This window comes from Mesorhizobium sp. LSHC420B00 (assembly GCF_000503055.1).
Taxonomy (GTDB): Bacteria; Pseudomonadota; Alphaproteobacteria; order Rhizobiales; family Rhizobiaceae; genus Mesorhizobium.
Map to the genome: position 1 here is coordinate 110,822 of NZ_AYVY01000004.1, position 56,338 is coordinate 167,159.

General features: G+C 62.3%; 53 protein-coding genes, 1 tRNA gene and 2 pseudogenes (2 of these 56 cut by a window edge). 18 read left to right on the plus strand and 38 right to left on the minus strand.

The features are described from left to right. Nucleotides 1–1,378, minus strand: the 5' portion of a protein-coding gene (locus X760_RS49685) for an amidase (protein WP_023718206.1). The gene continues 119 nt to the left of window position 1, outside the view; 1,378 of the gene's 1,497 nt are visible here — the first part of the coding sequence; the start codon lies at nt 1,376–1,378; its stop codon lies beyond the left edge, outside the window. 126 nt (nt 1,379–1,504) lie between these two features. Here X760_RS49685 and X760_RS49690 point away from each other — a divergent pair, with 126 nt between their 5' ends. The 4 genes from X760_RS49690 (at nt 1,505) to msrB (ending at nt 4,252) form a co-directional block, all read left to right on the plus strand. After that, a complete protein-coding gene (locus tag X760_RS49690; RefSeq protein ID WP_023718207.1) occupies nt 1,505–2,044 on the plus strand; it encodes a sigma-70 family RNA polymerase sigma factor in 540 nt (179 codons plus the stop codon). A 259-nt stretch (nt 2,045–2,303) separates the two neighbouring features. Beyond that, entirely contained in the window at nt 2,304–2,819 is a 516-nt protein-coding gene (locus X760_RS49695; protein WP_198030472.1) for an anti-sigma factor, read from the plus strand. 203 nt (nt 2,820–3,022) lie between these two features. Further along, on the plus strand, nt 3,023–3,580 hold the full coding sequence (locus X760_RS49700) for a fasciclin domain-containing protein (RefSeq protein WP_023718208.1): 558 nt from the start codon (nt 3,023–3,025) through the stop codon (nt 3,578–3,580). A gap of 171 nt (nt 3,581–3,751) precedes the next feature. Then, nucleotides 3,752–4,252, plus strand: coding sequence for a peptide-methionine (R)-S-oxide reductase MsrB (gene msrB / locus X760_RS49705; RefSeq protein ID WP_023718209.1), 501 nt, complete (start codon nt 3,752–3,754; stop codon nt 4,250–4,252). 212 nt (nt 4,253–4,464) lie between these two features. On the opposite strand, the gene X760_RS49715 is transcribed toward msrB, so the two are convergent. Together X760_RS49715 and X760_RS49720 are read right to left on the minus strand one after the other, a co-directional pair. Then, the gene (locus tag X760_RS49715; RefSeq protein WP_245278551.1) at nt 4,465–6,018 is read right to left on the minus strand and encodes a DHA2 family efflux MFS transporter permease subunit; all 1,554 of its coding nucleotides are present in this window, start codon (nt 6,016–6,018) and stop codon (nt 4,465–4,467) included. 67 nt (nt 6,019–6,085) lie between these two features. Further along, nucleotides 6,086–7,264: an HlyD family secretion protein gene (locus X760_RS49720; RefSeq protein WP_023718212.1), complete on the minus strand. Its 1,179-nt coding sequence runs from the start codon at nt 7,262–7,264 to the stop codon at nt 6,086–6,088. Between the two features lie 143 nt (nt 7,265–7,407). Between X760_RS49720 and X760_RS49725 the strand changes: the two genes are divergently transcribed. Continuing rightward, nucleotides 7,408–8,157: a TetR/AcrR family transcriptional regulator gene (locus X760_RS49725; protein ID WP_023718213.1), complete on the plus strand. Its 750-nt coding sequence runs from the start codon at nt 7,408–7,410 to the stop codon at nt 8,155–8,157. A 21-nt stretch (nt 8,158–8,178) separates the two neighbouring features. Here the strand turns inward: X760_RS49725 and yihA are convergent, their stop codons facing one another. From yihA to rpmH, 5 genes and pseudogenes are all read right to left on the minus strand, one after another. Further along, nucleotides 8,179–8,838 carry a ribosome biogenesis GTP-binding protein YihA/YsxC gene (yihA, locus tag X760_RS49730; protein WP_031193748.1) on the minus strand — a complete coding sequence of 220 codons (660 nt, stop codon included), beginning with the start codon at nt 8,836–8,838 and terminating at the stop codon, nt 8,179–8,181. Beyond that, nucleotides 8,835–9,471 (minus strand): annotated as a pseudogene (locus X760_RS78815) (CatB-related O-acetyltransferase). Before X760_RS78815 ends, yihA begins: the two are co-directional and overlap by 4 nt. A 144-nt stretch (nt 9,472–9,615) precedes the next feature. Then, nucleotides 9,616–11,439 carry a membrane protein insertase YidC gene (gene yidC / locus X760_RS49740; protein WP_023718215.1) on the minus strand — a complete coding sequence of 608 codons (1,824 nt, stop codon included), beginning with the start codon at nt 11,437–11,439 and terminating at the stop codon, nt 9,616–9,618. A 13-nt stretch (nt 11,440–11,452) separates the two neighbouring features. Then, a complete protein-coding gene (rnpA, locus tag X760_RS49745) occupies nt 11,453–11,806 on the minus strand; it encodes a ribonuclease P protein component (RefSeq protein WP_023718216.1) in 354 nt (117 codons plus the stop codon). Between the two features lie 23 nt (nt 11,807–11,829). Further along, entirely contained in the window at nt 11,830–11,964 is a 135-nt protein-coding gene (gene rpmH, locus X760_RS49750) for a 50S ribosomal protein L34 (RefSeq protein WP_008833937.1), read from the minus strand. A gap of 334 nt (nt 11,965–12,298) precedes the next feature. Here rpmH and X760_RS49755 point away from each other — a divergent pair, with 334 nt between their 5' ends. From X760_RS49755 to X760_RS49775, 4 genes are all read left to right on the plus strand, one after another. Beyond that, the gene (locus tag X760_RS49755) at nt 12,299–13,786 is read left to right on the plus strand and encodes a HAMP domain-containing sensor histidine kinase (protein WP_023718217.1); all 1,488 of its coding nucleotides are present in this window, start codon (nt 12,299–12,301) and stop codon (nt 13,784–13,786) included. A 325-nt stretch (nt 13,787–14,111) separates the two neighbouring features. Then, nucleotides 14,112–14,188: transfer RNA gene (locus tag X760_RS49760), tRNA-Arg, on the plus strand. 320 nt (nt 14,189–14,508) lie between these two features. After that, on the plus strand, nt 14,509–15,405 hold the full coding sequence (locus X760_RS49765) for an ankyrin repeat domain-containing protein (RefSeq protein ID WP_023718219.1): 897 nt from the start codon (nt 14,509–14,511) through the stop codon (nt 15,403–15,405). 929 nt (nt 15,406–16,334) lie between these two features. Next, nucleotides 16,335–16,649, plus strand: a complete 315-nt coding sequence (locus X760_RS49775; RefSeq protein ID WP_023718222.1) for an antibiotic biosynthesis monooxygenase — start codon at nt 16,335–16,337, stop codon at nt 16,647–16,649. A gap of 45 nt (nt 16,650–16,694) precedes the next feature. Here the strand turns inward: X760_RS49775 and X760_RS49780 are convergent, their stop codons facing one another. Further along, complete coding sequence (locus X760_RS49780; RefSeq protein WP_023718223.1) at nt 16,695–17,837, minus strand: alpha-hydroxy acid oxidase; 1,143 nt, start codon at nt 17,835–17,837, stop codon at nt 16,695–16,697. A 78-nt stretch (nt 17,838–17,915) separates the two neighbouring features. Further along, nucleotides 17,916–18,938, minus strand: a complete 1,023-nt coding sequence (locus X760_RS49785) for a LacI family DNA-binding transcriptional regulator (RefSeq protein ID WP_023718224.1) — start codon at nt 18,936–18,938, stop codon at nt 17,916–17,918. 537 nt (nt 18,939–19,475) lie between these two features. Between X760_RS49785 and X760_RS49790 the strand changes: the two are divergent. The 4 genes and pseudogenes from X760_RS49790 (at nt 19,476) to X760_RS49805 (ending at nt 23,796) form a co-directional block, all read left to right on the plus strand. Further along, nucleotides 19,476–20,437, plus strand: a pseudogene (locus X760_RS49790) (sugar-binding protein). Between the two features lie 113 nt (nt 20,438–20,550). Beyond that, nucleotides 20,551–22,095 carry a sugar ABC transporter ATP-binding protein gene (locus X760_RS49795; RefSeq protein ID WP_023718225.1) on the plus strand — a complete coding sequence of 515 codons (1,545 nt, stop codon included), beginning with the start codon at nt 20,551–20,553 and terminating at the stop codon, nt 22,093–22,095. A 23-nt stretch (nt 22,096–22,118) separates the two neighbouring features. Beyond that, the gene (locus tag X760_RS49800; protein ID WP_023718226.1) at nt 22,119–23,114 is read left to right on the plus strand and encodes an ABC transporter permease; all 996 of its coding nucleotides are present in this window, start codon (nt 22,119–22,121) and stop codon (nt 23,112–23,114) included. Nucleotides 23,115–23,265: 151 nt separating this feature from the next. After that, the gene (locus X760_RS49805; RefSeq protein WP_023718227.1) at nt 23,266–23,796 is read left to right on the plus strand and encodes a DUF2231 domain-containing protein; all 531 of its coding nucleotides are present in this window, start codon (nt 23,266–23,268) and stop codon (nt 23,794–23,796) included. Nucleotides 23,797–23,885: 89 nt separating this feature from the next. Here X760_RS49805 and phnN read toward each other — a convergent pair whose 3' ends face one another. The 9 genes from phnN to X760_RS49850 form a co-directional block, all read right to left on the minus strand. Then, nucleotides 23,886–24,515, minus strand: coding sequence for a phosphonate metabolism protein/1,5-bisphosphokinase (PRPP-forming) PhnN (phnN, locus tag X760_RS49810; RefSeq protein ID WP_023718228.1), 630 nt, complete (start codon nt 24,513–24,515; stop codon nt 23,886–23,888). Continuing rightward, the gene (locus X760_RS49815) at nt 24,512–25,651 is read right to left on the minus strand and encodes an alpha-D-ribose 1-methylphosphonate 5-triphosphate diphosphatase (protein ID WP_023718229.1); all 1,140 of its coding nucleotides are present in this window, start codon (nt 25,649–25,651) and stop codon (nt 24,512–24,514) included. The genes phnN and X760_RS49815 overlap by 4 nt, the downstream gene beginning before the upstream one ends. 80 nt (nt 25,652–25,731) lie before the next feature. Beyond that, on the minus strand, nt 25,732–26,439 hold the full coding sequence (locus X760_RS49820; RefSeq protein WP_023718230.1) for a DUF1045 domain-containing protein: 708 nt from the start codon (nt 26,437–26,439) through the stop codon (nt 25,732–25,734). A 152-nt stretch (nt 26,440–26,591) separates the two neighbouring features. Further along, nucleotides 26,592–27,401, minus strand: coding sequence for a 5-deoxy-glucuronate isomerase (iolB, locus tag X760_RS49825; protein ID WP_023718231.1), 810 nt, complete (start codon nt 27,399–27,401; stop codon nt 26,592–26,594). Nucleotides 27,402–27,403: 2 nt separating this feature from the next. Continuing rightward, the gene (locus X760_RS49830) at nt 27,404–27,622 is read right to left on the minus strand and encodes a DUF3329 domain-containing protein (RefSeq protein ID WP_023718232.1); all 219 of its coding nucleotides are present in this window, start codon (nt 27,620–27,622) and stop codon (nt 27,404–27,406) included. Between the two features lie 42 nt (nt 27,623–27,664). After that, nucleotides 27,665–28,582 carry a myo-inosose-2 dehydratase gene (gene iolE / locus X760_RS49835; RefSeq protein WP_023718233.1) on the minus strand — a complete coding sequence of 306 codons (918 nt, stop codon included), beginning with the start codon at nt 28,580–28,582 and terminating at the stop codon, nt 27,665–27,667. A gap of 46 nt (nt 28,583–28,628) precedes the next feature. After that, nucleotides 28,629–30,473, minus strand: a complete 1,845-nt coding sequence (gene iolD / locus X760_RS49840) for a 3D-(3,5/4)-trihydroxycyclohexane-1,2-dione acylhydrolase (decyclizing) (protein ID WP_023718234.1) — start codon at nt 30,471–30,473, stop codon at nt 28,629–28,631. A 35-nt stretch (nt 30,474–30,508) separates the two neighbouring features. Beyond that, nucleotides 30,509–32,443 (minus strand): 5-dehydro-2-deoxygluconokinase, encoded by a 1,935-nt coding sequence (gene iolC, locus X760_RS49845; RefSeq protein ID WP_023718235.1) that lies wholly within the window; start codon nt 32,441–32,443, stop codon nt 30,509–30,511. Nucleotides 32,444–32,644: 201 nt separating this feature from the next. Then, nucleotides 32,645–33,373 (minus strand): SDR family NAD(P)-dependent oxidoreductase, encoded by a 729-nt coding sequence (locus X760_RS49850; RefSeq protein WP_023718236.1) that lies wholly within the window; start codon nt 33,371–33,373, stop codon nt 32,645–32,647. Between the two features lie 137 nt (nt 33,374–33,510). Between X760_RS49850 and X760_RS49855 the strand changes: the two genes are divergently transcribed. Further along, complete coding sequence (locus tag X760_RS49855; RefSeq protein WP_023718237.1) at nt 33,511–34,404, plus strand: AraC family transcriptional regulator; 894 nt, start codon at nt 33,511–33,513, stop codon at nt 34,402–34,404. On the opposite strand, the gene X760_RS49860 is transcribed toward X760_RS49855, so the two are convergent. Further along, the gene (locus X760_RS49860; protein ID WP_023718238.1) at nt 34,401–35,246 is read right to left on the minus strand and encodes a MurR/RpiR family transcriptional regulator; all 846 of its coding nucleotides are present in this window, start codon (nt 35,244–35,246) and stop codon (nt 34,401–34,403) included. The two genes, X760_RS49855 and X760_RS49860, sit on opposite strands and share 4 nt — an antisense overlap. A gap of 153 nt (nt 35,247–35,399) precedes the next feature. On the opposite strand from X760_RS49860, the gene X760_RS49865 reads away from it, so the two are divergent. Beyond that, nucleotides 35,400–36,509, plus strand: a complete 1,110-nt coding sequence (locus X760_RS49865; RefSeq protein WP_023718239.1) for a Gfo/Idh/MocA family oxidoreductase — start codon at nt 35,400–35,402, stop codon at nt 36,507–36,509. Nucleotides 36,510–36,721: 212 nt separating this feature from the next. Here the strand turns inward: X760_RS49865 and X760_RS49870 are convergent, their stop codons facing one another. The 9 genes from X760_RS49870 to X760_RS49910 form a co-directional block, all read right to left on the minus strand. Continuing rightward, entirely contained in the window at nt 36,722–37,813 is a 1,092-nt protein-coding gene (locus tag X760_RS49870) for a 3-deoxy-7-phosphoheptulonate synthase (RefSeq protein WP_023718240.1), read from the minus strand. A gap of 247 nt (nt 37,814–38,060) precedes the next feature. After that, nucleotides 38,061–38,483, minus strand: a complete 423-nt coding sequence (locus tag X760_RS49875) for a type II toxin-antitoxin system VapC family toxin (protein ID WP_023718241.1) — start codon at nt 38,481–38,483, stop codon at nt 38,061–38,063. Beyond that, entirely contained in the window at nt 38,480–38,746 is a 267-nt protein-coding gene (locus X760_RS49880; protein ID WP_023718242.1) for a type II toxin-antitoxin system Phd/YefM family antitoxin, read from the minus strand. Before X760_RS49880 ends, X760_RS49875 begins: the two co-directional genes overlap by 4 nt. A gap of 195 nt (nt 38,747–38,941) precedes the next feature. Next, nucleotides 38,942–39,736 (minus strand): SDR family oxidoreductase, encoded by a 795-nt coding sequence (locus X760_RS49885; protein ID WP_023718243.1) that lies wholly within the window; start codon nt 39,734–39,736, stop codon nt 38,942–38,944. 23 nt (nt 39,737–39,759) lie between these two features. Continuing rightward, nucleotides 39,760–40,758 (minus strand): inositol 2-dehydrogenase, encoded by a 999-nt coding sequence (gene iolG, locus X760_RS49890; RefSeq protein ID WP_023718244.1) that lies wholly within the window; start codon nt 40,756–40,758, stop codon nt 39,760–39,762. A gap of 66 nt (nt 40,759–40,824) precedes the next feature. After that, nucleotides 40,825–41,592: an ATP-binding cassette domain-containing protein gene (locus X760_RS49895; RefSeq protein ID WP_023718245.1), complete on the minus strand. Its 768-nt coding sequence runs from the start codon at nt 41,590–41,592 to the stop codon at nt 40,825–40,827. 2 nt (nt 41,593–41,594) lie between these two features. Continuing rightward, a complete protein-coding gene (locus X760_RS49900; RefSeq protein WP_023718246.1) occupies nt 41,595–42,671 on the minus strand; it encodes an ABC transporter permease in 1,077 nt (358 codons plus the stop codon). 114 nt (nt 42,672–42,785) lie between these two features. Beyond that, nucleotides 42,786–43,727 carry a sugar ABC transporter substrate-binding protein gene (locus tag X760_RS49905; protein ID WP_023718247.1) on the minus strand — a complete coding sequence of 314 codons (942 nt, stop codon included), beginning with the start codon at nt 43,725–43,727 and terminating at the stop codon, nt 42,786–42,788. Nucleotides 43,728–44,036: 309 nt separating this feature from the next. Then, a complete protein-coding gene (locus X760_RS49910) occupies nt 44,037–45,068 on the minus strand; it encodes a LacI family DNA-binding transcriptional regulator (RefSeq protein WP_023718248.1) in 1,032 nt (343 codons plus the stop codon). A 135-nt stretch (nt 45,069–45,203) separates the two neighbouring features. Here X760_RS49910 and X760_RS49915 point away from each other — a divergent pair, with 135 nt between their 5' ends. Genes X760_RS49915 through X760_RS49925 form a run of 3 tightly spaced genes read left to right on the plus strand, consistent with a single transcriptional unit; the run spans nt 45,204 to nt 47,921 of the window. Further along, the gene (locus X760_RS49915; protein ID WP_051409640.1) at nt 45,204–46,334 is read left to right on the plus strand and encodes a fatty acid desaturase family protein; all 1,131 of its coding nucleotides are present in this window, start codon (nt 45,204–45,206) and stop codon (nt 46,332–46,334) included. Nucleotides 46,335–46,374: 40 nt separating this feature from the next. After that, nucleotides 46,375–46,689, plus strand: coding sequence for a MocE family 2Fe-2S type ferredoxin (locus X760_RS49920; RefSeq protein WP_023718250.1), 315 nt, complete (start codon nt 46,375–46,377; stop codon nt 46,687–46,689). A 2-nt stretch (nt 46,690–46,691) separates the two neighbouring features. Further along, nucleotides 46,692–47,921: an FAD-dependent oxidoreductase gene (locus tag X760_RS49925; protein WP_023718251.1), complete on the plus strand. Its 1,230-nt coding sequence runs from the start codon at nt 46,692–46,694 to the stop codon at nt 47,919–47,921. Between the two features lie 911 nt (nt 47,922–48,832). Here the strand turns inward: X760_RS49925 and X760_RS49930 are convergent. The 9 genes from X760_RS49930 to hslV form a co-directional block, all read right to left on the minus strand. Further along, nucleotides 48,833–49,480 (minus strand): DUF1579 family protein, encoded by a 648-nt coding sequence (locus tag X760_RS49930; protein WP_023718252.1) that lies wholly within the window; start codon nt 49,478–49,480, stop codon nt 48,833–48,835. 110 nt (nt 49,481–49,590) lie between these two features. Continuing rightward, nucleotides 49,591–50,334, minus strand: a complete 744-nt coding sequence (locus tag X760_RS49935) for an SDR family oxidoreductase (RefSeq protein ID WP_023718253.1) — start codon at nt 50,332–50,334, stop codon at nt 49,591–49,593. Beyond that, complete coding sequence (locus X760_RS0137500) at nt 50,331–50,696, minus strand: putative quinol monooxygenase (protein WP_023718254.1); 366 nt, start codon at nt 50,694–50,696, stop codon at nt 50,331–50,333. The genes X760_RS49935 and X760_RS0137500 overlap by 4 nt, the downstream gene beginning before the upstream one ends. Before the next feature lie 186 nt (nt 50,697–50,882). After that, entirely contained in the window at nt 50,883–51,842 is a 960-nt protein-coding gene (locus X760_RS49940) for an AraC family transcriptional regulator (protein ID WP_023718255.1), read from the minus strand. A gap of 374 nt (nt 51,843–52,216) precedes the next feature. Beyond that, a complete protein-coding gene (locus tag X760_RS49945; RefSeq protein ID WP_023718256.1) occupies nt 52,217–53,176 on the minus strand; it encodes a DUF1402 family protein in 960 nt (319 codons plus the stop codon). 184 nt (nt 53,177–53,360) lie between these two features. Further along, nucleotides 53,361–54,674 carry an ATP-dependent protease ATPase subunit HslU gene (gene hslU / locus X760_RS49950; protein ID WP_023718257.1) on the minus strand — a complete coding sequence of 438 codons (1,314 nt, stop codon included), beginning with the start codon at nt 54,672–54,674 and terminating at the stop codon, nt 53,361–53,363. A gap of 4 nt (nt 54,675–54,678) precedes the next feature. Continuing rightward, complete coding sequence (locus X760_RS49955) at nt 54,679–55,275, minus strand: DUF2585 domain-containing protein (protein ID WP_023718258.1); 597 nt, start codon at nt 55,273–55,275, stop codon at nt 54,679–54,681. 4 nt (nt 55,276–55,279) lie between these two features. Continuing rightward, complete coding sequence (locus tag X760_RS49960; RefSeq protein ID WP_023718259.1) at nt 55,280–55,822, minus strand: GNAT family N-acetyltransferase; 543 nt, start codon at nt 55,820–55,822, stop codon at nt 55,280–55,282. Beyond that, nucleotides 55,812–56,338, minus strand: partial view of an ATP-dependent protease subunit HslV gene (gene hslV / locus X760_RS49965; protein WP_023718260.1) — the 3' portion only. 25 nt of this gene lie beyond the right edge of the window; 527 of the gene's 552 nt are visible here — the last part of the coding sequence; the start codon falls outside the window, past its right edge; its stop codon occupies nt 55,812–55,814. Before hslV ends, X760_RS49960 begins: the two co-directional genes overlap by 11 nt.

The following is a 56,338-nucleotide window of genomic DNA, read 5'->3' on the forward strand; positions in this document are numbered from 1 at the left end:
GCGGCAGGCCGGCATCGGTCACGTAAACCGGAAGCGTGATCGACGGTTGCCCGCTGACGTTCTGGATCGCCGGCCAGTGGGTGAACCAAAGGCTCTTGTCCATCAGCTGGCCGAATAGCGGCTTGAACTTCAGCAGGCCGGCGAGGCGCAGTCTGTCCAGGACATTCTCGATGAATTCGTCGGCGCCTTTCGGGTCCATGGTGCCGCAGGCGAGCGGCGGGTGCGCGATGACAGGCATCAGCACTGCATCATAGTGCGCGGTTTCGGTGATAAGGCGGCGCGAGGTTGCGTGCAGCCGCTGCAGGCCGGCATAGATTTCGCCGGCCGAGAGGATTTCACCGAACCGGCTCATCACGCGCGTGGCGCGTTCGATATCGCCTGAGATGGAGCGGCCGACGCGCAAGGCCTCGCCACGCATCGTGCCGGCCACCGCCGCGGCGACGGTTCTGGCGAAATCGGCGATGAAATCGCGGTCGATATAGGGCAGGTCGATCTCCTCGACGCTGTGCCCGCCTTCGCGCGCCAGCCCAATCGCCGCATCCAGAGCTTTCAAGGTTTCTTCCGAAATCGGCAGGCCGAGCGGCGATTTTCGGTAGAAGGCGAGCTTGAGCTTGCCCGGATCGCGCCCGGCGGCCGCAGTGAAACTGCCGTTCGGCGAGGGTGCCGCGTAGGGCGACAGCGGTTCGGGCCCGTGGGTCAGGTCGAGCAGCAGGGCCGTATCGCGCACCGAGCGGGCCAACGCATGGTCGACGACAAAGCCGTACCAGCTTTCAGTGACGAGCGGCGTCAAGGGCACGCGGCCGCGCGAGGTTTTCAACCCGACCAGCCCGGTACAGGCCGCAGGCACCCTGATCGAGCCGCCGCCATCCGAGGCATGCGCCACCGGCACGACGCCGGCCGCGACCAGCGCAGCCGCGCCGCCCGAGGAACCGCCGGTCGTGTGAGCGGTGTCCCATGGATTGCGGGTGACGCCGTAAGCCACCGACTCGGTCACCAGCCTCAGCCCGTGTTCGGGTGCGGTGCTGGTGGCGATCGGGACCAGGCCGGCGGCCAGATAGCGTTCCGTCATGACCGAGTTAAAATCGGGGGTGTAGGCTGGGATGCGGCTGCCGCCATGCGTCGGCACGCCCTTCATGGCAATGCCGAGGTCCTTCAGCGCAAACGGCACTCCGGCAAGCGGCAGCTTGTGGTCGACGGTTTTCGCTCGCGCCCGCGCCGCCTCAAAAAGCGGTTCGGCGATGGCGTTGATCTCCGGCTGGGTGGCCTCGGCCCGGGCGATCGCCGCATCGACGAGATCTTGCGGTGTGATCTCTCCCTTGTGCACGAGTGCGGCCTGGCCGGTTGCGTCATGCTCCCACAGAACCCGCTCGATCGACATGGTCGCCCTCCCGCTCATGGCAAGCTAGCGGGCGGCGATTTCCTTGGCAATCGACGCTGGCGCTGCCAGTGCGCAAGACCATTTCAGTCGTTGCAAATACATTGCAATCGCCTAATTTGGCGGCCGATGACGCCGCAGGACATCAGCAACCTGATTGTCCGGACTTCGATGAAGGACCGGGCTGCGTTCGATCTGCTGTACCGGCAGACCAGCGCGAAACTTTTCGGCGTCTGCCTTCGTGTATTGAAGGATCGGGGAGATGCAGAAGAGGCGCTTCAAGAGGTCTTCGTCAAGATATGGACGAAGGCGGACCGTTTCGCCGTTTCGGATCTGAGCCCGATCTCCTGGCTGGTGGCCATTGCGCGCAATCATGCGATCGATCGGATCAGGGCGCGGCGAGAGCCTGCCGCCTATATCGATGCCGCGCTCGACGTGGCCGATCCGGCGCCGGGGCCGGAGGCCATGGCCGTGGCGGGCGGTGAGTCCGGACGCATCTACCATTGTCTCGAGGAATTGGAGAAGGACCGGGCGGCGGCCGTCCGGGGCGCCTATCTGGATGGCAAAAGCTATGCGGAGCTCGCGGAGCGCTATGGCGTACCGCTGAACACGATGCGGACCTGGCTGCGGCGCAGCCTGTTGAAACTGAGAGAATGCCTGGAAAGATGACGCTGGCTGACGACAATGGACCGGAACGTGGGGGCGACGACCTGTTCGCCGCCGAATACGTTCTTGGCGTGCTGGCCGCCGATGAACGCGAGATCGCGTCGCGCCGCATCGATGCGGACGCCGCCTTCGCGCGCCTTGTCGATGCCTGGGAGGCGCATCTTTCCCCGATGGCCGCCGCCTATCCGGAGACAGAGCCTCCGATCAGGGTCAAGGAAGCATTGGACCGCCGGCTGTTCGCTGCAGAGCCGCGCGCCGGCCTGTGGTCGAGCCTTGGCTTCTGGCGCGGTCTTGCCGCCGCCGCCATTGCGGCGCTGGCGATCTACATCGCCGTGCCTTACTTCCGCCCGCCCACCGAACCGCCGCAGACGCGGCTTGTCGCCTCGCTGGCGGCCGAAGGCAGCGACGTCAAATATCTCGTCGTCTACGATGCCGCCCGTCACGAGATCCGTCTTTCCCACGTTTCCGGCGAGCGGGCCGCGGGCAAGGACTTCGAACTGNCGATGCCGCCCGTCACGAGATCCGTCTTTCCCACGTTTCCGGCGAGCGGGCCGCGGGCAAGGACTTCGAACTGTGGATGATCGAAGGCAAGAATGCGCCGGTGTCGATGGGTGTCATCCCGGCCGGTGCGAGCGTGCATCTGGCCGTCCCGCCCGCTGTTCAGGGAAAGTTGGCGCAAGGCGCCGTGCTTGCGGTCAGCGTCGAGCCTGCAGGTGGTTCACCGACCGGCCAGCCGACTGGACCGGTGGTCGCAGCGGGCGATCTGAAGAGCGTCTGACCGATTCTTGCCTCTGGAAGCAGACCTGAAATCTATCTTCCGCGATTTAACCGCCTGCAAAGCTTGTTGGCGGATGTCGATCCGCGCCGGGCAAATTGTAGCGACAATTTTTTTTTGCGGAGAGGGCGAAACTCCGGCATTTCTATTGCGTATCTCCTTGCGTTCCCGAATGAGGGGAACGATAACCCGAGGAGATTGAAATCATGCGTAAATTCGCCACCCTTTTGCTTTCCGGAACGGTCGCCATTTCTGCGCTCGCCACCATTGCCTATGCCCAAAATCCGATGGTCGGCGGCGCCGCCATGTATGCCCAGAAAAACATCGTCGAAAATGCTGTCAACTCGAAGGACCACACGACGCTGGTCGCTGCCGTCAAGGCAGGCGGCCTGGTCGATACGCTGCAAAGCGCTGGCCCCTTCACCGTGTTCGCGCCGACCAACGAGGCCTTTGCGGCACTTCCAGCCGGCACGGTGGAGACGCTGCTCAAGCCTGAAAACAAGGACAAGCTCGTCAAGATCCTGACTTGCCATGTCATCGGCGCCAAGGCGATGGCCGCCGACGTCGCCAAGATTGTCAAGGATGACGGTGGCACCCACAAGGTCAAGACGGTCGGTGGTTGCGAACTGTCGCTCAAGACCGACGGCGGCAAGGTCACCGTGACCGACGAGAACGGCAATGTCGCTAATGTGACGATCGCCGATGTCGAGCAGTCCAACGGCGTCATCCACGTCGTCGACAAGATTCTCCTGCCGAAGATGTAACAAACGCACGCTGCCGGCGAAGATATCGCTAAGGGCCTCCCTGCGCACCCTCCGCGCCGTTCACGCAAGTGGATAGGCGCGGAGTCCCGCTTTGAGGACAGCGATCGTCACCGGCTTTTGATTTCCGTGTGGCGGTCGAATTTGGCACAAGCAGTAACAGGAGGAATGGCCATGAACCGTCGCGAGCTTCTTTTGAGTGGTGCGGCAGCCATTGGCGTGGTCGCAGGCGCTGCCGCGCTGCGCATGGGCGGAGCCCAGGATGCACGCGCGGCCGAGACTTTCGAGGTTACCAAGACCGAGGCCGAGTGGCGCGCCATCCTGTCCGACGCGGCCTTCAATGTGCTGCGCAAGGAGGGCACGGAATACCCGGGCACCAGTCCGCTGCTCAACGAGCACCGCAAAGGCATCTTCGCTTGCGCCGGCTGCGACCTGCCGGTCTATTCGTCAGAGACCAAGTTCGATTCCGGCACCGGCTGGCCGAGCTTCTGGCAGGAAATCCCCAACGCGATCGGCAAGACCGTGGACAAGTCGTTGGGCATGACCCGCACCGAGGTCCATTGTCGCCGCTGCGGTGGCCATCTCGGCCACGTCTTCGACGACGGTCCGCCGCCGACCGGGTTGCGGCATTGCATCAACGGTGTCGCCTTGACCTTCAAGCCGGCGACGGCCTGAGGATGGCTGCGCCCCTGACTTTGTCGGAGAGCGCTAGAGCATCGGACCCAAAAGTGCGAAGCGGTTTTGGGAAAATCCGATGCTCAAACAAAAAGTTGGAGCGGTGGAGTGTCCGCCGCTCCAAGACTTCGTAATGGTTGATTTTGCGCATGACCCCGAAATCGCTTTTCGGGGTCATGCGCGAGGGCGCCAGGCGGGGGATCCAGCGCGCCTCAATGGCCTCCGCCACCGCCGCCCTGAGCGGCTGGCTTGCGGATCACCAGGGTGAAGAGCCCAAGCGTCGCGAACAAAACCGTCAGCATGAAGAATACGTCCATGAACGACAGCAGCGACGCCTGCTGCTGGACCATGCCCGACAGTTTGGAGATGGCCGCCTTGGAGGCGTCGAGCCCGGCGGTCTGCTCGAAGTTGAGCGTCATGTTCTGCAGCTTCTGCTGCGCAGCGGCACTTCCCCATTGCACGTGCTCGGAGAGCCTGGCGTAGTGGAAGGCATTGCGGTCGATCAGCACGGTGTTGATGACGGCCAGGCCGACGGCGCCGCCGAGATTGCGGGTCAGGTTGAACAGGCCAGACGCATTCTTCAGCCGCTCCGGCGGCAGGGTTCCGAGCGCAATGTTGTTGATCGGCACCATGCACAGCATCATCGAGCAACCGCGCAGGATCTGCGGGATCAGCAGTTCATAGAAATCCCAGTCGGCGGTGAGATGCGTCATCCACCAGGTCCCCGTGGCGAAGCCGAAGAAGCCGATCATCATTATGATGCGCGGGTCCATCTTGTTCGACAGGATGCCGGAGATCGGCGCGGTGAAGAACATGGCCAGGCCGCTGACGAACAGCGCCTCGCCGATCATCATCGAATCGTAGCCGCGGATGCGCCCCAGGAACACCGGATAAAGATAGGTCAGACCGTAGAGGCCGATGCCGACGACGAAGGAGAACAGCGAGCCGAAGGCGAAATTGATATTGCTGAAAGCCCTCAGATCGACAATCGGCTCCTCGGCGGTGAACACGCGCCAGAAGAACAGCACCGCGCCGAAGGTCATGATGACGGCGCAGACGAACACCGCCTGATCCTGCAGCCAGTCGTTATTGGGACCTTCCTCCAGCACATATTCCATGCAGCCCAGGAAGGCGGCCATACCGGCAAGCCCCCACCAGTCGAACTTGCTGAACAGCTTGAGATTGGGTTTGTCGAAGTCGATCAGCGACCAGGCGGCCGTCGTCACCAGAATGCCGGGCACGACGTTGACCAGGAACAGCCAGTGCCAGGACATGGCATGGCTGATATAGCCGCCGACGGTCGGGCCGATGGTTGGCGCCAGCGTCGCCACCAGGCCGATCATCGGCGAGACGATGGCGCGACGCGACGGCGGGAAGATGGTGAAGGCGGCTGCAAAGACGCTCGGGATCATGCCGCCGCCGATGAAGCCCTGCACGGCGCGGTAGACGATCATCTGGTCGATATTGGTTGCGGTCGCCGCCAGCGCGCTGGCCGCGGTGAAACCTGCCGCCGAGATTGTGAACAGCACCCGCGTCGACAGCATCCGGCTGAGGAAGCCCGACAGCGGGATCATCACCACCTCGGCAATCAGATACGCCGTCTGCACCCACGGAATCTCGTCCGAACTGGCGCTCAGGCCCGCCTGGATCTCGGCCAGCGAGGCCGAGACGATCTGGATGTCCAGGATGGCCATGAACATGCCGAACACCATTGCCAGGAAGGCGATGACGCGGCGTGTCGAGATGTGGTCAACCGGCGCCGGCATGGCTGGCGTCGGCGCCGATCCTGCAGTTAGGGTTGCGGTCGCCATGACCTTTGCTCCCGGTTCCGCTTTACTTCGATGCCGAAGGCGCCGTGCGGCTGTCGACGGCGACGACGACGCTCAGGCCGGCGCGCAGCTTGCCCGTCTTCAGCACATCCGCGGGCACGTCGATGCGAACCGGAACGCGCTGCACCACCTTGGTGAAATTGCCTGTGGCGTTTTCCGGCGGCAGCAGCGAGAACACTGCTCCCGAAGCCGGGGCCAGCGACGACACGGTACCCTCGATGTCCTGACCGTCGATCGCGTCGACCGACACTCTGACCTTTTCACCAGGCACCAGCCGGGCAAGCTGGGTCTCCTTGAAGTTGGCGACGATGTAGAGCTTGTCCATTGGCACGATGACGGCGAGCTTCTGTCCGGGGCTGATCAGGTCGCCCTGCTCGACCGAGCGGTTGCCGACCACGCCGTCATAGGGTGCGCGCAGCACGGTGAAGGACAGATCCCGCACCGCCTTGTCGTGGGCAAGCTGCAGCGAGCCCAGCGTACTTGCCGATTCCGCCCGCTGCGCCTGGAGCACGCCGATATTCGCCTGAGCCGCCGCGATCTGCGCGTCGGCGCCGGCTAGTGCGGCATTGGCTTGCTCGACCGCCGTCTGGGCATCGTCCAACTGGGCCTGGGTACCGACGCGGGTCTTGAGCAACTGGGCGGCACGAACCTGAGCTCGCTTGGCATTATCGGCCGCGGCCTGGTCGGCGGTCTTCTGCGCCTGCGCCTGCTTGAGCGAGGCGCGCGCCGCCTCGGTCTGGGCATCGATGCGGTCGAGCGTCTTGCTCAACGTGGCGATCTGCGCCTCGGCCTGGGCAACGGCTATCTTGTAGTCACCGTCATCGACGATCAGCAGCGGGTCGCCGGCCTTCACCTGCTGGTTCTCGGTCACTTTGACCTGATCGACATAACCCGAGATTTTTGGCGAGATGAACGCGGTGTCGGCCTGGACATAGGCATCGTCGGTCGTGATCATGAAGCGCCCGTCGGTCCAGTAATCATAGCCATACCAGGCGCCGGCGCCCAGCAGGGCCAGGCCGATGATGGGCAACAACATCGAGCGCATCGAGCGCTTCTTTTTGGCGGGAGCCAGCGGGGTGACGTCGGCGGGTTTGACAGGGGCTTCCGGCGCTTCGATCGCAGGCTGGACCTTGGCACTGGGGAAAGGGCGGACTTCGGCACTGGTGGGCGCGTTCGAGGACATGATATCTCTCTAAATTAACTGGCGCTGAATTTTGTCAGACTGAACCGTTCGGTTCGATCTCGACATTGACTTAGCGCTTAAAGAGGCCCATATCAAGAGCAATCGAACCGGATGGTTCGAATTATTTTACGAGGTGTGACATTATGGCCGAAGCCCCCAAGGCCGCTCCTTTGCCTGAGTCAGGCCCATTGCCCGGCGCTGGCAAGGACCAGTGCGAGCTGCTGGACAGTCTGCCGCGCGGCCGCCCGGCCGCGGGGCAAGACCCAGTCAAGCGCAGCCAGATCATCGACGGTGCGCGCCGTGTCTTCATCGACAAGGGCTTCGAAGCCGCGTCGATGAACGACATCACCCGCGAGGCCGGCGTGTCCAAGGGCACCATCTATGTCTACTTCGCCAACAAGGAAGAGCTGTTCGAAGCGCTGATCGAGGAAGAACGCGGCACGATCTTCAAGAACATGTACGAAGTGCTGGACCAGATCGGCGACCTTCGCCAGACGCTGGTGAAGTTCGGCATCGTGCTGTCCATGAAGATCACCTCGGCGAGGGTCATCCTGGCGCAGCGGACGGTGATCGGCGCGTCGGAACGCATTCCGGAGCTTGGCGCGCGATTTTACGAACGCGGCCCGAAACGCGGCCATGACAGGGTTGTCGTTTTCCTCAACATGGCTATCGAACGCGGCCTGCTGAAGATCGACGATGTCGAGCTTGCCGCCTATCAGTTCACCGAGCTGTGCCTGGCCGGTCTTTTCCGCCAGTGCATATTCGCCTATCGCACCAAAGCGCCAAGTGCGGCCGAGATCGAACATATCGTCAGGTCGGGCGTCGATGTGTTCCTGAAGGCCTACGGCACCGAACAGCTTGCAGAGCAGGAACGGACCTCCAGCCCCGCCTGACCAGCCGTCGGATTCCGTTGCCTATCCGCCGTTGGCGGCGAGCACGATCGCCGCACGCAATTCTTCGAGGCCTTCGCTCTTTTCCGACGACGTGGCGAGCACGAAGGGAAAGGCCGCCGGGCGTTTCTTGATCTTCTGCAGCGTTTCCTCGATCAGCCGTGGTACCCCCGCCGCCTTGATCTTGTCGGTCTTGGTCAGCACGATCTGATACGACACCGCCGCCTTGTCGAGCAGCGACAGCACCTCGTCGTCCTTGGCCTTGATGCCATGGCGGGCGTCGATCAGCACGTAGACGCGCTTCAGCGTCACCCGGCCCTTCAGGTAGTCGAACACGAGCTTCGTCCACTCGTCGACCTTTTCCTTCGGCGCCGTGGCGTAGCCATAGCCCGGCATATCGACCAGTGCCATCGGCGGCAGATCGGCGCCTTCTCCCGAAAATCCGCCCGGCACGAAATAGTTGAGCTCTTGCGTCCGGCCCGGCGTGTTGGAGGTGCGCGCCAGCCCCTTCTGGTTGACCAGCGCGTTGATCAGCGACGATTTGCCGACATTGGAGCGGCCGGCAAAGGCGATCTCGGGTGGACCCTCCGGCGGCAGGAATTTCATCGCCGGCACGCCGCGGATGAAGATCCAGGCTCGCGTGAACAATTCGATGCCGATCGTGGTCTTGTTCAACGCGTTCAAACCGCTGCCTCCAGAAGAAAAATGTTGCTGCCACGAATGGCATCGAGATTGCGGCTGATCTTTTCCACCGGCCAGTGCCACCACGCCAGCGCCAGCAGCCGCCGGATGGTCCTGTCATCGAAGCGCATCTTCACCACCTTGGCCGGATTGCCGGCGACGATCGCATAGGCCGGCACATCGTGCGTCACCACCGACTTTGCCGCCACAATGGCGCCGTCGCCGATCTTGACGCCCGGCAGCATCACCGCTTCCATGCCGATCCAGACGTCGTTGCCGACGATTGTGTCGCCACGCACCTCCTTCGACCATGTCGCCGGGTCGAAGCCTTCTTCCCAGCCGTGGCCAAAGATATTGAACGGATAGGTCGAAAAGCCGGACATGGCGTGAGGCGCCGTTCATGATGAAACGCGCGCCCTCGGCGAGGGCGCAGAACTTGCCGATGACCAGCCTGTCGCCGATGAACGGATAATGATGCAGCACGCATTTTTCGGCGAATTTGTCGGGTCCGTCAGGGTCGTCATAATAGGTGAAGTCGCCGATCTCGATATTAGGCGCCGTCACCAGCGGTTTCAGAAAGCCGACGCGTGTGTGCAACGGGATCGGATGCTTGATCGATGGATTGGGTCCGGTCATATCGAGCTCCGTCGAGCACCTGCCAGGCAGGCCAAAATAGCGCGATCCGTCCCGCAGTACCAATCGCTTAATCCAGGCCGGCAGCTTGTGCAAAAAGCCCCGGACGAACCGGGGCTTTCTGGTTTCGCATTATCGGAGCGCCGGCTATTCCGCCGGCGACGGTTTCTTGCGGAACAGCGCGACCAGATTGTCCCACAATTCGATCTTGGCGCCCTGCCGCTTCATGATCACGCCCTGCTGCAGGATCGACAACGTGTTGTTCCAGGCCCAGTAGATGACGAGGCCGGCCGGAAAACCCGCCATCATGAAGGTGAAGATCACAGGCATCCAGGTGAAGATTGCCGCCTGCGTCGGGTCCGGCGGCGTCGGGTTCATGCGCATCTGCAGGAACATCGTCACGCCCATGATCAGAGGCCAGACGCCGATCATCAGCATGTGCGGCAAGGTGATCGGGATCAGCCCGAACAGGTTGAAGATCGATGTCGGATCCGGCGCCGCCAGATCCTGGATCCAGCCGAAGAACGGCGCGTGCCGCATCTCGATGGTGATGTAGAGCACCTTGTAGAGCGAGAAGAACACCGGGATCTGCAACGCCACCGGCCAGCAACCGGCGAGCGGATTGATCTTCTCGGTCTTGTACAGCTCCATCATCGCCTGCTGCTGCTTCATCTTGTCGTCCGCGTATTTCTCACGGATCTCGAGCATCTTGGGCTGCACCTTCTTCATGTTCGCCATCGACGCATAGGACTTGTTGGCGAGCGGGAAGAACAGCGCTTTGACGATGACGGTGGTGGCGAGGATCGCCAGGCCGAAATTGCCGAAGAATTTGTAAAGCGTGTCGATCAGCCAGAACATCGGCTTGGTGATGAAATAGAACCAGCCCCAGTCGATCAGCAGGTCGAACTGGCGAATATGACGGTCCTTTTCATAAGCGTTGATCGTCGAAACTTCCTTGGCGCCGGCGAATATCTCCGACTCCACGGTCGTCGATTGCCCGGGAGCGACCGTGACGGGATCGGACAGGAAATCGGACTGGTAGCTGTGCGGATGGGGCCCGCTTTTGAACTCGAAATAAGAGAATTTGGGCTGAAATTCGCGGCCGCTAGGCGGCACCAGGGTCACCGCCCAATACTTATCGGTGATGCCCAGCCAGCCGTCGGTCGACTTGCCTGGCTTGTATTCCTTGTCCGATTCGACGCTGGAGTATTTGTATTCCTGCAGGCCCTCGCTTCCGGTAACGCCGATCAGGCCCTCGTGCAGCACATAGGTGCTGGCGATGGCCGGCTTGTCGAAACGCGTAACGCGGCCATAGTTCGACAACGTCGCCGGCGCCGAGCCGCCGTTCTGAACCGTGTCGGATACGGTGAACATATATTGGCTGTCGACGGAGAAGGTGCGCTTGAAGGTCAGGCCCTTGTCGTTGGTAAAGGTCAGCGTGACCGGCGTCGCCGGTGTGAGCGTCGCCTTGCCGTCGGTCTGCCAGACCGTGTCGGGGCCGGGCAGCGTGCCCACATCCGGCGCGCCAGAAAAGCCGATCTCGGCGAAATAGCCGTTCGGCAGGGACGCCGGGTTGAGCAACGCGATCTCGGGCGAGGTCTTGTCGACCGTCTCCCTGTAATGCTTGAGCCGGAGGTCATCGAGGCGCGCACCGGTGAGGTTGATCGAACCTTCGAGGCTCGGCGTGTCGATCTTGACGCGGCTGGTCGAGGCAATCGCCTGGTCGCGGCCGGCCGGCGTCACCGCGTCGCCGCCAGGCGCGCTCGGAATGGCGCCGGGCTGTACCGGTGTTTCGCTGGCGCCCGGACTGGTGCCTTCGGCGGCCTTCTTCTGCTCCGCCACGCGCTGCTCTTCGATGCGGGCGGCTTCGCGCTGCATCTCGCTGCGCGGCATCACATAGAAATATTGCCAAAGCGCCAGGATCAGCACCGACAGTGCGATGGTGATGAAGAAGTTGCGGTTGTTTTCCATCGAAGCCCTTGGCCTATCGTGTTCCACGCAATCTGCGGGAGAGTTCGGCCTTCAACTGGCCAAACGGAGTGGTAAGCACGTCTTCGCGCCCGACGATGACATAATCATTGCCCGGCGCCATGTCATCCGCGGCATGCGTGCGCACGGCCTCTCTCAGCCGCCGCCGGATGCGGTTGCGAACGACGGCGTTGCCGACCTTCCTGGTGACGGTATAGCCGACGCGCGGCGCTTCGCAGTCGCCGCGGCCCAGAACCTCGACGAGGAAAAGCCGTCCGCGGCGCTTTTCGCCGCGGCGGACAGCCAGGAATTCCGCGCGCTTCAGAAGCCGCTTGGGATGGGGACCCGTTGGCTTGCCGGTTGCGGGCAACGATCTTGTCTCTCGCTTGGTGCTCAGGCGCTGAGACGCTTGCGGCCGCGGTTGCGGCGGGCTGCGACGACGCCGCGGCCACCCTTGGTGGCCATGCGGGCACGGAAGCCGTGCCTGCGTTTGCGGACGAGTTTGGACGGCTGGTAAGTACGCTTCATTTGTTTAAATACCGCGGGGTGCGGCCCTTCTTGATTCTGTCACTTTGTAACAGGAGCTTTGCCGGGCCGGTTTTGGCGCGATCGAAACCGCGCCGGGACGAATGGCCCGAGCGTGAGCGGGCTTATAGAAAGAAGGGTTTTGGAAGTCAATCCAGCGCGTCGGGCCGGCGTTGTCGGACCGGCAGGGAAGTCTTGCGGCCCTTTGTTCGGCTTCGACCAAGGATGAATTTGGCAAAAAAGCCGCAATCGCCTAATCTCACCCGATCAAGCGATCGTGAAGACAAGCAGTCCTTAAGACAAGCAGCCGTGATGACAGGCAGCCGTGACGACGAGCATGAGTGAAGTCCCAGCAACCGACGAAAGCATCGCCGAGGCGAAGGCCGCCACCCGCAGGGTGCCCTTGGCGCGCGGCCTGTCGACCAAGTTGCTGCTGCTCACCATCGTCTTCGTGCTCTTGGCTGAAATCCTCATCTTCGTGCCCTGGATCGCCAGTTACCGGCTGAGTTGGCTGAAGGAGAGGCTGAGTACTGCCGCTGCTGTTTCCATCGTCCTGGTGCAGGGCGAACCTGCCTCGCTGTCGCGTGCCGCCCAGAACGACGTGCTGATGGCGATCGGCGCCAAGGCGATCGCCGTGCGCGACGGCGGCGTCTCGCGGCTGCTGGTCGTGGCCGAAATGCCGCCGCAGGTGGACGAGCATATCGATATCGCCAATGTCGGCATGATCAAGGGCATGACCGGCGCGCTGGACACGCTGTTTTTCGGCGGCAAGAGGATGCTGCGCGTTTTCGGACCGGTCGGCGACAGCGACAAGGAGTTCGAGCTGATCATGCCCGACCACCGCCTGCGCAATGCCATGCTGATCTATTCGCGCAACGTCGCCTTCGTCTCGCTGCTGATTTCGCTGTTCACCGCCATGCTGGTCTACGCCGCGATAGACCTGATCATGATCGGCCCGATCAGGACGATGACGCGCTCGATGCTGTCCTTTTCCGAGGCGCCCGACGATCCCGGTCGCATCATTCACCCCGCCGCCCGGGCCGACGAGATCGGCGTCGCCGAACGCGAGCTGTCGCAGATGCAGGAGCGGCTGCAAAAGATGCTGACCGAGCAGAAGCACCTGGCCGATCTCGGCCTGGCCGTGTCGAAGATCAACCACGACATGCGCAACATCCTTGCCTCGGCGCAGCTGATGTCGGACCGCCTGCGCCAGGTAAAGGACCCGACTGTTCAGGCCTTCGCGCCAAAACTGCTGCGCGCGCTCGATCGCGCCGTGTCCTATTCGGAAGGCGTGCTGTCCTATGGCCGCACCCAGGAGCCGCCGCCGTCGCGTCGCAGGCTGCGGCTGCGCCAGTTGGTCGAGGACGTCCAGGGCCTGCTCGACATCGAATGCGGCATCGAATTCGTCAACGCCGTCGATCCGGTGCTCGAGGTCGACGCCGATTCCGATCAGCTGTTCCGCGTGCTCACCAATCTTAGCCGCAACGCCGTGCAGGCGATGGCGGCGGACACCGAGAGCGCCGTAGTGCGCCGCCTGACCATATCGGCCGAGCGCATCGGCAGCGTCAGCCGCATCGTCGTCACCGACACCGGCCCCGGCCTGCCGCCGAAGGCGCGCGAAAACCTGTTCGCGGCGTTTCGCGGCTCGGCCCGCAGCGGCGGCACCGGCCTTGGCCTGGCGATCGCCCATGAATTGATCCGCGCCCATGGCGGCACGGTGGAGCTGGTCGAAAGCATCGGCGGCCGCACCACATTCGCCGTCACCATTCCCGACCAGCCGGTCCGGCTCGACCAAGCCCGCAACGGCCTGCGCCGCCCGGCGTAACGAACCGTTTCGTTACGGACCGTTTCAATTCGCAAATGGTTGGTCCGGGACTAAGAGTCATCGGCTCGGCCGCCGTGCAACGGCTTGTTTCGTTACGGACCGTTCCGATTGGCAAATGACCGATCCAAGACGACGACCTATCGGCTCGGCCGCCGCGTGACGCGATCTTACCTTCGCCGGCCGGCGCATGACGGCAAAACGTGACGGCAAAACTTTTGGCCAGGATCGGCTTGCTTTTCGCAAATTCAGTCGCTAGGGAACAGCTCACATTCGCGGCCGGTCGCCAGGATCGGATCGCGGGGCTATGCAAAGCATGGCCTGTTGCGCGCCCGTAGCTCAGCTGGATAGAGCACCAGACTACGAATCTGGGGGTCAGGAGTTCGAATCTCTTCGGGCGCGCCATTTGTAATGTACATCCCAATCCACCGGCATCGATGGACCGCTTAGCCGCTCATCATTGCCATCGTGGTGGCGCTTTAGCAGTTACCGGCAAATCTGCGGGATTCCCGGCGCTGAGAAACGACTTCTCCTTGGGGGATGAGCCACGGCTGGTCGGCTGATGTTTAGGACCGCCTTGCATGCAGGCGACTGCATGCGCTGCCGCCGCCCGCCACGGCGGCGGCGAACTCGATCACACGTGCGTTGCCGCTATCGAGCATTCGTACTAACCTCGCCCTTCTTGAAATCGTGCCGGGTCCTCAGGCTTGCCTTGGGAGATGCTAATGCGCGGGTTCTTGCCTTTCATTCTGTTGGTGCTTCTACACATTCCGATTGTATCGCATGCCGCCTCCATCCACGACGCCGCCATGAAGGGCGATGTCGCCGGGATCACGGCAGCGCTCGACGCTGGTGCCGGCGTCGATGAGAGCGACGGGGGCGCGACACCACTCTATCTTGCGGTTAGGGGCGGGCATTTTGCGGCGGCAAAACTGCTCATGGAACGCGGTGCCGACGTTAACGCCGCCCCGACGCCGCTTTTGGGGCCTGCGCTCATGCCGGCTTTGGCAAAACGCAGGATCGACCTGATCAATCTGTTGCTGGATGGGGGCGCAAATCCAAATTCGAAGCGCAGCCGCGAAAACGCTATCCACATCGCGGTGAATCTCGGTTGTTTCGACTGCGTGAAGGCACTCGTCGAGGCCGGCGCGGACGTGAATGCGAAGACAAAGGACGGCAAGACGCCGCTCCATCTGGCAAAATTCAAGAGGCAACGCGAAGTCGCTGACTATCTCATGTCGCACGGCGTCGTCTTGCCAACACCAGCTCCGATCTCGATGAAGTTGGCTACTGCCGATGTCGAGAAAGGCCGAACCTACTTCACCCGCCTGTGTGCCGGTTGCCACAATGCCGAGCCACAGGGAGCGACCAAGACGGGACCCAACTTGTGGAGCGTCGTCGGTCGCGACAAGGCGTCTGTGGCAAAAATGCGTTACTCCGACGCTTTGCTCGGCTGGGAGGGTGTATGGACGTACGAGGATCTGAACAGATATCTCTTCGGACCCATGCTCACCACGCCGGGCGTTTACATGGAGACGCCTGGTGTTCCGGACGAGACCGAACGGGTCGACCTGATCGCCTACTTGCGCACACTCAGCGACAAGCCGATCCCGCTGCCCTGAACGTTAGCCCCAGGAGGGCCGCGGCCGGATTGCGCCCAACGCCGATGAGCGCTCGAATTCTGCATGGAGGTCACTTCGCTTCCCCTTGACGAATGACCGGTTGGATCCGATTTTGGCTGTTCAGGGGTGGCAAGGGACAGTTTATGGCGCGCAAGGCGGACCTTCGGCTCCGAGCGGTGATCTGAGAAATCGATAGGCGCAGCAATAACATACGAGTTCCCAGTTTCATCCTCTTCGGGCGCGCCATCAATCCAATGCACGGCCCGCCTCATGGGGCCTCTCGGGCGCGGTGAGCTCATAGCCGCCCGACTATGACCGTGACCGGCGCCGGTGGTCGGAGGGTCGCGAGGGCTGAGCGCCATCCCTGCCAAAAGAGGGGATGGTCTGCTGATGCCGACTCAGTCGGCCTGCTTGATCTCCGGACCCGGTTCAGTCGGCGGCGCTGGCGTGCAATCCTGGCCGGTGCATTCCTGCACGGGATCTTTCGCCGGCGGGAGACAGTTTTGGCCTTCACAATGAACGGGCGGCTGCACTGTTGCGGCTTTGTTGTTCGGCGGCACAGGCCGATCCTCAGCGCGAACGGTAGGCATTCCAAGGTCGATCATGGCCGTGCACAAGAGCGCAATCCGAAGCAAATTCATTTCCGCCTCCGCAACTGACAGCCAGATGCAGACTACACGTTTGACCTGCGGCCAACATCCTGTCACCCGCGAACGGCGTTAACAGCGCGTTTCATTGCTGGCCAGCAGGGCGCGCGATTGAGATCGAGTGTCGTCCTCTTCCTAACAAACATCGCCAGGAACAGGCGTTCGGCGTGAGATGGCTGAAGCCAACCTTCCGATTTTCCGATACGCTCGTTTGAGGGTTTGAGGTGCCTTAGGGCTTTCGCGCATTCGAGGTTCTTCAGGTCTTTCACGGGGGGAGCATACATGATGGCATTCAACAGCGTCCGCTTCCAGGTCAAGCCGGGAAGTGAAGACGAATTCGTCGAACTGTTCAGCAGCGCTCCGCGCAATTTCGAGGGATTGCGAAAAATGGCTCTCATCAAATCCGGAGATGGCGCCTTCTTTTCGATTGGAGAGTGGGACACTTTCCAGCACATGGTCGATGCTCGGCCCAAAATGCTAGGCAATCTTGATCGGTTCCGGCATACGTTGCAGCAGCTTGAAGGCGGATATACGGATGCTGTTTCCGGCGAGGCCGTCTTCGAAACGGACGGCAGGAGCGGCGGCAGGTCGGTGTAGTGTTCGCATTTCGACAAAGCTTATGCCGTGCGCATCTCCCGCCACTCACCTAAACCGCACATTCCCACTGGAAAGCTCTGCCACCGACCTGCATCCCATCAGCCGCATGTCGCGTTCGATTTCGGTTCGCATCAGGCCGAGCGCCCGTTCGACGCCGGCCTGTCCGGCGGCTGCCAGCGGGAAGAGATAGTAGCGCCCGATACCGACGGCCTTGGCACCCAACGACAGGGCTTTCAGCACATGCGTGCCGCGCTGGACGCCGCTGTCGATGATCACGTCTATCTTGTCGCCCACCGCGTCGACGATCTCCGACAGCTGGTCGAACGGGCTGCGCGAGCCGTCCAACTGCCTGCCGCCATGATTTGACAGAACGATGCCGGTGCAGCCGATGTCGACCGCCTTGCTGGCATCGGCAACGCTCATGATCCCCTTCAGGCAGAACTGGCCGTTCCAGAAGCGGACCATGTCTTCGACGTCCTTCCAATCCAGCGATGGATCGAGGATCTCCGTGAAATAGCGGCTGATGGAAAGCGCTCCGCCGCCGAGATCGATATGGCCGTCCAATTGCGGCAGGCTGAACTTGTCGTGCGTCAAATAGTCGATGGCCCATCTCGGCTTGATCGCGAACTGCATCATGCCGCCGAGCGTAAGCCGAAAGGGGATGGAAAAGCCGGTCCGCAGGTCACGCTCGCGGTTTCCGCCGGTGACGCTGTCGACCGTCAGCATCATCACCTCGACGCCGGACGCCTTGGCGCGCTCCATCATGGCGCGGTTCAGGCCGCGATCCCTGTGGAAATAGAACTGATAGACCTGCGGCGTCCTGTGCTTGCGGACTTCCTCCAGGCTGACCGTCCCAAGCGACGAGACGCCGAACATCGTCCCGAACTTCTCCGCCGCCGCGGCGACGGCGCGCTCGCCGCTATGGTGAAACAGCCGCTGGAGAGCCGTCGGCGAACAATAGACCGGCATCGCCAGTTTCTGGCCCATGACGGTGACCGACATGTCGATCTGCCCGACACCGGCAAGCACGTTTGGGACGAGGTCGCAGTCCTCGAACGCAGCCGTGTTGCGCCGCAGCGTCGTCTCGTCGTCCGCGCCGCCATCGATATAGTCGAAGATCGGTCCTGGCAGGCGCTGTCTGGCCAGCCTGCGAAAGTCCTGAAAATTATAGCAGCTTTGCAACCTCATAGGGCTCAATCGGATCTATGCGGGGCGCGATGTCAAGCCTATGCAATTGTCGATCGCCGACTATTCCGCCGCCTCGCGTCAGCCCGCCACCGCGCCAACCGACTCCCGCTCCACCAGCGGGCATTCGAGCTTGGTGATGGGATGGCGGCCACGACCGGGAGGGGCGGGGACTTCCAGCTGCTCGATCGCCCATTGCCCCATCGCCATATGCGGCAGGATCGACGTCGTCAGCGGCGGGAACAGATGGCGCGCGATCTCCTCGTCGTCATAGCCGACCACCGAAATATCCTGGGGGATGTGCAGGCTGGCCTCCTTCAGCGCCTCGTAGCAGCCGATCGCGGTGCGGTCGTTCTGGCAGAAGATGGCGGTCGGCCGGTCTTTCAGCGCCAGTAGCTTGATGGTCGCGGCATAGCCGGCGCTCGCCGACCAATCGCCTTCGACGACCAAGGCCGGGTCGAACGGGATGTCGGCTGTCGCCAGCGCCCGGCGGTAGCCCTTCAGCCGGTCCTGCGCCGCCTGCATCCATGGCTCGCCGGTGATGGTGGCGATACGGCGATGGCCATGGCTGATCAGGTGCCGGGTCGAGCTCTGGCCGCCGGCGATCTCGCTCGGCACCACGGCGGGGAAGGCATAGTCGGCGGTGTAGCAGTTGAGCAGGATGACCGGAATGTCGAGGCCGTAGAGATACTCCGGCGCGACGATCTCGCGGGTGAAGATGGTCATGTAGATCAGCGCCGAAATGCCCTGCTTGGTCAGCGCCGCGATGGCCCGGGGCTCCATCACCTCGTCGCCCATGGTCTGCGCCACCAAAAGTACATTGCCAGCGTTCCACGAGGCTTGCCGCGCCCCTTCAATGGCGACGACCGCCTCCGGGCTGGTCGCCAATTGGTCGACGGCGAAGCCGATCACGCCATCCAGCCCGTCAAAAGCGGCAACCGGGGCTCGCAGGGCGGAAAACACCGGCGGCGCATAACTGAGGGCCCGCGCCGCCTCTATCACCCGCTCACGAGTTTGCTGCGATAGCCTGATGCCCGGCGTGTTGTTGAGGACGAACGAAACCGTCGCCTGCGAACAACCGGCGGCCCTGGCGATGTCGGTCATGGTAACGCGGCCTCTGGGGTTTTTCCCGGACGGTTTGCGCCGCCTTGTACCCTCAAGGACGGGATCGCGTAGTGGTTCGTTCATGTCATTCGTCCCTCAAATCTCGCATTTGTAAGGTAAAGCGATGCTAATAGATATAAGTGCCGTCTTAAGTGATTTAGTCGCGAATCCGACGTGACAGCGCATTGGGAGGCCCCTTTCTTGTGAGAATCCCGATTAAACTAATACTCTTTACTAATATCCGGCGGCCCTATAACGTCAATCCATCATGCTCGGACGAACATCGGACCCGCGCATGTTCGGAACGTAAGCCAGCCTAGTGGCGGACAGTTCCCGTCAACCGAAGCTCGCCTGCCGTTTCGAGGAAATGTCAGACAAATCGGACTATTTACGAACGACGAATGAGTCTCTAAAGTCGACGATCGCGGCTGGAATGGCGTCGTTCTTCGCTGCCGGAACCCTGAGGAGGAGGGCGTCCAAGCCGCGCCGGCACGTTCATCATCAGCGAAAATTACTGAGTCAAATGGGAGGTTGAATATGAAATCTGCGATACGAAATGCGTCCGTCGCCGCTGCGGCCCTGCTGCTCGGCCTGTCCGTGAGCGCAATTGCGCGGGCCGACGACAAGCCGACACTGGCCTTCGTCGTCAACGGCGCTTCCGATTTCTGGAAGGCTGCCGAAGCCGGGGTCAAGAAGGCTCAAGGCGAATTGCCCAATTACAATCTAGAACTCAAATATCCGGAGCAGTCCTCGGTCGCCATCCAGCAGCGCCTGATGGACGATCTGGTGACGGCCGGTGTTAAGGCGATCATGGTCTCGGCCGTCGATCCCAAGACGTCGACCGACGGGCTGAACAAGATCGCCTCGGAAACGGCGTTGTTCACCACCGACAGCGATGCACCGCAGACCAAGCGTGTCGCCTATATCGGCTCGTCCAATGTCGATGCCGGCAAGCAGGCGGCAGAGATTGCCAAGAAGGCGATGCCAGATGGCGGCAAATGCCTCGGCTTCGTCGGCCTGCTCGGCGCCGACAATGCCAAGGAACGCATCCAGGGCATGAAGGACGGCCTCGCCGGCACCAAGATCGAACTGGTCGACGTGCGTGGCGACGATATCGACCAGGCCCGCGCTAAGAAGAACGTCGAGGACGCGCTGGTCGCCAGCCCCGACGTCACCTGCATGGTCGGCTTCTATTCCTACAACACGCCGCGTATCTATGAGGCGCTGCGCGATGCCGGCAAGCTCGGCCAGATCACCGTCGTTGGCTTCGACGACGATCCGATCACGCTGGGCGGCGTCAAGGAAGGCACCGTCGCCGCCACCGTCGTGCAGCAGCCCTTCGAATGGGCCTATCAGGGCATGAAGCTGATGGCCGCCTATCTCGAAGGCAACAAGTCGGGCGTTCCCGCCGATGGACTGATCATCATCCCGACCAAGATCATCGGCAAGGACGATGTCGACGCCTAGCCGCCAGCCTCAAGGCGATGTCTGGAAACTGAGCAAACTAGGTTGCGCCGGCTCAAGGTTCGCCTTGAGCCGGCGTTCTATTGACGGGCCTCGCGAGGCCCGTCAGTCTGAGTCCAAAACGGCTCACCGGCTGCTGTCAGGCGTGATGAATTATTCCGACCCATCCATCGTTGCATCCACGGACGCTCCGTTCCTGAGCCTCAACGGTGTGCGCAAGACCTATCCCGGCGTTGTCGCGCTGGACGGGTTCTCGATCGAGGTCAGGCCCGGCGAGGTCATCGGCCTGGTCGGCGAAAACGGCGCCGGCAAATCGACGCTGATGAAGATCCTCGGCGGCGTCACCAGGCCGGACACCGGCACCATCATTGTCGATGGCGCCGCCCATGACGGGCTGACTGTCGAGGCCAGCATCGGTTCGGGCATCGCCTTCGTCCACCAGGAACTCAACCTGTTCGAAAACCTCGACGTTGCCGCCAATATCTTCTTCGGCCGCGAACCGCTGCGCGCCGGCCCGCTCAAGCTGGTCGACCGCGCCAGGCTGCGAGCGCTGGCGGCGCCGCTGCTCAAACGCGTGGGCGCCAATTTCTCGGCCGATACGCCGGTATCGGCGCTGTCGCTGGCCCAGCAGCAAATGGTCGAGATCGCCAAGGCGCTGTCGATCAAGGCAAGGCTGGTTATCCTCGACGAGCCGACCTCGAGCCTGCCGATCGCCGAAACCGACAAGCTGCTTGGTGTCATCAAGGCGCTGAAGGCAGACGGCATCAGCGTCATTTTCATCTCACACCGCCTGCACGAGGTCGAGCGCGTCGCCGACCGCGTCGTCGTGCTCAGGGACGGCATGCTCGCCGGAACTTTGCCGAAGAGCGCCATCAATCACGACCAGATGGTCAAGCTGATGATCGGCCGCATGCTCAAGGAGAGGGAGAAGGCCGCAGAATCGGCGCGCCCGCCGGGCTCTGTCGCGCTGTCGGTCAAGGCCATTCGCACCGCCGCCTATCCCGACCGGCCCGTCGACCTCGACGTCAGGCATGGCGAGATCCTCGGCCTTGCCGGTCTCGTCGGCTCCGGTCGGACGGAGCTGGCGCGCGTGCTGTTCGGCATCGACAAGAGCTTTGGCGGCTCGTTCCAACTTGACGGAAAAGATCTGGTTCTTGGTTCGGCCGCGGACGCAGTGGCCAACGGTATTTTCCTCGTCCCGGAAGACCGCAAGCTGACCGGCATCCTGCTCGATCTGTCGATTGCCCAGAACATCTCGCTGCCCAATCTGCCGGCGCATTCGCGGCGCTCGCTGGTCTCGGCCAGCGCCGAGGCCGCCACCGCCGAGAAACAGAAGACCGATCTGGGCATCAGGGCGCCCTCCGTGCAGACGCGTACCGGCACGCTGTCGGGCGGCAACCAGCAAAAGGTCGTGCTGGCCAAATGGCTGGCGATGAAGCCGAAGGTGATGATCCTCGACGAGCCGACACGCGGCATCGACATTGGCGCCAAGGCCGAGATCTACGGGCTGATGCGGGCGCTGGCCGATGCCGGCGTCGCCGTGCTGATGATCTCCAGCGACATGGAGGAGGTGATCGGTGTTTCCGACCGCATCGCCGTCATGCATGAAGGCCAGATCTCCGGCATTCTCGACAAGGAACGGTTCAGCCAGGAAAACGTGCTGCTGCTGGCGGTCGGCAAGCAGCCGAAATAGTTCGCCGGCATTGGGAGACGACGATGAGCAAGAAAGATCTCGGCCTGCTGATCCTGATCCTGGCGGTCGGCGCGGTGGTAGCGATCATCAACCCGCGCTTCCTGCTGCCGATCAATCTCGCCAACACCTCGAACCTGATCGGGTTGTTCGGCATCCTGTCGATCGGCCAGGCTTTCGTCATCATCACCGGCGGCATCGAATTGTCGGTCGGCTCGGTGGTTGCGCTGCTCGGCGTGCTGTTCATCGACTTCATCGCCACGCGCGGCATGGCCTGGCCGGTCGCCCTGCCGCTGATCCTGGTGCTCGGCGGCATCATCGGGCTGGCGCATGGCTGGCTGATCACCCGGCTCAAATTGCAGCCTTTCGTGGTGACCTTGTGCGGCCTGCTGATCTATCGCGGCGTGGCGCGCTTCTATACCGCCGACGGCACCGCCGGCTTTGCCTTCGGACAGAACTTCCCGGAACTCGAGTTCCTGACGGCGGGGCGGTCCTGGGGCGTGCCGAACAGTTTCATCGCGCTGATCGTCATCGCCGTCGTCATGTGGGTGGTGCTGCACCGTTCGGTGTTCGGGCGATATCTCTACGCCATCGGCAAGAACGAGGAAGCGGCGAAATATTCCGGCATCCGCACCGGCCGCATCGTCATGGCCGCCTATGTCATCTGCGGCGTGCTGACGGCGCTGTCGGCTATCTATTTCGCCATGTACACACGCTCGATCTCGCCGGCGAGCCACGGCCAGTTCTACGAGCTCTACGCCATCGCGGCAGCGGTGCTCGGCGGCTTCTCGCTGCGCGGCGGCGAAGGCTCGCTGATCGGCGTCCTGCTCGGCACGGTGCTGCTGCAGGAGTTGCAGAACCTCGTCAACCTGCTCGGTATCCCGTCCTCGCTCAACTTCGCCGTGATGGGCGGGGTGATCCTCATCGGCGTTCTGGTCGACCAGCAATGGGGCGTGTTCAGGGCGCGGCGGCGGATGCTGGAAGCCACCCGCAAGGGCGTGGCGGGTGCTGCCGCGGAATGACGCAAAAATAGCTGGATGAAATACGCCGACTGCCATTGGCAGGCATGAAAAGGTCAGCCTGAGCTTCGCGACAGCAGTTCAGGTTAATCTCTATTTGGAACGAAACCCGTATCTGAGCGTTTATTTAAGCTTTGCTACGCGGAGGCGTCCCATGCCCATGAATCCAGTAAGTACCGCAAAGATAGGAACTCACCCCCTCCACCCGATGCTGATACCTTTTCCTGTCGCGTTTCTTGTCGGTGCCTTTGTCACCGACCTGGTTTTCTGGGGGACTGCCGACGCCTTCTGGGCACGGGCATCGATGTGGCTGATCGGGGCAGCTATCGTAATGGCGCTTCTCGCTGCGACAGCTGGTTTTATCGACTTCCTCAACGAGCCGCGCATTCGCGCCTTGTCCGACGCCTGGTACCACATGCTGGGCAACTTGACCGCGGTCGTTGTGGCTCTGATCAATTTCTACCTTCGCTATGCTCAAGGCGCCGAGGCCGCGGTCCGACCGTGGGGCGCGCTGTTGTCGTTCATAGTGGTCTGCATACTGCTGTTCACCGGCTGGAAGGGCTGGGAGATGGTCTATCGGCATCACGTTGCAGTTCTGGATACACCGGCGGATGCACCAGCGAAGCCTTCGACAACCACTAGCACGGATACTCATCACGCTGGTCGGGATCGGCACGCCGCATGAGGCCATGATCCCGAACAGTGGATACCGGTTCCAAAAAGATATGGGTTAGACAAGTAGCGCCCATCCCGAATGCATCGGATGGGCGCGCCTTAGATGAGGCCCGACATGTCGGAGAAGGCCATGGCCTTGCGCAGCACCTCGGTGAAGCGCTCGCCGGCGGCTTCACGAGGGCCGCTATTGTCGATGGAGGTGACGCCCGGTCCGGACAGCGCCACATTGGCGCTGCGCGCCAGCCGTGCCAGCACTTCGCCGCGCGACTCGCGCCCGCGCAAGGCCAGCCGCTCGGCCAGGATCTCCGGTGCAGCCGTGATCTCGACGATAGCCAGATTGGCGTAGCGGTCCCGCAGCGTCGGGATGATCGCGCGCGAGACGTTGGCGATCGCGACACGGCCGTTGGAGACTGACCAGTCGACTTCGGCCGGGATGCCATAGCGCAGGCCATGCGCCTCCCAGGAAATCGCGAAGGCGCCATCCGCTTCGGCCTCGACGAAGGCAGCGTCGGCTAGCGTATCGTGATCCTCGGTGGCCGCATCGCTCGGCCGGGTGATCACCCGGCGAACGAACTCCAGTCGGCTCTCGTCGGCAAACATGGCGCGCGCATAGCCGATCACCGTGTCCTTGCCGGCACCGCTCGGTCCGACGACGGCGACGAAGACGCCGTCGCGGATTGGAAATCCCGCGGCGGACAATTCACGCTCGACCGATGCCGACACCATCATGCGACCCGCCGTCCCTGCCGCCACACCGTGCGGACAACCGGGACGTGATCGTCGACGCGCACGCGAACCAGATCGGCGCGCCGGCCGGGCTCGATGACACCGCGATCGGTGAGGCCGACAGCCTCGGCCGGGTTCTTCGACACCATCGCCACTGCCTGAGGCAACGAGATGCCCTCGACCACGTCGCCGAGGAAAAAGGCCGACTGGATCAGGCTGAACGGAATGTAGTCCGATGACAGGATATCGAGCAGGCCGTCGCCGGCCAGTGTGCGGGCCGAGACATTGCCCGAATGCGAAGCGCCGCGCATGACGTTCGGCGCGCCCATCAAAACGCCGAGCCCTGCCTCTTTCGAAGCCCGAGCCGCCTCCTCGGTGGTCGGGAACTCGGCGACACGGACGCCTTGCTCGATCGCTTCATCGACATGGCTGACGGTTGCGTCGTCATGGCTGGCGAGCACGATACCGCGCTCTTTGCACGCAGCGGCGATGAAGCTGCGGTTCGGGCTCGAGTTCTTCGCCGATTCCGCCATCCGCTTTTCGCAGAATTTCTGGAAATCGCGATCGGTCAGCTTCAGCTTGCGCTGGTAGTAATACGCATAGGTTTCGAGATCGACGAATTGCCGCTGTCCCGGCGCGTGGTCCATCAGCGACGCCAGCCTGACCCGCTCGTCGCCGTCGAAATTGGCGAAGGCTGTGAGGCAGTCCGGCGCCGAAACCTCGCAGCGCAGATGGATGAAATGGTCGGCCCTGAGCCGGTCCTGCTGGACGCTGTCCTCAATCGCCTCGGCCAGCTTGCGTATGTCGGCGGCCGTCAGGTCGGCGTCCTCGTCCATACCGACGCGCAAGGCGTCGAGCACGGTGGTGATGCCGGCGGTCGCCACCTGCGCGTCGTGGGCGAGCACCGCGGCGATCGGGTTCCAACGCACTTTCGGCCGTGGCGCGTAGTGGCCTTCGAGATGGTCGGTGTGGAGCTCGACCAGGCCAGGGATGATGAAGTCGCCGCCCATGTCCTCGCCGCTGCGGCCAGCGCGGGGAGCAATGTCGGCGATCACGCCGTCGCGCAGCACGATCGACCCTTCGACGATCTGGTCGGCAAGCACGATGCGGGCGTTGTCAAGAACGGTCTCGGCGGTCATCTCAGGCAGTCCTCGGAGCATTTTGCAGCCAACTGAAAATGGATTGGCGTCGCACAATGCGGTTAAAGGAAATAGTCATCTCAGGCAGTTCTTCTGGCCGGGCGGCGCCCGAGCGCGTGATGGGACAGCACCATGAACGGCGCACCCGGCTCAGTTTCGACAAACAGCGTCAGCGCGTCCACCGGCACCGGCCGTTGCAGCACGTCCGCAAACAGGCTGTCGATTGCTAGGCGAAGACGAGGGCTTTCCTGTGACGACACCCGGCCGGACAGGGTCATATGGAAACGAAACGTCTCGAAGACATAGGGGTAGCCCCATTGGCAGAGATTGCGGAACTCATCGGGCTTCAGCGAGTCGGGGCTGCGGCGTTCAATCTCCGCGTCTGTCAGCGGCGCGCGAAAGCGGTCGAAGCCGCGCACCACATCATCGGCGAAACGGTTGAGCCCCGGCAGCGGTGCTTCCGGCACGAGCGCGAAAAAGCTGTCGATCTGGCTGACGACGAGACGCGGGACCGTCACCACCGGCGTCGCCTCGGCAAAATCGTCGAGTGCGGCGCGAAGCGAGGCCTCCGTCTCGTTTGAAGCCAGCCGGAAGGGCGCCTTCAGCGTCGCATGAAAGCCGTAGCGGCGCGCCGAGGCGGTATGGAAGGCAACTTCCGCTGCCGACAACTCGCCCACCGCCTCGACCGGCCTCGTGGCGGCACCGAAGGGATCACGGCCGAGCCAATTGGCGGCGATCCGCGCCAGCGGTTCGTCCTGCAGGGGGGTGAAATAGATCGCGTAGCGCATCGAAGTTCCTCGTCAGCCCCGCTGCCATAGGCGATTTGCATGACGAAATGACGAAGCTTTGCAGCGTTTTCGGTAACAAAACGACACAGCCTGGTCATTAGCCGACGATTTTTTCGGCTTGGACCAGCGGTTGAGAAGCGAAGGGGAAACGGTCAGGCCATCAGCCATTCGTGCTCGGGCGCGTTGTGGAATTTCCACGTCCGCTTCGGTCCGGCCATGACGTTGAGATAATAGAGAACATAGCCGTGGCAGGCGGCGCAGGGGTGATAACCCTTGGGTACCAGCACGACGTCGCCGTCCTCGATCGCCATCGCCTCGTCGAGCGAACGAGAGCCGTTCTGGTCGGCATCGGTGTAGACGCGCTGGAAAGCAAAGCCCTGCGGCGGGTTGAGGCGGTGGTAATAGGTCTCTTCGAGATAGGATTCGGCCGGCAGATTGTCCTGGTCGTGCTTGTGCGGCGGATAGCTCGATGTGTGGCCGCCGGGCGTGATGACCTCGACCACCAGCAGGGAATCGGCCGGCTCGCCCTCCGGCAGGACGTTGGTGACGTAGCGCGTGTTGGTGCCTTTGCCGCGGGTCTCCTGGCCGAGATCCTTCGGCGCAATGATGCGGACCGGCAGACCGCCGCCAAGCCCCGGCGCCGAGCACACGGCGAGTTCGAGATCGGTATCGGCGCTCACCGACCACTCCGAGCCCTGCGGCACATAGACCGACCACGGCTTGCCCTCGAACGGCGACATGCGTTCGCCCAGGAGCCCGAGATCCTTGCCGCCGGCCTTGACCTTGCCCTTGCCGGTGACGAATACCAGACAGACCTCACGATCCGCGGTTTGCCCGGAAGCGGTGTCGCCGGGCCTCAGCCGATGCAGATCGAAGCCGACATAGGTCCAGCCGGCGTTTTGCGGCGTCACATGGGCTATGCGGCCGTGGCCCTTATTGGCTTTGACGAGCAGCTTCGACATGGTCATTCCTTCGGTTTGGCGTTTGCCGATGGCTTGTCTTCGTCGGCCGGTTTGTAGAGGTAGAAAAACTGCCAGACCGCATAGCCGGCGAAGCCGAGCGCGATCACGCCCCAGAACGGCGTGCCGGTAGCGAATTCGATCACCGACCAGACCAGGCAGACCGCGACAATGGCGACGCGCCGCCACAAAGGCCGGAAAAACGGGTGCTCGGAGTCTTTCATCGGATAAACGCCGGCATCGGGTCAGCCCTTCCTCGCGAACTCTCAAGCATTGGGAAAGCCCAGTGTCTCAACCGTATAGCCGGCCGCCGTCATCACCCGCATCAATTCCTTGTAGCCGACCTGTGCCATCTTGAGTGGCGGGTTCTTCTTCGGATCCTGCTCGGCCTCGACCACGAACCAGCCTTCATAGCCGTGGTTGGCGAGCCTCTGGACGATGGCGCCAAAATCCAGCGATCCATCTCCCGGCACGGTGAAGGCACCAAGTGCTACCGCGTCGAGGAAGGATTGCTTGTTGCGATCCAGCTTTTGGATCACCTGCATGCGTACGTCCTTGACATGCACGTGGTTGATGCGCCGGTGGTGGTTGTCTATCGCGCGCAGCACATCGCCGCCGGCAAAGGCCAGGTGACCGGCATCGAGCAGCAGCGGAATGCCCTCTCCCGAATAGCGCATGAAAGCGTCGAGCTCCGGCTCGGTCTCGATCACCGCCGCCATATGATGATGGTAGGAGAGCGGCATGCCTTGCCCGGCACACCATTCGCCGAACTCGGTTAGCCGCCTAGCGTAGGCTTTCATCTCATCGTCCGACAGCCTCGGCTTGATGGCAAGCGGTTTCGAGCGGTCGCCCTGGATGGAACGGCCGACTTCACCATAGACGATGCAGGGCGCATTCACCGCCTTGAACAGGTCGATCATCGGCTGGATACGAACCTTGTTCTTCGCCATGTCTTCGTCGACCAGCGTCCCGGAGAACCAGCCGCCGCACAGCGTCACGTCGGCCTCTTTCAGGATCGGCAGCATGATCTCCGGATCGTTGGGAAAGCGGCGGCCCATTTCCATGCCGGTAAAGCCGGCCGAGCGCGACTGGCGCAGGCACTCCTCCAGCGACACATCATCGCTGAGTTCGGCAAGATCGTCGTTCCACCATGCAATCGGGGACATGCCCAGTTTGGCTTTCAAGTCGTCACTCCAATTTCTGACATTCGAGGCGGCGTTGGCGGGCGCGTTAAAACCGCCGCCCGCTCAGCGCTTCCTCATATTTCTTGCGCGCCGCGTTCACTTGCGGCCGTGCCGAGACTTCCGGCACTGCGACATCCCACCAGCTTCCACCGGCCTCGGTCGAAGCCAGCGGGTCGGTGTCGATGACCAGCACGGTCGTTCGCGTATTCTTCTTCGCTTGCGCCAGGGCCGTTTCCAGCCCGGCGATCGACGCCACTTTTTCGGCAATCGCACCCATGCTTGCAGCATGCGCGGCGAAGTCGATCTCGGGCAAGGTCTCGTGACGAGCGTCCTTCAGCAAATTGTTGAAGTTGGCGCCGCCGGTCGCCATCTGCAGCCGGTTGATGCAGCCATAGCCGCGGTTGTCGAGCAGCACGATGGTCAGCTTGAGGCCGAGCATAACCGACGTAGCGACCTCGGAATTGAGCATCAGGTAGGAGCCGTCGCCGATCATCACCACAACCTCCTCGTCGGGCTTGGCCATCTTGACGCCAAGCCCGCCGGCGATTTCGTAGCCCATGGTCGAGAAGCCGTATTCGGCATGATAGGAGCCGGGCGCGCCCGCCTGCCATAGCTTGTGCAATTCGCCGGGCAAGCCGCCGGCGGCATGGAGCAGTACCACGCCGGAGCCCATGGCGCGCTGTACGGCGCCGATCACCTGCGCGTCGGACGGATAGGCGGCATTGGTCGACGCCGTCACCTTGCCGGCATCCGCCTGCCAGTCCTTCTTGCCGCTGATCGCATTGTCGGTCCAGCCAGAAGGAGCTTTCCAGCCTTTCAGCGCCGCACCGAGTTCGGCGAGCCCTTCAGCCGCATCGGCGACCAGCGGCAGCGCCTGGTGCTTTCCGGCATCGAAAGGCTGGACGTTGAGCCCGATCATGGTCTTGCCGGAATTCTTGAACAACGCCCAGGAGCCAGTGGTGAAATCCTGCAGCCTGGTGCCGACGGCAAGCACGACGTCGGCCTCTTCGGCCAGCCTGTTGGCAGCCGAAGTGCCGGTAACGCCGACCGCCGCCATGTTCAGCGGATGATCGTCGGGCAGCGAGGATTTGCCGCCTTGCGTCTCGCACACCGGAATGCCAGCGTCTTGCGCCAGCTTCGCCAATTCATCCGACGCTTGCGAATAGAGCACGCCACCGCCGGCAATCACCAATGGCTTCTTCGCGCTCTTCAGCGCCGCCACTGCAGCTGCTAACTCTTGGCGGTCCGGGCGCGCTCGCCGCTGGGTCCAGAGCCGCTCGGCAAAGAAACTCTCGGGATAATCATAGGCCTCGGCCTGCACGTCCTGGCACAGCGCCAGCGTTACCGGGCCACACTCAGCCGGATCGGTCAGCACCTGCATGGCGCGGTTGAGCGCCGGCATGATCTGCTCCGGCCGGGTGATGCGGTCGAAATAGCGCGACACCGGCCTGAGGCAGTCATTGACCGTCGCCGTACCGTCGGAAAAATCCTCGGCTTGCTGCAGGACGGGATCGGGAATGCGATTGGCGAAGACGTCGCCGGGCAGAAACAGGACAGGCAACCTGTTTACATGCGCAAGTGCTGCCGCCGTCACCATATTCAGCGCGCCAGGGCCGATCGAACTGGTCGCCGCCATGAAGCGGCGGCGGAAATTGGACTTGGCATACGCGATCGCCGCATGCGCCATCGCTTGCTCGTTATGGGCACGGAACGTCGGCAATTCGTCGCGGACCTGGTAGAGCGCCTCGCCGACGCCGGCGACATTGCCGTGGCCGAAGATTGCCCAGACGCCGCCGAAGATCGGCACTTTCTTGCCGTCGATCTCGGCCATCTGTTGGGCAAGAAAGCGGGTCAGCGCCTGCGCCATCGTCAGGCGGATTGTCTTGGTCATGTCGTTTTCCTCCGCAGTCCTTATGCCGCGCCTTCTTATGCTGCTTTGCGGCCGCGCACGGCAAGCCATGCCTCGGTCAGCCTCTCGAAGCGCGACGCCATGTCGGCAACCGCCTCATCGTCCGACATCTTGCCGGCAAGCCATTGTTCGGCCGCGTTGATGAAGATGGTACGGCCGACAGCGAAACCCTTGACGATGGGCGCCTTGGCGGTGGCGGCGAAGGCCGCTTCCAATTCGTCCTGCGGTGCTTCCAAACCCAGCAGTACAATCCCGCGGCACCACGGATCGTTCTTCAGGATCACCGCCTCGATCTTTGCCCATGCGCCGGTCGATGCCTGCGGTTCGAGCTTCCACCAGTCGGGCTTGATGCCGAGTGCGTAGAGTTCCTCAAGCGCCCGCGGGATGGTCATGTCGTCGAGCTTGCCGTGCTTGCCGGCTATGATCTCGACCAGAAGTTCTCTCCCCACTTTCCGCGCGGCCTCGAACAAAGCGCGCAGTTTCTGCTGCTGTTCGCTCTTCAGCGCCGCGGGATCGTCGGGATGATAGAAGCACAGGCATTTGATGCAGTGGTCGACCGGCCATTCGGTCAGTTGCGAGCCTATGTCTTGCGAGAACTCGAAGCGAAGCGGCCGCGAACCCGGCAACTCGACCGGCCGGCCGAGCCAGGCGAAGGAATGGTGGGCGAATTCGAACATCGCCTCGCGCCCGTATTTTTCGTCGAGCAGCATGCCATAGCCGCCGCGGCCAGCCGCGACCTTTGCCGCAGCCTTGACCGTCAGCACCTTGAAAGCCGGGATTCGCGACGGATCGGCGCCGGCCTTTGCCGCGACGTCCTCCAGCTGGACGCGGTGGTCGCAGGCGAACGCCATCAGAGAGGGGATGTCGCGCCGGCGCGTGGTCGCCCAATGGATGTGGTTGATCGCCTCGTCCTTGCGCAGCGCCAGATGCTTGCTGCCGTTTTTCAGGAAGAACTGCAATTCCTCGAAAGTCGGGTATTCAGGTGCGCAGAGCAGCCGCGATACGGCAAAGGCGCCGCAGGCATTGGCCCAGGTCGCGGCCGTCGCCAGGCTTTCCTCGCCGAGCCAGCCGCGCAGGAAGCCCGACATGAAAGCGTCGCCGGCGCCGAGCACATTGTAGACCTCGATCGGAAACCCCTTGCCGACGATACCGTCCTCGAGATCGTCGCTGATCGGCCCGTCATAGACGATGCAGCCCATGGCACCGCGCTTCAGCACTATGGTCGCCGTCGACAGCGAGCGGATGGTTTTCAGCGCGCTCAGGCAATCGTCTGCGCCGGAGGCGATCATGATCTCCTCTTCGGTGCCGACGATGAGATCGCAGTCGGGCAGCACCGTCTTCAACTGCGCCGAGACGCGGTCGGATTTCACATAGCGCTCGAAGCCTTCGGCATGGCCGGCGAGGCCCCACAGGTTAGGGCGGTAGTCGATGTCGAACACCACCTTGCCGCCCTTGGCCTTCATGACACGGATCGCCTTGCGTTGCGCGGCGTCGCTGTTGGGCCGTGAAAAATGCGTGCCGGTGACGACGACCGCGCGTGCTGAAGCAATGAAGGCCTCATCGATATCGTCTTCCGAAAGCGCCATGTCGGCGCAATCGCTGCGATAGAAGATCATCGGCGAGACGCCCTCATCCTCGACCGACAGCAGCACCAGGGCGGTCAGCCGCTCCGGATCGGTCTTGAGGCCTTGGACCGAAACGCCCTCGCGGGTCAGCTGCTCGCGGATGAAGCGGCCCATCTGCTCATTGCCGACGCGGGTGAGCAACGCCGAGCGCAGGCCGAGCCTGGCAGTGCCGACCGCGATATTGGCTGGACAGCCGCCGACCGACTTGGCAAAGGAGGTGATATCTTCCAGGCGCGAGCCGATCTGCTGGCCGTAGAGATCGACGGACGCACGGCCGATCGTGATGATGTCGAGCGGCGCATGTCTCGCTTCCACGGCTTCGCCCATTCGAACCTCCCATCGGCTTTGTTGTCTTGGGTAACACGCGCGAGCGGCAGCGTGGCGCCGGTAATATGAAATAATAATTCCAATCCATAGTCAATATGGAACGAGCATTCCCAAGGCCGAAAAGTGCTCTGCAAAGGCCGGCGCGGTGAGAAACTTTGAAGTCAGACGAACGTCAAGCGTCTGCCGCTGAAACCAGCTGATTTACCAAGGAAGCGGGCCGTCATCGTTGAAGTACCCGGCGGTCGGGCCATTGGCGTCCAGGGTCGCCAGGTGAATGACGATCTCGGCTGCCTGCTGCACCGTGCGCTGACCTTTATACCCATTGAGATCGGTGGCGGTATAGCCGGGCGCCGCGGCGTTGACCTTGATGCCCTGGAGCGCGAGCTCCCTGGCGAAGCCCACGGTGATGGCGTTCAAGGCTGTCTTGGAGCTGCCGTAGCCCATCATATTGACGGCGTGATTCGCGGTGGCGGGATCGAGCGCCCGGCCGATGGACCCGGTGGAGCTGCTCACCATCACGATACGGGCAGCAGGTGCTGCCAGCAGCAGCGGCAGGAATGCCTGTGTCACGCGGATCGGGCCGAAGACATTGACGTCGTAGGTGGCCTGGATGTCGGCGATCCGCTGCTGGCTCGGCGGCAGGTCGTAATTGATGGCGACGCCGGCGTTGTTCACCAGCACGTCGAGGCAGGGGCTGGCCTGCCCGAGCGCCTTGGCTGCCGCCTTCACACTGTCATCCCTCGTGACGTCCAGCTCAAGCCACTCTGCGTCGAGGCCTTCCGCGCACAATGCCTGCGCCGCCGCCATGCCGCGTTCGGCGCTCCTGGCGCCGAGCCAGACCTTGAAGCCCATGGTCGCCAGTCGCCGGGCGATTTCGCGGCCTATACCCTTGTTGGCGCCGGTCACCAGCGCGGTCTTCGAAGTCGTCATTTCGGTCTCTCCATTTTTCTTGTGGAAGACCCACAAATGGCGCGAGGCAGCGGGCGCCGCGCGCCGGAAATTCTCAGGCTCTTGCCTAATCCTCTCACGCTGTTGCGCGGCCAGCGTGAATGCGCGATGCTGGCGCAATGAACGAGGCGCTGCAGGAGTTGATCGAGATCGCCGGCCGCCATGCGCGCGGGCGACGAACAAGAACGGCGGTTCCCCGCGTTTCGATCGGCTGCAGCGAAGTCGCCACGGCACCATTGCCGGGTGTGTGGGGGTCGGGGATCTTATTCGTATTGCAGGGCGCAAAGACGGTCCTGATCGGCTCCCGGGCTCTTCGTTACAAGCCGGCCAGCTATTTCATCTACACTGTCGAGACGCCCACTATCAGCCAGATAGTCGAAGCGAGCGCGGCGCGTCCTTATCTGGCCATTGGCTTGACCCTTGACCTGCAAGCCGTCGCCGCGCTCCTCGTCGAGCACGCGCCAGCCCTCGGTGGCGACAGTTTCTTCTCCACCACTCCCGTTGATGACGATCTGCTCGACGCGTTGCGTCGAATGATGCGGTTGCTTGACCGGCCAGCGGAGATTCCCGTGCTCGCGACCATGCTCGAGCGGGAGATGCTGTTTCGGCTCCTGCAAGGCCCCCAGGGCGGAAAGCTTCGTGAACTTGCGCGCGCCGATGGCCATCTGTCCCGGATCGGCAGGGCGATCGCCTGGATCCGTTCGCACCCCCATCAGCCGGTCCGGGTCGGCGATCTGGCCGAGATCGCCCATATGAGCAGTGCTGCGTTTTATCGTCACTTCAAGGCGGCGACGGCCATGAGCCCAATCCAGTATCAAAAGCAAATCCGCTTGCTGGAAGCCCGCCATCTGCTGATTGCTCAGCCGGGCAACGTGGCGCGTGTCGCCTTCGCTGTCGGCTATGAGAGTGCTTCCCAGTTCAGCCGGGAGTATGCCCGCCAGTTCGGGTCGCCGCCTGCCCGCGACGCAGCGCGGCTTTTGGCAGAAGGCGAAACGGCAATAGAGGTGATCTAGGCCTTGCGCTTGCGGCCGCTATCGCGCCGCTTCTCGCCGACGGCAACGGTCAGCGCCATGGCCAAAGCCATCGTCGCCGACAGCGAGCGGAAGCCGGCGAAATCGGCCTCGGCGACCTCGAACCAGACCCTGGCGAATTGGGCGAGCGGCGAAAAAGAGCTGTCGGTGATCGCCACGATCGGCACGCCTTGCTCCGAAATGACGCGCGCCTCCTCGATGGTGGCAGGGGCATAGGGCGAAAAGCTGATGGCGATGACGGCATCCCTTGGAGAGGCAAAGCCGATCATCTCCGCGTTCAGGCCGGCGGCCGATTCGATCAGCTGGTTGCGGATCTTGAGCTTGCCCAACGCATAGGCGATATAGGAGGCGACCGGGTAGGAGCGCCGCTTGGCCAGCACATAAATGGTTTCCGCCTTGGCCAGAACGGCGATTGCGTCTTCGAAATGGTCTTCATTCAGCGTGCGCGAAATGTCGTTGAGCGAGGTGCTGGCTGCGGCGACGAAACCGTCGAAAATCGCCCGGTGCCCGGCGCCTTCCTCGGCCTTGGCGCGCAATGCCGCCAGCCTTTCATCGTAGGACGAGTTGCGCTCGCGCAGGCGCTCGCGAAACACCAGCTGCAGGCTGGTGAAACCGTCAAAGCCAAGCTGCTGGGCAAAGCGGATCAGGGTCGAAGGCTGAACACCGGCGGAGGCGGCGATGCTGGCAGCGGTGCCGAAGGCGATATCGTCGGGGTTGTCGAGCGCATGGGCGGCGATCTGGGCGATACGTTTCGGCAGGCTCTGACGCCGCTCCAGGATCGTCGCCCGCAGCGTTTCGAAATCGCGCGGCACCCGTTCGTCCATCGTCGCTCCGCCCAGGCTCATCGTCGGTTCCCTCTGTGCCCCATCATAGCGGACCTGTGCAAGAACACCATAAAAAATGAGACAAGCGTTCCATTTGCAAACAAAATGGACTAATTCATCCACACAAAATTTTGCACACAGGGAGGCAAGCGGATGGTCGGGGTAGGTCTTATCGGCACGGGCTTCATGGGCAAGTGCCACGCCATTGCCTGGAACGCGGTCGGCACCGTCTTCCCCGATGTCGACAAGCCAAGGCTGGTCCATCTGGGCGAGGTCAACGAGGACCTTGCCAAACGCCGTGCCAGCGAATTCGGCTTCGCCAAGGCCTCCGGCGACTGGCGCGCAGTCGTCGACGATCCCGACGTCGATGTCATCTCGTTGACTACGCCGAACCAGTTCCACCCGGAAATGGCCATCGCCATCCTCGAAGCCGGCAAGCATCTGTGGTGTGAAAAACCGATGGCGCCAAGTTTTGCGGAGGCGCAAGCGATGGCTGCGGCCGCGCGGAAATCCGGCAAGGTTGCCGCGCTGGGCTATAACTATATTCAGAACCCGGCGATCCGCCATATCGGCGCGCTGCTCGACGAGAAGATCATCGGCGAGGTCAACCATCTGCGTATCGAGATGGACGAGGACTTCATGGCCGATCCGGAGGCGCTGTTCTTCTGGAAGCACGAGGCGGCGTCCGGTTACGGCGCGCTCGACGATTTCGCCGTGCATCCGCTGTCGCTCATAGCGGTACTGTTCGGCCGCGTCGCCCGAGTCATGTGCGACATGGCCAGGCCCTATGCCGAACGCCGCGTCGCCTCGGGCGGGCGCCGCGCCGTCGAGACCTATGACATCGCCAGCATCCTGATGCATCTCGAAAACGGCATTGCCGGCACGTTGCTGGTCAACCGTTCGGCCTGGGGCCGCAAGGGCCGGATCGCCATCCAGATTTTTGGTTCGAAGGGCTCGATCCTGTACGACCAGGAGCGGATGAACGAGTTCCAGCTCTATCTGACAGCCGACCGACCGACGGAGCAAGGCTATCGGACAGTCCTGGTTGCCCCGCACCACAGGCCTTACGACGCCTTCCTGCCGGCGCCCGGCCACGGCCTTGGCTTTAATGACCTCAAGATCATCGAATGCCGGGAACTGTTGACGCGGCTTGCCGGCAAGCCGGCGCGGATCATCGACTTCGACGAAGGCCTGGAGATCGAGCGCACGGTGCACGCGATGGCGCGCTCGTTCGCGGAACAGCGCTGGATCGCTGTGCGGTAGTAAGCCCGGCGCTGGCTTCCCCTTCTCCCCTTGAGGGTGAAGGTGGCCGAGCGAAGCTCGGTCGGATGAGGGGTGTTGGACGGATCGCTACAGCGAAGAAATAAGCGCTTAAAATCCCTCAATATTTTACGCCGAGTTTCTTCCAGCACCCTCATCCGGCTCGGCGCTGCGTGCCGATCCACCTTCTCCCACAAGGGGAGAAGGAGAAGTGCTCAGGCGGCGCCTGAACGGCTTGATATCATGCTTCGGCGCACCGACCGGCGCCGCTCGACGGCGTCGGCAAGGCCGTGAAGCACCGTCTCGGTGGCTGCCCAGTCGATGCAGCCATCGGTGATGCTCTGGCCATAGACGAGCGGCTTGCCCGGCACGACGTCCTGCCGGCCGGCGACGAGGTTGCTCTCGATCATGACGCCGATGATGCGCTCGTCGCCTGCCGCGACCTGGCCAGCCACGTCAGCCGCCACCCCTGGCTGGTTTTCCGGCTTCTTGCTGCTGTTGGCGTGGCTGACATCGATCATCAGCCGCGGCGCCACGCCGATCCGGCCGAGTTCCGCGCAGGCAGCCGCGACGCTTGTTGCGTCATAATTGGGCTGAATGCCGCCGCGCAGGATGACGTGGCAGTCCTCGTTGCCGGTAGTCGTCGCGATGGCGCTGCGTCCGCCCTTCGTCACCGCCATGAAATGATGCGGTTGGGCGGCCGATTTCACCGCCTCGGCGGCGATCCGCAGATTGCCGTCAGTGCCGTTCTTGAAGCCGACCGGGCAGGACAGGCCCGATGCCAGTTCGCGATGGATCTGGCTCTCGGTCGTGCGCGCGCCGATCGCGCCCCAGGCGACGAGGTCGGCGATATATTGCGGGGTGGCCATGTCGAGGAATTCGGTCGCCGCCGGCAGGCCGAGATTGTTGACGGCGGCGAGCACGTTGCGGGCCATCCGCAGCCCCTTGTCGATGTTGAAGCTGCCGTCCAGGTCGGGATCGTTGATCAGGCCCTTCCAGCCGACCGTCGTGCGCGGCTTCTCGAAATACACCCGCATCACGATCTCCAGCCGGTCCGACAGGCTCTCTCGCAGCGATGCCAAGCGGCTGGCATAGTCTACGGCAGCGGCCGGGTCGTGGATCGAACAGGGGCCGACGACGACCACCAGCCGGTCGTCGGTGCCGGTCAGCACGGCATGGATAGCATTGCGTGACGCGGCAACGGTCCGCGTCGCCGTCAGTGTGCGCGGTATCTCCCGCATCACCTCGTCCGGCGTACTCAATTCCCTTATTTCCTTGACCCGAAGATCGTCTGTGGTGGTCAACACGGCTTTCTGCTCCTGATTGGGAGACCTGCCGGCTGAAACAAAAAAGCCGCCAGGTCTGGCGGCTGTTCGGATCTTGCTGCTGCAATCTTCAGATCGAGCGCAATCCTCCCGCCGCCAGCGAGCTGCTAAAGTACCAATAGGTGGCGGTCAGGTTGATCATGAGGCTCATATAGTCGAAGCCGAGGCGATTGTCACGTGTCTGATGATGCTACTGACGTAGTGGCCCAGCATGCAGCGCCGAGCGGGTTCATGCAGTCCAGGGATCGACGAGTTCAATTCCGAAGTCTTCGAAATCCTTCGTGTTACGCGTTGCCAAGGTGAGTTCCTGCGCAATCGCCGTGGCTGCAATCAGGCCGTCCATCGACGACAGACCGCGACCGCGGCGCTTCGCAAGGCCCATCAGGTCGCCCCACGCCAAGGCAACCGGTTCGTCCACCGGAAGAACTCTCTGCTCGAAGCGCTGCGGCAGGTCCCGTGCGAGCCATTCGGCCAGTGCCTCGCGTTTCCGGCCCTCGTCCATGAGGGCGACGCCGCGCTGGATCTCCGCGATCGACACGACGCTAATGAATGAGCGGTCCTCATCAAGCCCGCCCAGCCAGTCCAGAACGCGCACATCCGGCGCCGGCCTTGTCACCTCGGACAGGACATTCGTATCGAGCAGAAGCCTCACAGCGGCAGATCACGCGGTTCGTCGCGCTGGCGCTCAAGGTTGAGATCGGCGCCGCGCAGCGGCGACTCCAGCAGGAACTCCGCAAGCGTACCCTTGCGCGCGGTCTTCCGCTGCCATTCCTCGGCCGAGACGACAACCACGCTTGGCTTACCGTTTCTGGTGATCGTCTGCGGCGAAGATTGCGCGCGCTCGATTACCTCCGAGAGCCGGGCCTTTGCCCCAGCGACCGTCCAGTTAGTATCCTCTCTGGGCGCAGACGGCATTTCGACCTCCCATGACCATTCTGACTATCTTGACTATATGGGAATGGCGATACGGCGGCAACAGGGAAGGAGAGGGTTTCAGAGCCCGTGTGCCTGAGTGAGGTCGATCGGAACCGATTATGCCGGCTTTGATATTTTGGGGCATCTCGGCCACTCATGGCAAACTGCTTCTGACGCAAGGCTACACGGCTGATCCTATTCCGGTGACGCCCCCGCGATGCTCTGGTCGTAGTCGACCAGCGACCCGGTCATGACGCCGGACTGCGGGCTGATCATATAGCTGATCAATCGGGCAAGTTGCGCCGGCTTCACCAATTGGCCCATCGGCTGCGCGGCCTCGGCTTTTTCAAGCCAGTCGTCCGGCGCGTCATGCCATTTCTTCTGCACGATTGCCTCGCCCTCGGTGTCCATCCAGCCGGGCAGCACCGCGTTGCAGCGGATGCGATTGCCGCGATGGGCATTGGCGACATTCTTGGTCAGCGTCGCCAGCGCTCCCTTGCTCGATGAATAGGGCGCCAGGAACGACTGGCCGCAATGCGCCGACATCGACAGTACGTTGACGATCGAGCCCGGTGCCTGGCGCGCCAGCAGATGCGCCACCACGCCCTGCATCAGAAAAAACGGGCCGCGCACATTGGTCTGGAATATCTGGTCGAATAGATCCTCTGAGGTCTCGACCAGTGAGCCGCGAGCCGAGGTGGCGGCGGCGTTGACCAGCGCGTTGACGGTGCCGCAATGGCCAATCGCCGTTTCGACCGCACGCTTGCAGTCGGCGACTTTGGCGACATCGGCGCTGATGAAGATGGCATCGACGCCTGCCCCCTTGAGGATGGCGACAGCCTTGTCGCCCTTCTCCTTCGAGCGGCCGATCAGCGCTAGCGCCCGGCAGCCCTCATCGGCCAGCGCTTCGGCGACGGCAAAGCCGATGCCTTGTGCGCCGCCGGTGACGATGGCGCGTGTTTCGGAATTGCGACCGGCTGAACCGTTCATCGCCTTGCTCCTGTGCTTGATAGTCAGATTGTTTTGTCGAGGCGGACGGTCTTGCCTTCCTTGGCCGATTTCAGCGCCGCATCTGCCAGCCTGAGCGCCACCAGCCCGTCCTTGCCGCTCGGCGCCGCCTTCTTGCCTGACGTCGCTGCCGCGATGAAGGCAGCGATCTCGTTGGCATAAGCGTCGAGATAACGAGTCATGAAGAAATCGTGCAGCGGCGGCCGCGTATAGCCTTTCTCATTGGCGAGTTCGATCGACACCGGCCGCTGGTTCTCGGCCGCAATCATGCCTTTCGAGCCATGCACCTCGATGCGTTGGTCGTAGCCATAGGTGGCTCGGCGCGAGTTGGAGATGACGCATTGCTTGCCGGAGGCAGTTTCGAGGATGACGCTGACGCTGTCGAAGTCGCCGGCCTCGCCGATCTTTTTGTCGACCAGCACCGAAGCGTGCGCGCTGACCGCCACCGGCTCCTCGCCGAGCAGGAAGCGCGCCATGTCGAAATCATGGATGGTCATGTCGCGGAAGATGCCGCCCGAGCGGCCGATATAGTCGAGCGGCGGTGGACCGGGATCGCGCGAGGTGATGGTCACCATTTCGACTGTGCCAATCGCACCGTCGTCGATCGCCTTGCGCACGGCGGCAAAATGCGGATCGAAGCGGCGGTTGAAGCCGACCATCAGGGTGGCGCCGGCCTTGTCGACGACGGCCAGGCATTGTTCCACCCTGCCGGCGTCGAGATCGATCGGCTTCTCGCAGAAGATCGCCTTGCCCGCCCTGGCGAAGCGTTCGATCAGATCGGCATGGGTGTCGGTCGGCGTGCAGATGACGACCGCATCGATATCGCTGGCAGTTTCGATGGCATCGATGCTGCGCACTTCGGCGCCATAGGCAGAGGCCAAATCGGTCGCCGCCTTCTCGAAGGCGTCGGCAACCGCAACCAGCCTGGCCTGCGGGTTGGAGCCCACCGCACGGGCGTGGACCTTGCCGATACGGCCGGCACCGAGAAGAGCAAAGCGAAGCATGAAGAATTTCCTTTGAGAATGGTTGGAAAGAGAAGGCGTGTCAGCCCCCGTAACACGACGTTGGCCTTACGCCGCAAGTTCCGCCTGCCCGGTCTTGGCGCCGGTGATGTAGGAGACGATATCGTTGCCATCGGTATCTTGCTTGCGCAAATTGGCGACGATGCGGCCGCGCCGGAAAACGACGATGCGGTCGACCAGATCGAACACCTGACGCATGTTGTGAGAGATCAGGATCAGCGGCTCGCCATTTTCCTTCAGCGTGCGGATGATGTTTTCGACCTGCATCGTCTCCTGCACGCCGAGCGCCGCCGTCGGCTCATCCATGATGATGAGCTTGGAAGCAAAGGTCGCGGTTCTGGCAATCGCCACGCACTGGCGCTGGCCGCCCGACATGTGGCGGATGGTGTTGGAAAGGTTGGGGATCTTGACCGCTGTGCGGACCAGGGCTGCTTCGGTCGCCTTGCGCATGAACTTGCGGTCGAGGATCGAGAAGGGCCCAAGATTGAACAGCACTCTTTCACGGCCGAGGAACAGGTTCGACGGCACGTCGAGGTCGTCGGCGAGCGCCAGGTTCTGGAACACCGTCTCGATGCCCGCCTCGCGGGCTTCGATCGGCCCGGCGAAATTCACTTCCTTGCCGTCGAACGACATCCTGCCGCTGGTTCGCTGCTCGACGCCGGTGATCTGGCGCACGAAGGTCGATTTGCCGGCACCGTTGTCGCCCATGATGGCGACATGCTCGCCCTTGCGCAGCTCGAAGTTGGCACCCTCCAGCGCATGGACGCCGCCATAATACTTGGTCAGGTTTTCGGTTTTCAGGACGATGTCCGACATGATCAAGCCCTCATTGCCCGCAGGCGTTGGCGCCACTGGTCGAGAACGACTGCGCCGACGATGATCACGCCCTTGACCATCTCCTGATAATAGGCGTCGAGGCGCAAAAAGGTGAAGCCGGAGATGATGACGCCGAAGATCAGCGAGCCGATCACCGTCCCGATAATCGAGCCGCGGCCGCCCGACAGCGACACGCCACCGATGACCGCCATGGCGATCGCATCGAGCTCGTACATCACACCCATGCCGGCCTGGGCAGTGAGATTCTTCGAGCTCAACACCACGGCGGCGAGCGCGGCAAGGATGCCGGCAATGACGTAGACGAGGATCTTGTGGTTGGCGATGTTGATGCCGGACATGCGCGCGGCATCCTCATTGGAGCCGATTGCATAACAGTGCTTGCCATATTTGGTGTAGCTCAGGATCAGCTGGAACAGCACCGCCAGCGAAATGAAAATGATGACCGGCATCAGCCCCTTGCCGATGGCGGCGAAACTCTCGGTCGGAAACGAGATCGGCTGCCCCTTCGACCACCATTTGGCGATGCCGCGCGCGGTGACCATCATGCCAAGCGTGGCGATGAACGGCGGGATGCGCGTGTAGGCGATCAAGGCACCGTTGACCAGGCCGGCCAGCAGGCCGCAGCCGATTGCGACGAGCACCGGCACGATCACCGGCAGGTCGGTCCAGCCCTGGGCAATGAACATCGCCTTGGGGTTCGGGTTGCCGTTGACCGTCGCCACTTGGGCGAAGCTCATGGCTATCATCGCCGTGGCGCCGACGATCGAACCCGAGGACAGGTCGATGCCGCCGGTAATGATCACCTGCGTCACGCCGATGGCAATGATACCGACGATCGACACCTGCAGGATGATGATCTGCAGGCGCGCTTCGTTGAAGATCGCATCGATATTGTCGCGGGTATTGAACAGGAAGCTGTCGCCCAGGAAAACCCGGCCGATCAGCTCGAAAGCGCCGACCAGGATGACGAGCGCCAGGAAGACGTTGATTTCGGCCGGCCATGCGCGCCGCTTCGCATCATAGCTGAGCCCGCCGACGCCGTGAGATGTCTGTGCCAATCGTGCTTCCTCCGTCAGCCACGGTCTCCACCCGGCGCTGTTCAGGCCGAGGGGGAAAAAGCGGAGCGGCGCTGTCTTACTTTGGCGCGCCGCTCCGTATCGGACAGGTCCGCCTCAGTTCTTCTTCAGGAACTTGTCGATATTTGCCGGCGTGACCAGCTGGAACGGGATGTAGACCTTGTGCTCGACCTTCTCGCCCTTCGCTAGCTTGAGCGCAGCATCAAGCGCGCCAGCGCCCTGGCCGGCTGCGTCCTGGAACACCGTCGCATCGAGGTCGCCCGCCTGCATCGCCGCTAGCGCGTCCTGGGTAGCGTCGACGCCGCCGACGACAACCGACTTCATGTCGATATTGGCGGCCTTCATCGCCTGGATAGCGCCGATGGCGCTCTCGTCATTGTTGGCGATGACGCCGTCGAACGGCTTGCCGGTCGACAGCCAGTTGGTCATCAGGTTCTGCGCTTCTTCGCGCTTCCAGTTCGACGTCTGCTTGTCGATGATCTTGATGAAGCTGCAATCCGGCGTGGCAATCACATCATCGATGTCCTTGGTGCGCTGCACCGCGGCCTGGTTCGACAGCTCGCCCATGATCACATAGACATTGGCCTCTTTCTTGCCGGCTTCCTTGAACAGGCGGCAGACCTCCTTGGTCTCGAGCGTGCCAGAATCGGCTTCGTTCGAGGCGACGAAAGCCTGGTTTTCCGGCAGCGTGTCGACGTTGACCGGCTCGCGATTGACATAGACCAGCGGAATTTTGGCAGCGGCGGCTGCGTCCGACATCGCTTGGGTGGCCGAGGTGTCGACCGGGTTGACGATGATTGCGTCGACGCCCGAGGCGGCGAAGTTCTTGATCTGGTCGAGCTGCTTGGCGACGTCGTTCTGCGCGTCTTCCACCTGCAGCTCGACGCCGTCCATGCCCTTGGCCTGCTCGATCATGCCGTTGCGCAGCACGGTGAGAAAATTGTCGTCGAACAACGCCATCGACACGCCGATCTTGGCAGCAAAGGCGGACGAACTCATTAGCGCCGCGAACGCGACGCCCAAAAGCAGTTTTTTCATTTTATTTCTCCTCCACATTGGTGTCCGGCTGCACCGATCTACCCGGAATCCCCGATCTCGCAGGGAATTCTCTCCCGATTGCCATTTTAGTTCCGGAAGGCATTTGCCTGAAACAGATCTTCCGGAACGAAAGAACCAAAATGCTCAGTTGGTGAAATATTTATTCCATTTCGCGTGGGCGTCAAGCGAGATTTCGCCATGAGGAATGGATTTTCGGCATTTCGAGCTCTTTTAGACGAACGCTCAGGCAAGCCAGGCCTGAAAGCGTTCTGATAGATTACATCATGTCTGCCGCCAATGACCGCGACGTCAGATGTTTTCCGGCAGATAAATGTCGAAGGGCAGAAAGGTCTGACCCGGCGCATTCGCGGCGCCGGTCTCGATGGCATGCGCCATCAGCCCGACAAGCTCGCGGCAAAGCGCTGCCAGAGGCGTCGAGATCACCATCGTCAGGAAATTATCCGCCAGCGCCGCGCGGGAGTCAGGCGTGATCTCGTTGCAGACGACCGCTGGCATCTCTGCCGGCTTTGCCTCCCTCAGCGCCGAGATCGCGCCTTCCATGCCGCCACCGGCGACATAGCAGCCGGCAAGATCGGGGTGGCGGGCCAGAAGCTCGATCATTGCATCATGCGTGATCTGGTTCGCTTCCAGATTGACCAACGTCTCAAGGAGAGTGAATTCCGGCGCTTGCTCGCGAAAAAAGGAGCGAAAACCGATCTCGCGAAGCTCGTGGCCGTGAAAGCGATGGCTGCCGACGAAGAGGGCGACCTTGCCAGGTCTCTTCGCGGCCTTCGAGATCATCCAGGCAGCGGTGCGGCCAACCTTGCGATTGTCGAGGCCGACATAGCCCTCGCGAATGCCGGACGCAAAGTCGGAAAGCAGGGAGAACACCGGTACGCCGTTGGCTTTGAGCGCCTCGACGGCCACCGTCAGCGTCGGGTGATCAGGCCCGACCAAGGCGACGGCCCTGGATTTGGCTGCCAGCTTGCGCATCCGCTCGACGATCTCATCCGGCGCCAGCGAATCGGCGAAGTCGATGGTCGCCACGCCTCGAAAGCGCGGCGACTGCGATACTGCCAGTTCAAGTTCGCGGGCAAATTCGCTGTAGAAGACGTCTTCCCGCCGCAACAGCAGAAATCCGAGGCGATACTCCGGCAATTCATGGCGCATCCGCTGCTTGATCAATCCGGCCGCGTGATAGCCGATGCTGGTCGCGGCGTCATAGACGCGGCGCGCGGTTTCCTCGCGCACCGGCAAGCGGTTGTTCAGCACCCGGTCGACGGTGGCAACGCTGACCCCCGAAATGCGTGCCAGGTCGGTGATCGTCGGCCGTTTCGCCATCGCTGCCTCGCTCCAACTATCCGACTCTTTTAAACCATTCTGATGGAAAATGATAGAAACTATCTTTGTGATATTGAGTCTATCAGCGCTCGGCGTTATTTTGAACACTGACCGAATATGATCGAGGCCTCCGCCATGGTGGATATTGGACTCCAAACCGGGAACACAACCTCAGCAGCAGCGTCCCAACGCGACTACAGCCTGGTCGGCCGCGACGCGAAGCTTGCCGTCGAGAGCGGGCTGGCGGCGGCCGAGTGGTATCACACCGACGTGCCGCGCAAGCAGATGAAGGAGCTGATGCAGCGCTCCGACGGCCCGGCGATCCGCGATACCATCATCTGGCTCGGCGCCATGATCCTCAGCGGCGCGGGCGCCGCCTTGTTCTGGGGCAGCTGGTGGTGCGTGCCGTTCTTCTTCGTCTATGGCGTCCTCTACGGTTCCTCCACCGATTCACGCTGGCACGAATGCGGCCACGGCACCGCCTTCAGGACGCAGTGGATGAACGACGTGGTCTATCAGATCGCCTGCTTCATGATCATGCGCAACCCGGTGACCTGGCGCTGGAGCCACACGCGCCACCATACCGATACCATCATCGTCGGCCGCGATCCGGAGATCTCGGTCATGCGCCCGCCCGATCTGCTGCGCGTCGTGCTCAATTTCGTCGGCATTCTCGATGCCTGGCATGCGATGAGCGACATGCTGCGCAATGCGGCCGGCATCATCAGTCCGGCCGAAAGAACCTTCATTCCCGACCAGGAGCAGCCGAAGGCAATCCGCATTGCTCGCATCTGGACGGCGATCTATGCCGCGACGGTCGCGCTGGCGCTTCTTACCGGCTCGTTCCTGCCGCTGATGCTGGTCGGGCTGCCCAGGCTTTACGGTGCCTGGCATCATGTCATGGTCGGCCTGCTGCAGCATGGCGGCCTGGCTGAAAACGTCACCGATCACCGGCTGAACAGCCGCACCGTCTACATGAACCCGATAAGCCGTTTCATCTACTGGAACATGAACTACCACGTCGAGCATCACATGTTCCCCATGGTGCCCTACCATGCGCTGCCCAGGCTGCATGAGCTGATCAAGCACGATCTGCCGGCGCCGACACCGTCCATCCTGGCCGGCTATCGCGAGATGATACCGGCTTTCCTGCGCCAGCTGCGCAATGAGGATTATTTCATCAAGCGCGAACTGCCGCCGACGGCGAGGCCCTATCGCGAGGATTTCCACAACGATAACGCTGCTGTTGCGGTGGCTGCTGAATGACAAGCCTACGCCGGGGCACCAAGAATCGGGGAAGGCGCAAATGAGCGACTGGGTCGAGGCTTGTGACGCCGAGGACATCGACGAGGAGGATGTGATGCGGTTCGACCATGGCGGTCGCACCTTCGCCATCTACCGCAGCCCCGAGGACGGGTATTTCGCCACCGACGGGCTTTGCACGCATGAGAAGGTGCATCTGGCCGACGGGCTGGTGATGGACGATATCATCGAATGCCCGAAGCATAATGGCCGCTTCAATTACAAGACTGGGGCTGCCAGGGGCGCGCCGGTCTGCGTCGATCTCAGGACCTATCCGGTCAAAGTCGACGCCGGCAAAGTCCTTGTCCGGATCGGTTGATGATGACGAAGGGAATGGTCATCATTGGCGCCGGCGAATGCGGCGGGCGCGCCGCCCTTGCGCTGCGCGAGCTCGGCTATGATGGCCCGGTGACGTTGGTCGGCGACGAGCCGCATCTGCCCTATGAGCGGCCACCGCTGTCGAAAGACGCGATGGTCGCCGACGCGCCCCTGATCAAGGCGATCGCCAGTGAGGCGGTCCTGGCCGAAAGATCGATCAGGCATATCCATTCGGTTCAGGCGATGGCGATCGACCGCGTGGCGCATGTCGTGCGCCTGTCGGACGGCTCGGTCCTGGCCTACGACAAGCTCCTGCTGGCGACAGGGTCGCTGCCGCGCAAGCTGCCGATTCCGGGCCTTGGCGGGCGCTGCGTCTATCTGCGGACCTTCAACGACGCACTGGCCATTCGCGCTCATCTCAGCGCCGGAAATCGCGTCGCCATCATCGGCGGCGGCTTCATCGGTCTCGAGCTCGCCACGGCGGCACGCAGGCTCGGCGCCACTGTTGCCGTTATCGAGGCGCAGCCGCGCATTCTGATGCGCGGCGTGCCGGCCGAGATCGCGCAGGTTATCCATCAGGCTCATGAAGCCGAAGGCGTAAAAATCCTGTGCGGCGAGGGCATCGACGCCATTGCCGATGACGGCGCCGAAGTGCGCATCGTGCTTGCCGGTGGACACGACATTGTCGCCGATCTTGCCGTGATCGGCATCGGCGCCGTGCCGGTGACCGGACTTGCCGCGGAGGCAGGGCTGACGATTGACAATGGTATCGCCGTCGACGCCGAGCTTCGCACCAGCGACCCCGACATCTTTGCCGCCGGCGATTGCTGCTCGTTTCCGCTCGCCATCTATGGCGGCCGGCGAGTGCGGCTGGAAGCCTGGCGCAATGCGCAGGAGCAGGGCGCGCTTGCGGCCAGGAACATGCTTGGCGCCGGCGAGGCCCACGCGGCGGTGCCATGGTTCTGGTCGGATCAGTACGGCCTGACCTTGCAGATCGCCGGCCTGTCGGACGAAGGCCGCAGCATTGTGCGTCGCGAGCTCGGCGACGGCGCCTTCATCCTGTTCCATCTCGCCGAGGACGGCAGGCTGGTTGCGGCAAGTGGCATCGGCCCCGGCAACGCGGTCGCCCGCGACATAAGGCTGGCCGAGATGCTGATCGCGAAAAGGGCAAAGCCGGCGCCGGAAGCGCTAGGCTCGCAAACGATCAAGCTGAAGTCGCTGCTGGCGACATGAGCCAGCGCAGGTTCCAGAGCCATTTGAAAGAACTTGCGGAGCGCTTGCCGTTCTGGTGGTGACAATCCTGCACCTGATGGCGGGAGACGACCCTGAGCGGTCGTTCCTGCCCGCGATGGAAACGTCTCATGAGGGTTGGAACGGGGTCGTTCGCGCGACTTTGCGCCGAAAGGTTGCCATGAGGCGAATGATCCGATCTCGATCCCAGATGTCAGCTAAGCGCTTGCCGTCACGGCCGAGACGACCCCTTCCAGCCAACCGAGTTTCAGATGTAACCGAATTTCCTCCTTCTGAAATCGCAGCGCGACCCTCTCTCCTCAGTAGACGGGCTGACCACAGCCCGCCGCCCTGCCCGTATACGGCCGGGGCTCTGTGAAAAGAGGCTATCATGACGCCTCCAGTCCAGTGTGTTCTCCGTGTTATGCACCTGGTCATCGCCCGATCCCTTAGGGCCGCAGCGCAACGGCGTGAGCTGGCTCAACTTAGCGACCGCCAGCTACGCGATGCCGGAATCGATCCCGCATTGGCACGCCGTGGCAAGGCGGCCGCCGTCGATAGAACCAGCCTGCTTCGACTGCCGACCCTGTCGTCCGGCTGAGCGAGTTGATAGAGGAGCTAGCGATGGCCGGTCTCTCCACCGCGATCGGCGCAGAAGTCGGAGAGGTGTGCCTGCTCGGGGCAATGTTCGCTGGACTGATCCTCATCTCAGCTCCGAGAACGCGCTTCGTTCAGAGTCCGATCTCTGACTTGTCGGGCGCTCAGCGTCCGGTCGTCTTTCAAAGCAGTTCCAGGCGCCGAACTGGACGCTTTGAGATCGTCGGAGCTGAACTCGACCTTCCCGGCATATCCCGGCCGAGCGATGGAACCCGCGCAAGCTACTTACAACGTCCGAGCCACCCTTGAGCGATCGCTCACGCCTTCAGTCGCGTATAGACGGCGCGCGTTGCCAGTGTTTCTTGCTGTCCGGGACGCGTGAAATAGAGCTCAATGATGTGGCGATCGTTGTTCTCGATTTTGATTACAGTGCGCATGCCGATCTGCTTGCCGACTGTTTCTTCGCCCGCCACGCCCTGGTCGGTAAAGGTGCCGGACATGCTGATCGGCCTTTGATCCCCCGAATTAGGGACGCCTTTAAAATACATCATGGTTGTGTTGACAGGATCGATCGTGACCCACTCGTAACGTCCGTCCATGATGCTGTAGCCGAGCCATCCTTTGCGCCAGACCGGCGCTCCATCCAGCGTTCCCTCCATTATGTCTTCGATGTAACGGCCGCCCGCCAACCACTGACGATGGCTAATGAGATCGTCCGTCACGAGCGGCGGCTGATCGGGGCTGCGGCCGAGCGTGCCGTAGAAGCTCATCTGGACGCGCCAGGTGCCGATCATTGGCGCCAGGACCTCATGCCCCGGGCCCGGCAATCCACGGCGAAGCCAATTCGGCAACTCCGACTGCGTCGGGGGCTCGGCTGCAGCCGAGCTGCCTTGAGCCAATGCGCCGAAAGGAATGGGGAGGGCGAACGCAACGACGAATAGGGCAACGTGTAGTGTCTTGATCATACTTTATCTCCAGCTCATCGCTCGCCCAGGAATTGCTATGACGCTCAGTTGGGGCAATCGTTGCGAATTTTGTCGGGTGAACTCGTGGATACTCATCTCATACCTCTCCGTCATTCGATGCTGACCAGCGTTTCACCACCGGAAACTTCGATAACGGCGCCGGTCACGAAGTCATTGGTCATCAGGAAAAGTGCGGCCTTGCCGATATCGTCGACTTTTCCGACGCGTCCTGCCGGGAAGCGCTGACGCACCAGCGCGAAAAACGCCGCGCGCTTCGCCTGCGGCATGCCGGCCCACATTTCGCTGGCTATGACGCCCGGTCGGATTGTGTTGACGCGGATCGGACCGAGTTCGAGCGCAAGGGCTCGCGTCAGCGCCTCCAGACCAGCAAAGGCGACCATCATCATCGATGCGCCCATGCGAGGCTTGGTCACCAAGCCACCGGTCGTGAATGTGATCGAACCACCTTTCGGCATCCTAGGCGCTGCGTGCCGCGCGCAAGACCAACTGCCCAAGAGCTTGCCGTGCAGAACGGCCCGCGCGTCGGCCATCGTCTGGGAGAGGAAGGGACCTCCCGGACTCGGCGGGGTCGCGGTGATAAGAAGGTGGTCGAGCGTCCCTAGTGTTTCGAACATCTGCTCGACCGCTGTATCATCGGTCATGTCCAGCGACTGGAACGTGATCGAACCGTGGACGCTTTCCTCTACAGCCATTCTCGCTGAAGGGCGCCGCCCGAGCGCAATGACCTCGGCGCCTGCTTGAGAGGCTGCGCGGGCCGCGCCCATGCCCATGCCGCTTGTCCCGCCGACGATCACGACACGCTGATTCGAAAGAGGCTGCTCGTCACCGTTCATCCTGGATCTCTGCCGCTGGCATACGGACTCAGCATCTCCAGCCACTGCGTCTCCATGTCGCCCGGTTCGAGCTCACCAGCATCTACGACGAAGCTCTGGACATAGGCTTCGCCGAAGTGGCTCTTGAGTGCATCGATACTGCGCCAGACCTCGTAGATAACGATGAGATCGGGGTCGGTCCGATCTCGATGGATGTGGAATTGAAGACAGCTGGCTTCCGATCTCGTCGCTTGGAGATCTTTAAGCATACGTGCGACAAGCGCGGAGCCTTGGCCGGGAGTGGCGCGATGCTTAGCGATAACGCAATAGGGCGTGTCTTCGCCAGCGGTTGGTCGAGGAAGATCAGGCAACGTCAGCGCCATGTGGTACTCCTGCCGGAACGGCCGACCGAAGTGGTTGCGGCCATTGAAATTGGCAGATGCTGGTATGGCGTTGCTATGGCAGAAACGACTGAATATTTGACCGTTTGTCGCGCGTATTTCCGTATTACACGCGGTCGCAACAGGAGCGTATCTGCGGCTGGTCGAAACAGCCTCGCATGAACCCGATCAGGACTCTGTTCCGCTCACACGCAGCCCTGAATCTCGGATAGCGCCGGGTGAGACACCCATGAAGCGTTTGAACGCCCTGCTGAAGGACGCATCGGAGTCATATCCCAACTCCGATGCGATCTGTGACTGCGACATATATCCGTTACGCAACCAGGATGCCGCCAGCCGAAGCCTCCATTGCAGGAGATAGCGGGCGGGGGATACCGACAACAGGCTCTTGAACCGCTGCGAGAACCTCGATCGCGACAGCCCGGACAATGCAGCCAGGCGATCGACTGGCCAGTCTTCCCCAGGGGAGCGATGGATTCTTGCAAGCGCCGACCCGATTTGTGGATCCTGCACGGCCGCCAGCCAACCAGTCAGGTCGTCCGAACATGTCTCGACCCAGGTTCTGATTACTTGCGTCATGACAATATCGGCGAGGCGCGCCATTATCGTTGCAGAGCCGATTCTTTGCGCTTCAGCCTCGCGCGCCATCATCGCAATGAGGCTTGGTAGGTCAGTATCGCCATGCTCGGCATGCCGGATGTGCATCACAGAAGGTAGCAGTTCCAGCAGCGGATTTGCTGTCGGGCCCTCAAAGCCGATCGTACAGCATGCGATCAACGATCGCGCGCCGCCGCCGCCAGACTTCAACTCGTAAGTTCCGTTCCCGATCAACGCGGGTTTGACATCGGCGAGCGGCAAGGTTCGCCGTTTTGGCCGATCGGACATAGTGTGCTCTGTTCCGTGGGGAAGAAGAAGCACATCGCCGTTTTCGAGCAGCAGCGGCGGCAAGCCCTTGGCTTGTATCCAGCAATGACCATCGAGCATCGCATGAAAACGTACGCCCTCCCTGAACGGCACGGCGATGCCCCAGGGCGCCGTCAACTCGCTGCGGCCATATCTCGCATGGGCAAGGCGTAGATCGCGCAGCACCTCGCTCAACAAATCATTCTCGGCCGGCTGGTAGCTCATCGTTGCACGCCCTAGACCGGGCCGATCAATGGACCTAAGCGGATCACTCATCTGCACTCCTTTGCCCCAACTTCGCATACGCTTATGCATCCCGTTACCTCTCTTAGTGGGCAACCGAAGGGAGACCTATTGCGGATCCAGATTCCGCAAGAGATCTGACAAAGGAAATGGGATTCTGCTGGCGGCGTTCGCTTAGGGATGCGCCGGACTTTTTTCAACAATATCCGCCCCTTGCTGCCCATCAGATCGCGCGCGCGACCCAAAAGCTGTTCCCCAGCCGGGGCGATCCCTTGAAAAGATCGACGGGTTCGAAGCCACAGAGTTCAAGCAGATAGGCGATTTCCTGGCGCAGGCTCCACCGCAGACCTTCACTGCTAAAACAGCGCCTTCAGCTCCGGCAATTTGTCGTTGACCAGCCAGCCATAGTAATTTTCCTCAGGCAGCTTTTCCGGCTCGCCCGCAGCGCGGCGCTTGTCGTTCTCCGCCTTCAGCGCATAGGCACGCTGTTCCGGATTGCCGACATTGTAGAGGGTCGACGTGATGCCGGGATTGCCTGAGATGTCGAAGCCGGCAATGCTTTTATAGGCGTCGATCGACTTCCGGATCGTTGCCGCGACATAAGGCAGTGTCAGGTCAGGATCCATGATGGTCTTGTAGACCGCGTTCGGGTCGCCGACGTCGAGCTCCGGCAGGCCGGAAACCTTGTGCACGAGATCGCTCATCTGCAGTGCCGTCAGCGGATTGAGCTGGCCAAGACCAAAAGTCTGGCCGGCATAATAGGGCTGGAAGAAAGTCGCGCCGAAGCGGTCGTTGGGAAAGCTCTCGCCGTTGACGGTCTTGCCGCGGAACGACCGGTTCCACACCTGCTCGCGGCATTCCCAGAGTTCGTAACTGTCCGATTTGCCCGCGCACTTGGCAAATTGCGGCCGTTGCACGAAATCGGTGATGTCTTCGCCTTCATAGGCGAAGGAGAGTTTGCTCGACAGATACGAGATCGCCTTGACGTAGTAGGTCTGCAGCCGGTCGTAGGCATCGACATTGTAGGTGTGCTCGCCGACGATGGCGCCGACGATATGCATCGGGTCGATGCCATAGGCCGCGGCTGCCTGCATGATCTTGCCACGCAGCTCGGCATCGTTCTGGAGCAGCGCAAACACTTTGCGGTATTTCGCCTGGAAGGTGGTGTTGGTCGCCTGGGTGCGCCGGCTGGATGCGCCCGGTATGTCGGGCTGCTCGGTGTTGCGGTTGCCGGGCGGCACCATGGTTGCCGCTTGCGCGGCGAACATGGCTGCCGCCAGCGTCAGCCCGAGAATGACGAGGATCAGTTTTTTCATGCGCCGCCGCCCAAATAGTCGCCGGGCAAACTAGGTAATGCTCCAACGGGAGTCGAGAGACGCCTGCACCCGACGGGACGAAAGCTCGCCGGATGCTTCCATTTGGCCACACATCGGAAATGCCGGGCTGAATTTGGCGGAGACCGGGAGCAATTCCCCGGCCTCTTTGAGGATGAAGCGTCTCCTACAGGATGAAACGCGACAAATCCGTGTTTCTGGAGAGGTCGCCGACATGCTTCTCCACATAGGCGGCATCGACGGTCACGGAGGTGCCGTTGCGGTCCGGTGCGTCATAGGAGATCTCGTCCAGCACCCGTTCCATCACCGTCTGCAGCCGCCTGGCGCCGATGTTCTCGACGCTGGCGTTGAGGTCAACAGCGATGCCGGCCAACGAGTCGATCGCGTCATCGGTGAAGACCAGGTCGACTCCCTCGGTCTTCATCAGTGCGATATACTGCTTGATCAGGCTGGCTTCGGTCTCGGTGAGGATGCGGACGAAATCGTCCTTCTCCAGCGCCCGCAGCTCGACACGGATCGGCAGGCGGCCCTGCAATTCCGGCAGCAAGTCGGATGGCTTGGCGACGTGGAACGCACCTGAAGCGATGAACAGGATGTGGTCGGTCTTCACCGGTCCGTATTTGGTCGCAACCGTGGTGCCTTCGACCAGCGGCAGCAGGTCGCGCTGCACGCCCTCGCGCGAAACACCGGCACCGATGCCGCCTTCGCGCGAGGCGATCTTGTCGATCTCGTCGAGGAAGACAATGCCGTCATTCTCGGTCGATTCGAGTGCCCTGCGCACCACCTCGTCCTGGTCGAGCAACTTGTCGGACTCGTCGCTGATCAACAGCCCGTAGGACTCTTTAACGGTCGTCTTGCGCATCTTGGTTTTCTTGCCGCCCATCGCTTTCGACAGCATGTCGTTGATGTTGAGCACGCCGATATTGGCGCCCGGCATGCCGGGGATCTCGAAGCCGGGCATGCCGCCATTGCCGGTATCGGCCACTTCGATCTCGATCTCCTTGTCGTCAAGCTCGCCGTCGCGCAGCTTCTTGCGGAAACTGTCACGGGTGGCCGGACTCGCCGTCTTGCCGACGAGCGCTTCAAGCACCCTTTCCTCGGCGTTGATGTGGGCACGCGCCTCGACGTCCTCACGCATCTTCTCGCGCACCAGCCCGATGGCGATCTCGACCAGATCGCGGATGATCTGCTCGACATCGCGGCCGACATAGCCGACCTCCGTAAACTTGGTGGCTTCGACCTTGACGAAAGGCGCACCGGCAAGGCGCGCCAAGCGGCGAGAAATCTCGGTCTTGCCGACACCGGTCGGGCCGATCATCAGGATGTTCTTCGGCATCACCTCTTCACGCATCTGGCCCTCGAGCTGCTGGCGGCGCCAGCGGTTGCGCAAGGCAATCGCCACGGCACGCTTGGCGTCTTTCTGGCCGATGATGAAGCGGTCGAGTTCCGAAACGATTTCGCGGGGAGAGAAGGTGCTCATGTCACTAAATTCCACTTTGCCACTGCCGAATGGACTCGAACGGATGCAGCAGCATGATCACGTTGAGTGTCAGATTGTCCCGGATGAGATAGCCGACACCGAATTCGAAGATGAGGGCGAGGGTTACGATCACCCATATAGGAAGCCTTCGCGCCATGACAAACCCCAGCACCATGGCCAGCGTGTCCGACACCGAATTGATGACGCTGTCGCCATAATAGTCGAGCGAGATCGTGCCGGCGCGATAGCGATCGATGATGAAAGGGCTGTTCTCGAGCAGCTCCCAGCCGCCCTCTATCACCACCGCAAAGGCCAGCCTGAGCCCGATCGGCGAGCGCGGGAAAAGAAACCACGCCAGCGCATAGAACAGGAAGCCGTGAATGATGTGCGAGAAGCTGTACCAGTCGGAGATATGCTGGGAATTCTCGGAGCTCTGCACGATGCCGTGCCACAGCTTGACGTAGCCGCAGGTGCAAATCGGCGTCCGCCCCATGCCGTAGAGGACCCCTGCCTGGAATATGACCAGACCGAGAACCAACAGAAGCCCCATTCGCCAACTGTCTTCGTAGGCCGAGACGGTTTTGTCGCTGGATACGCTCATGCTGCTATTGCCCCTCTTCTGCGTCACCCTGTTCGGCATCACCCTCTGGGGCATCAATCGCCATCAGCACGGCATCGCCATATTCCGACTTCCTGCGATCGATAGCCCTGAAACCGGCTTTTTCATAGGCACGGATAGCCCGTGCATTGGCCGGGTCCGGGTCGATGATGACGCGCGGCGCACCTTCCTCGAAAAGCTGCTCGACGAACTGCCGGACGATCGCCGAGCCGTGGCCGGTCCCGACAAGCTCCGGCACGCCGATCGACAGATCGATGCCGAGCGTGCCGAACGGCTGGTCGCTATAGGGATGACCGTCCTCCAGATGCGGATCGTAGCTCTGCAAATAGCCGATGGGTTTGCCGTCGAGCTCGATAATCAGCGGCTCGACCGAAATGCTGTTGATATGCTCGCGGATCTCCGCGATCTCGGTCTCTGGGTCGTTCCACCATTCGGCGACATGCGGCTCGGCAAGCCAGCCGGCGATCATCGGCAGGTCCCTCTCGGTCACCGGCCGAAAACCGTAGCGGAGGCTCCGCTCAGGCGGCATCGAGGGTTTCGACGACGAAGCTGTTGTTGGTGTAGACGCAAATGTCGGACGCGATCTGCATCGCCTTGCGGGCGATCTCCTCGGCGTCCTTATCGGTATCCATCAGGGCGCGGGCCGCGGCCAGCGCGTAGTTGCCGCCGGAGCCGATGGCCATCACGCCAAATTCGGGCTCCAGCACGTCGCCGGTGCCGGTCAGCGCCAGCGACACCGACCTGTCGGCCACCAGCATCATTGCTTCCAGCCGGCGCAAATAGCGGTCGGTGCGCCAGTCCTTGGCGAGCTCGACGCAGGCGCGTGTCAGCTGGTCAGGATATTGTTCGAGCTTGGCTTCGAGCCGCTCCAGCAGCGTGAAGGCATCGGCGGTGGCGCCGGCGAAGCCGGCAATGACGTTGCCGCCCTTGCCGATGCGGCGCACCTTCTTGGCGTTGCCCTTCATGATGGTCTGGCCGAGGCTGACCTGGCCGTCGCCGGCGATCACCACTTTGCCGCCCTTGCGCACGGTTAGGATGGTCGTGG

Coding starts and splice junctions, on each gene's coding strand:
- X760_RS49925 (WP_023718251.1), top strand. CDS start 46,692: ATGACGAAGGGAATGGTCATCATTGGCGCCGGCGAATGCGGCGGGCGC.
- X760_RS49945 (WP_023718256.1), bottom strand. CDS start 53,176: ATGAAAAAACTGATCCTCGTCATTCTCGGGCTGACGCTGGCGGCAGCC.
- X760_RS49885 (WP_023718243.1), bottom strand. CDS start 39,736: ATGAACGGTTCAGCCGGTCGCAATTCCGAAACACGCGCCATCGTCACC.
- X760_RS49780 (WP_023718223.1), bottom strand. CDS start 17,837: ATGAGGTTGCAAAGCTGCTATAATTTTCAGGACTTTCGCAGGCTGGCC.
- X760_RS49755 (WP_023718217.1), top strand. CDS start 12,299: ATGAGTGAAGTCCCAGCAACCGACGAAAGCATCGCCGAGGCGAAGGCC.
- X760_RS49905 (WP_023718247.1), bottom strand. CDS start 43,727: ATGAAAAAACTGCTTTTGGGCGTCGCGTTCGCGGCGCTAATGAGTTCG.
- X760_RS49715 (WP_245278551.1), bottom strand. CDS start 6,018: ATGCCGGCGCCGGTTGACCACATCTCGACACGCCGCGTCATCGCCTTC.
- X760_RS49865 (WP_023718239.1), top strand. CDS start 35,400: ATGGTCGGGGTAGGTCTTATCGGCACGGGCTTCATGGGCAAGTGCCAC.
- X760_RS49765 (WP_023718219.1), top strand. CDS start 14,509: ATGCGCGGGTTCTTGCCTTTCATTCTGTTGGTGCTTCTACACATTCCG.
- X760_RS49775 (WP_023718222.1), top strand. CDS start 16,335: ATGATGGCATTCAACAGCGTCCGCTTCCAGGTCAAGCCGGGAAGTGAA.
- X760_RS49785 (WP_023718224.1), bottom strand. CDS start 18,938: ATGACCGACATCGCCAGGGCCGCCGGTTGTTCGCAGGCGACGGTTTCG.
- X760_RS49700 (WP_023718208.1), top strand. CDS start 3,023: ATGCGTAAATTCGCCACCCTTTTGCTTTCCGGAACGGTCGCCATTTCT.
- X760_RS49720 (WP_023718212.1), bottom strand. CDS start 7,264: ATGTCCTCGAACGCGCCCACCAGTGCCGAAGTCCGCCCTTTCCCCAGT.
- X760_RS49830 (WP_023718232.1), bottom strand. CDS start 27,622: ATGAAAGACTCCGAGCACCCGTTTTTCCGGCCTTTGTGGCGGCGCGTC.
- iolC (WP_023718235.1), bottom strand. CDS start 32,443: ATGGGCGAAGCCGTGGAAGCGAGACATGCGCCGCTCGACATCATCACG.
- yidC (WP_023718215.1), bottom strand. CDS start 11,439: ATGGAAAACAACCGCAACTTCTTCATCACCATCGCACTGTCGGTGCTG.
- X760_RS49850 (WP_023718236.1), bottom strand. CDS start 33,373: ATGACGACTTCGAAGACCGCGCTGGTGACCGGCGCCAACAAGGGTATA.
- iolD (WP_023718234.1), bottom strand. CDS start 30,473: ATGACCAAGACAATCCGCCTGACGATGGCGCAGGCGCTGACCCGCTTT.
- X760_RS49725 (WP_023718213.1), top strand. CDS start 7,408: ATGGCCGAAGCCCCCAAGGCCGCTCCTTTGCCTGAGTCAGGCCCATTG.
- phnN (WP_023718228.1), bottom strand. CDS start 24,515: ATGATGGTGTCGGCATCGGTCGAGCGTGAATTGTCCGCCGCGGGATTT.
- X760_RS49800 (WP_023718226.1), top strand. CDS start 22,119: ATGAGCAAGAAAGATCTCGGCCTGCTGATCCTGATCCTGGCGGTCGGC.
- X760_RS49855 (WP_023718237.1), top strand. CDS start 33,511: ATGAACGAGGCGCTGCAGGAGTTGATCGAGATCGCCGGCCGCCATGCG.
- X760_RS49820 (WP_023718230.1), bottom strand. CDS start 26,439: ATGCGCTACGCGATCTATTTCACCCCCCTGCAGGACGAACCGCTGGCG.
- X760_RS49805 (WP_023718227.1), top strand. CDS start 23,266: ATGCCCATGAATCCAGTAAGTACCGCAAAGATAGGAACTCACCCCCTC.
- X760_RS49955 (WP_023718258.1), bottom strand. CDS start 55,275: ATGAGCGTATCCAGCGACAAAACCGTCTCGGCCTACGAAGACAGTTGG.
- iolB (WP_023718231.1), bottom strand. CDS start 27,401: ATGTCGAAGCTGCTCGTCAAAGCCAATAAGGGCCACGGCCGCATAGCC.
- X760_RS49940 (WP_023718255.1), bottom strand. CDS start 51,842: ATGAGCTACCAGCCGGCCGAGAATGATTTGTTGAGCGAGGTGCTGCGC.
- X760_RS49910 (WP_023718248.1), bottom strand. CDS start 45,068: ATGGCGAAACGGCCGACGATCACCGACCTGGCACGCATTTCGGGGGTC.
- X760_RS49795 (WP_023718225.1), top strand. CDS start 20,551: ATGAATTATTCCGACCCATCCATCGTTGCATCCACGGACGCTCCGTTC.
- X760_RS49915 (WP_051409640.1), top strand. CDS start 45,204: ATGGTGGATATTGGACTCCAAACCGGGAACACAACCTCAGCAGCAGCG.
- rpmH (WP_008833937.1), bottom strand. CDS start 11,964: ATGAAGCGTACTTACCAGCCGTCCAAACTCGTCCGCAAACGCAGGCAC.
- X760_RS49895 (WP_023718245.1), bottom strand. CDS start 41,592: ATGTCGGACATCGTCCTGAAAACCGAAAACCTGACCAAGTATTATGGC.
- iolG (WP_023718244.1), bottom strand. CDS start 40,758: ATGCTTCGCTTTGCTCTTCTCGGTGCCGGCCGTATCGGCAAGGTCCAC.
- X760_RS49690 (WP_023718207.1), top strand. CDS start 1,505: ATGACGCCGCAGGACATCAGCAACCTGATTGTCCGGACTTCGATGAAG.
- X760_RS49960 (WP_023718259.1), bottom strand. CDS start 55,822: ATGCCGCCTGAGCGGAGCCTCCGCTACGGTTTTCGGCCGGTGACCGAG.
- X760_RS49930 (WP_023718252.1), bottom strand. CDS start 49,480: ATGATCAAGACACTACACGTTGCCCTATTCGTCGTTGCGTTCGCCCTC.
- X760_RS49815 (WP_023718229.1), bottom strand. CDS start 25,651: ATGACCGCCGAGACCGTTCTTGACAACGCCCGCATCGTGCTTGCCGAC.
- X760_RS49860 (WP_023718238.1), bottom strand. CDS start 35,246: ATGGACGAACGGGTGCCGCGCGATTTCGAAACGCTGCGGGCGACGATC.
- msrB (WP_023718209.1), top strand. CDS start 3,752: ATGAACCGTCGCGAGCTTCTTTTGAGTGGTGCGGCAGCCATTGGCGTG.
- hslU (WP_023718257.1), bottom strand. CDS start 54,674: ATGAGCACCTTCTCTCCCCGCGAAATCGTTTCGGAACTCGACCGCTTC.
- X760_RS49880 (WP_023718242.1), bottom strand. CDS start 38,746: ATGCCGTCTGCGCCCAGAGAGGATACTAACTGGACGGTCGCTGGGGCA.
- X760_RS0137500 (WP_023718254.1), bottom strand. CDS start 50,696: ATGGCGCTGACGTTGCCTGATCTTCCTCGACCAACCGCTGGCGAAGAC.
- X760_RS49935 (WP_023718253.1), bottom strand. CDS start 50,334: ATGAACGGTGACGAGCAGCCTCTTTCGAATCAGCGTGTCGTGATCGTC.
- X760_RS49920 (WP_023718250.1), top strand. CDS start 46,375: ATGAGCGACTGGGTCGAGGCTTGTGACGCCGAGGACATCGACGAGGAG.